At 43.1% G+C, this 45727-nt stretch carries 43 protein-coding genes; 28 read left to right on the top strand and 15 right to left on the bottom strand.

All coding sequences use genetic code 11. The features are described 5' to 3' along the window. Positions 1–282: 282 nt before the first annotated feature. Positions 283–747: a hypothetical protein gene (locus L4D19_RS28795; RefSeq protein ID WP_428455225.1), complete on the top strand. Its 465-nt coding sequence runs from the start codon at positions 283–285 to the stop codon at positions 745–747. A gap of 207 nt (positions 748–954) precedes the next feature. On the opposite strand, the gene L4D19_RS28790 is transcribed toward L4D19_RS28795, so the two are convergent. Next, positions 955–2117, bottom strand: a protein-coding gene (locus L4D19_RS28790; protein WP_428455224.1) for an IS3 family transposase whose coding sequence is annotated in 2 segments (ribosomal slippage) — positions 955–1862 and positions 1862–2117 — 1164 coding nt in all. Because the reading frame shifts where the segments join, the coding sequence is not laid out codon by codon here. A gap of 222 nt (positions 2118–2339) precedes the next feature. Between L4D19_RS28790 and L4D19_RS28785 the strand changes: the two genes are divergently transcribed. Then, positions 2340–2804: a hypothetical protein gene (locus L4D19_RS28785; RefSeq protein ID WP_428455223.1), complete on the top strand. Its 465-nt coding sequence runs from the start codon at positions 2340–2342 to the stop codon at positions 2802–2804. A 361-nt stretch (positions 2805–3165) separates the two neighbouring features. Here the strand turns inward: L4D19_RS28785 and L4D19_RS28780 are convergent, their stop codons facing one another. Then, positions 3166–3327 carry a hypothetical protein gene (locus tag L4D19_RS28780; protein ID WP_428455222.1) on the bottom strand — a complete coding sequence of 54 codons (162 nt, stop codon included), beginning with the start codon at positions 3325–3327 and terminating at the stop codon, positions 3166–3168. 567 nt (positions 3328–3894) lie between these two features. Between L4D19_RS28780 and L4D19_RS28775 the strand changes: the two genes are divergently transcribed. Next, a complete protein-coding gene (locus L4D19_RS28775; protein ID WP_428455221.1) occupies positions 3895–5319 on the top strand; it encodes an MBOAT family O-acyltransferase in 1425 nt (474 codons plus the stop codon). Continuing rightward, positions 5291–6367, top strand: coding sequence for a hypothetical protein (locus L4D19_RS28770; RefSeq protein ID WP_428455220.1), 1077 nt, complete (start codon positions 5291–5293; stop codon positions 6365–6367). The genes L4D19_RS28775 and L4D19_RS28770 overlap by 29 nt, the downstream gene beginning before the upstream one ends. 562 nt (positions 6368–6929) lie before the next feature. Here the strand turns inward: L4D19_RS28770 and L4D19_RS28765 are convergent. Both L4D19_RS28765 and L4D19_RS28760 read right to left on the bottom strand, forming a co-directional pair. Next, entirely contained in the window at positions 6930–7862 is a 933-nt protein-coding gene (locus tag L4D19_RS28765; protein WP_428455219.1) for an RCC1 domain-containing protein, read from the bottom strand. A gap of 462 nt (positions 7863–8324) precedes the next feature. Next, positions 8325–8525, bottom strand: coding sequence for a hypothetical protein (locus tag L4D19_RS28760; RefSeq protein ID WP_428455218.1), 201 nt, complete (start codon positions 8523–8525; stop codon positions 8325–8327). Positions 8526–8976: 451 nt separating this feature from the next. Here L4D19_RS28760 and L4D19_RS28755 point away from each other — a divergent pair, with 451 nt between their 5' ends. From L4D19_RS28755 to L4D19_RS28720, 8 genes are all read left to right on the top strand, one after another. After that, positions 8977–9528 carry a hypothetical protein gene (locus L4D19_RS28755; RefSeq protein WP_428455217.1) on the top strand — a complete coding sequence of 184 codons (552 nt, stop codon included), beginning with the start codon at positions 8977–8979 and terminating at the stop codon, positions 9526–9528. A gap of 1171 nt (positions 9529–10699) precedes the next feature. Continuing rightward, positions 10700–11563, top strand: a complete 864-nt coding sequence (locus L4D19_RS28750; RefSeq protein ID WP_428455216.1) for a hypothetical protein — start codon at positions 10700–10702, stop codon at positions 11561–11563. A 49-nt stretch (positions 11564–11612) separates the two neighbouring features. Beyond that, positions 11613–11948 (top strand): Tim44 domain-containing protein, encoded by a 336-nt coding sequence (locus L4D19_RS28745; RefSeq protein WP_428455215.1) that lies wholly within the window; start codon positions 11613–11615, stop codon positions 11946–11948. A gap of 126 nt (positions 11949–12074) precedes the next feature. Next, on the top strand, positions 12075–13019 hold the full coding sequence (locus L4D19_RS28740; protein ID WP_428455214.1) for a hypothetical protein: 945 nt from the start codon (positions 12075–12077) through the stop codon (positions 13017–13019). Between the two features lie 233 nt (positions 13020–13252). After that, on the top strand, positions 13253–13513 hold the full coding sequence (locus tag L4D19_RS28735) for an SEL1-like repeat protein (protein WP_428455213.1): 261 nt from the start codon (positions 13253–13255) through the stop codon (positions 13511–13513). 207 nt (positions 13514–13720) lie between these two features. Then, positions 13721–13945: an SEL1-like repeat protein gene (locus L4D19_RS28730; RefSeq protein WP_428455212.1), complete on the top strand. Its 225-nt coding sequence runs from the start codon at positions 13721–13723 to the stop codon at positions 13943–13945. Between the two features lie 176 nt (positions 13946–14121). Beyond that, the gene (locus tag L4D19_RS28725; protein WP_428455211.1) at positions 14122–14457 is read left to right on the top strand and encodes a zinc ribbon domain-containing protein YjdM; all 336 of its coding nucleotides are present in this window, start codon (positions 14122–14124) and stop codon (positions 14455–14457) included. 382 nt (positions 14458–14839) lie between these two features. Next, positions 14840–15901: a hypothetical protein gene (locus L4D19_RS28720; RefSeq protein ID WP_428455210.1), complete on the top strand. Its 1062-nt coding sequence runs from the start codon at positions 14840–14842 to the stop codon at positions 15899–15901. 77 nt (positions 15902–15978) lie between these two features. On the opposite strand, the gene L4D19_RS28715 is transcribed toward L4D19_RS28720, so the two are convergent. Beyond that, on the bottom strand, positions 15979–17172 hold the full coding sequence (locus L4D19_RS28715; RefSeq protein WP_428455209.1) for an alpha/beta hydrolase: 1194 nt from the start codon (positions 17170–17172) through the stop codon (positions 15979–15981). Positions 17173–17685: 513 nt separating this feature from the next. Between L4D19_RS28715 and L4D19_RS28710 the strand changes: the two genes are divergently transcribed. Both L4D19_RS28710 and L4D19_RS28705 read left to right on the top strand, forming a co-directional pair. Next, complete coding sequence (locus L4D19_RS28710) at positions 17686–18021, top strand: GFA family protein (protein WP_428455208.1); 336 nt, start codon at positions 17686–17688, stop codon at positions 18019–18021. A gap of 187 nt (positions 18022–18208) precedes the next feature. After that, positions 18209–19753, top strand: coding sequence for a methyl-accepting chemotaxis protein (locus tag L4D19_RS28705; RefSeq protein ID WP_428455207.1), 1545 nt, complete (start codon positions 18209–18211; stop codon positions 19751–19753). A 39-nt stretch (positions 19754–19792) separates the two neighbouring features. Here L4D19_RS28705 and L4D19_RS28700 read toward each other — a convergent pair whose 3' ends face one another. Next, entirely contained in the window at positions 19793–21358 is a 1566-nt protein-coding gene (locus tag L4D19_RS28700; protein WP_428455206.1) for an arylsulfatase, read from the bottom strand. A gap of 185 nt (positions 21359–21543) precedes the next feature. Here L4D19_RS28700 and L4D19_RS28695 point away from each other — a divergent pair, with 185 nt between their 5' ends. From L4D19_RS28695 to L4D19_RS28665, 7 genes are all read left to right on the top strand, one after another. Further along, positions 21544–22539: an AAA family ATPase gene (locus L4D19_RS28695; RefSeq protein ID WP_428455205.1), complete on the top strand. Its 996-nt coding sequence runs from the start codon at positions 21544–21546 to the stop codon at positions 22537–22539. A gap of 29 nt (positions 22540–22568) precedes the next feature. Further along, a complete protein-coding gene (locus L4D19_RS28690) occupies positions 22569–23549 on the top strand; it encodes a DUF58 domain-containing protein (protein ID WP_428455228.1) in 981 nt (326 codons plus the stop codon). After that, positions 23549–24085 carry a DUF4381 domain-containing protein gene (locus L4D19_RS28685; protein WP_428455204.1) on the top strand — a complete coding sequence of 179 codons (537 nt, stop codon included), beginning with the start codon at positions 23549–23551 and terminating at the stop codon, positions 24083–24085. The genes L4D19_RS28690 and L4D19_RS28685 overlap by 1 nt, the downstream gene beginning before the upstream one ends. Further along, complete coding sequence (locus L4D19_RS28680) at positions 24078–25130, top strand: vWA domain-containing protein (protein ID WP_428455203.1); 1053 nt, start codon at positions 24078–24080, stop codon at positions 25128–25130. The genes L4D19_RS28685 and L4D19_RS28680 overlap by 8 nt, the downstream gene beginning before the upstream one ends. Beyond that, entirely contained in the window at positions 25123–26841 is a 1719-nt protein-coding gene (locus L4D19_RS28675) for a vWA domain-containing protein (protein WP_428455202.1), read from the top strand. The genes L4D19_RS28680 and L4D19_RS28675 overlap by 8 nt, the downstream gene beginning before the upstream one ends. After that, a complete protein-coding gene (locus L4D19_RS28670) occupies positions 26838–28241 on the top strand; it encodes a BatD family protein (RefSeq protein WP_428455201.1) in 1404 nt (467 codons plus the stop codon). Before L4D19_RS28675 ends, L4D19_RS28670 begins: the two co-directional genes overlap by 4 nt. Positions 28242–28329: 88 nt before the next feature. Continuing rightward, entirely contained in the window at positions 28330–29235 is a 906-nt protein-coding gene (locus L4D19_RS28665; protein WP_428455200.1) for a LysR family transcriptional regulator, read from the top strand. 88 nt (positions 29236–29323) lie between these two features. Here L4D19_RS28665 and L4D19_RS28660 read toward each other — a convergent pair whose 3' ends face one another. Together L4D19_RS28660 and L4D19_RS28655 are read right to left on the bottom strand one after the other, a co-directional pair. Next, complete coding sequence (locus L4D19_RS28660; protein WP_428455227.1) at positions 29324–30976, bottom strand: alkaline phosphatase family protein; 1653 nt, start codon at positions 30974–30976, stop codon at positions 29324–29326. A 148-nt stretch (positions 30977–31124) separates the two neighbouring features. After that, the gene (locus L4D19_RS28655; protein ID WP_428455226.1) at positions 31125–31796 is read right to left on the bottom strand and encodes a formylglycine-generating enzyme family protein; all 672 of its coding nucleotides are present in this window, start codon (positions 31794–31796) and stop codon (positions 31125–31127) included. Between the two features lie 294 nt (positions 31797–32090). Here L4D19_RS28655 and L4D19_RS28650 point away from each other — a divergent pair, with 294 nt between their 5' ends. The 6 genes from L4D19_RS28650 to L4D19_RS28625 all read left to right on the top strand — a co-directional run bounded on the left by L4D19_RS28650 (position 32091) and on the right by L4D19_RS28625 (position 40419). Then, on the top strand, positions 32091–33410 hold the full coding sequence (locus L4D19_RS28650) for an anaerobic sulfatase maturase (RefSeq protein WP_428455199.1): 1320 nt from the start codon (positions 32091–32093) through the stop codon (positions 33408–33410). 3 nt (positions 33411–33413) lie between these two features. Next, a complete protein-coding gene (locus tag L4D19_RS28645; RefSeq protein WP_428455198.1) occupies positions 33414–34505 on the top strand; it encodes a tetratricopeptide repeat protein in 1092 nt (363 codons plus the stop codon). 48 nt (positions 34506–34553) lie between these two features. After that, on the top strand, positions 34554–35717 hold the full coding sequence (locus L4D19_RS28640; protein ID WP_428455197.1) for an OmpP1/FadL family transporter: 1164 nt from the start codon (positions 34554–34556) through the stop codon (positions 35715–35717). 184 nt (positions 35718–35901) lie between these two features. Beyond that, on the top strand, positions 35902–36693 hold the full coding sequence (locus tag L4D19_RS28635) for a protein-tyrosine phosphatase family protein (RefSeq protein WP_428455196.1): 792 nt from the start codon (positions 35902–35904) through the stop codon (positions 36691–36693). Positions 36694–36824: 131 nt separating this feature from the next. Beyond that, positions 36825–37856, top strand: a complete 1032-nt coding sequence (locus L4D19_RS28630) for a lipase family protein (RefSeq protein ID WP_428455195.1) — start codon at positions 36825–36827, stop codon at positions 37854–37856. Positions 37857–39663: 1807 nt separating this feature from the next. Further along, a complete protein-coding gene (locus L4D19_RS28625) occupies positions 39664–40419 on the top strand; it encodes a hypothetical protein (RefSeq protein WP_428455194.1) in 756 nt (251 codons plus the stop codon). Positions 40420–40514: 95 nt separating this feature from the next. Here the strand turns inward: L4D19_RS28625 and L4D19_RS28620 are convergent, their stop codons facing one another. The 3 genes from L4D19_RS28620 to cspE (L4D19_RS28610) all read right to left on the bottom strand — a co-directional run bounded on the left by L4D19_RS28620 (position 40515) and on the right by cspE (L4D19_RS28610) (position 42388). Further along, on the bottom strand, positions 40515–41249 hold the full coding sequence (locus L4D19_RS28620; protein WP_428455193.1) for a DNA/RNA non-specific endonuclease: 735 nt from the start codon (positions 41247–41249) through the stop codon (positions 40515–40517). 308 nt (positions 41250–41557) lie between these two features. Continuing rightward, the gene (gene cspE, locus L4D19_RS28615) at positions 41558–41767 is read right to left on the bottom strand and encodes a transcription antiterminator/RNA stability regulator CspE (RefSeq protein WP_036830632.1); all 210 of its coding nucleotides are present in this window, start codon (positions 41765–41767) and stop codon (positions 41558–41560) included. A 411-nt stretch (positions 41768–42178) separates the two neighbouring features. Further along, positions 42179–42388 (bottom strand): transcription antiterminator/RNA stability regulator CspE, encoded by a 210-nt coding sequence (cspE, locus tag L4D19_RS28610; RefSeq protein ID WP_047874816.1) that lies wholly within the window; start codon positions 42386–42388, stop codon positions 42179–42181. 480 nt (positions 42389–42868) lie between these two features. Here cspE (L4D19_RS28610) and L4D19_RS28605 point away from each other — a divergent pair, with 480 nt between their 5' ends. Further along, complete coding sequence (locus L4D19_RS28605) at positions 42869–43177, top strand: DUF496 family protein (RefSeq protein WP_075767944.1); 309 nt, start codon at positions 42869–42871, stop codon at positions 43175–43177. 310 nt (positions 43178–43487) lie between these two features. On the opposite strand, the gene L4D19_RS28600 is transcribed toward L4D19_RS28605, so the two are convergent. From L4D19_RS28600 to L4D19_RS28585, 4 genes are all read right to left on the bottom strand, one after another. After that, positions 43488–44150 (bottom strand): hypothetical protein, encoded by a 663-nt coding sequence (locus tag L4D19_RS28600; RefSeq protein ID WP_428455192.1) that lies wholly within the window; start codon positions 44148–44150, stop codon positions 43488–43490. Further along, positions 44150–44629 (bottom strand): hypothetical protein, encoded by a 480-nt coding sequence (locus L4D19_RS28595; protein WP_428455191.1) that lies wholly within the window; start codon positions 44627–44629, stop codon positions 44150–44152. The genes L4D19_RS28600 and L4D19_RS28595 overlap by 1 nt, the downstream gene beginning before the upstream one ends. A gap of 292 nt (positions 44630–44921) precedes the next feature. Beyond that, a complete protein-coding gene (locus L4D19_RS28590) occupies positions 44922–45227 on the bottom strand; it encodes a hypothetical protein (RefSeq protein ID WP_428455190.1) in 306 nt (101 codons plus the stop codon). A gap of 109 nt (positions 45228–45336) precedes the next feature. Beyond that, positions 45337–45727, bottom strand: a 391-nt coding sequence (locus L4D19_RS28585; protein ID WP_428455189.1) for a hypothetical protein, incomplete at its 5' end; no start/stop codon positions are given.

Below are 45727 nucleotides of genomic sequence, written 5' to 3'. Positions count from 1 at the left end.
GCACATTTCAATGCAGTAGAGAGTATCGAAAGTCCACAAAACCCTATTCATATTGCCGCCACGAAGCTGGAAAAAACGCTGGGTGCAAAGATCAGGGGAGATGAGGGTGAAGTATACGAATGGTAGGCACATAACAAAGCAATCAAGGTGATGCGTTACACTCGGCGGTTTTGGTATGGACTCCTGTGTGCTTTGCTGGTTAGGTGGGGCACACCTTATTGCAGGCGTTATGCCAAGAGGTAAAAATTCAGCGATTAAAGACTAATGATAAAATGAAAAGTTATGATAATTACAATACTTGATTACATCTTCATGATTGGTGCGGTTGGGATTTTAATATCTATTGTCTCTTTCATCTTTATGATGATTTTTGTGAAGAGCCTAAATCCTTATATCATGTTAGTAATGATTTCAGTATTAATAGTAACTCCATTGGCTGGAACGTTTATCCCAAACCTAGTGAGGTCAGAGTTACATGAAAAGTTAGGTGGTGAAATTATCAGTGTTGTTTCTCAACGTGGAATTGATAAGGCTAAGGTTCTACATAGCCTGAAAGACATGTCTTCTCCTAAGTATAACAATACTCATCCACTTGAACGATTTATGTTTAAAGTTAAAACTACCGAAGAAGAAATATACTTAGAATTGGCAAAAGACTCTAATGACAATGAAGTGTATTGGGTTTATTACCCCAAATATTACTACAGTGGAATAAACGACGTTGGTAAGATAAAGCTCTCTAAGTAGTGGGCTTTGGCATAACAAAGCAATCAAGGTGACCCGTTACACTCGGCGGTTTTGGTATGAGGTTCGGTGCGCTTTGCTGGTTTTGTGTGGGGCACCTTATTGCAGGCGTTAGGCATGGGAAAAGCCTGCTTTATGATCTGGTCGTAACCGCATCGCTCAAGAACGGGAAATCTTAGGCCACTCGTTCATCGTAAGGCTGTGTAGTGGTCAACTAATTCCGGACAGTAAGTTAAGTCGATTTTCTACTTCAGCTGGTGCGATACCACCACTATAGCTGTGTGGTCGTTGCCAGTTGTAATAGTCCATCAGATAAAAACTGATATCCTTCATTGCTTCGGACACAGAGCGGTAACCCGCTGTGGGCACCCATTCTGACTTCAAGCTCCGGAACAGCCTTTCCATAGGCGCATTATCCCAACAGTTGCCACGGCGGCTCATGCTCTGCTCCATGCGGTAGCGCCACAAGTACTGTCGGAACTTACGGCTGGCGTACTGGCACCCTTGGTCAGAGTGAAACAGTACACCCTCAGGACGGCCTCTTTGTTCGTAAGCCATCGATAATGCCTTTGTTACTAATGCTGCGTCTGGCTTGCCAGATAGTGCCCAACCAACRACTCGACGGCTGAACAAGTCAATAACAACGGCGAGATAGCACCATCGATYTCCAGCCCAGATATATGTAATGTCGCCACACCACACTTGATTTGGCACGCTGACATCGAACTCTCTGTTCAGGCGGTTTGGGATATCTGGACGCTCAATGGTCGCACTTCTATATGCATGAGAGCCAGGTTGCTTACTCATGAGCCTGGCTTCTTTCATCAAGCGTCTCACTTTKAAACGACCGACGGTGTAACCACGCTCGCGCATCATTGCARCGATAGAGCGGCTCCCAGCCGAACTACGGCTTAGAGTAAATAAACGCTTTACTTCACTGTGTAAAGCCAAGCGCTCAACATTAACGTGTTGCTGCCTTTGTTTGTACTCGTAGTAGCTTGATGAGGCGACTTYGAACACGGAACAGACCATTTCAACCGTATCATGCTCCCTCAACTGGTCTATCAGCGTGTACGTTCGAGTTCGTCCRACATTAAGAGAGCAGTGGCCTTTTTWAAAATGGCTTTTTCTCGCTCCAGGCGATTAATACGAGCCTCTAGTTCTTGAATCTTCTGCTGCTCTGGCGTCAACGCTTTAGAGTTCGGTGTTGATCCATTCCGTTCCTCTTTTAGTTGCTCGACCCAGCGCCGCAATGCTGTATCTCCAACATCAACAGCACGACTTGCTTCTGGAATTGTATAGTTTTGGTCAAGCACTAGACTTGCTGCATCACGCTTGAACTCTGGACTAAATGATCGACGTTTTTTGGTCATTGAACACCTCTTAATGAGTGGTAACTTTACCACCTAAAATGGTGTCCGGCTTTATTAGACCACTACATTTTCGTTTATCTCAATATCAGGAAGAGATATGAATATTTTCGTAGAACATAATGTTAGGCAGAAGTAATCCTTCAAAAAATTTGTCATTAGACTTTTTTTGTCATATGAATAGAGTATCGGGAGAAATGTCTGAGGGTAAAGGAAGAGGTGTGTGTGATGATTGATATTATGGAGGCTATTAACTTATATTTAGTAAGTAAAAGTCAATATTATACATTGTGGACTTTTTACTTTACAGCAAGTGCTGGTATATTAGGTTTTGTTTACGGTAATCGTTTTGCTAGGAAAAGTAAACTAGCTAAAGTTATTGCTAGTATTTTATATATGATTGTTATTTCAGGAAATTCTGATGCTATTTTTTCAACTCAAAAAGTTTTGAGTGAAACTATAACCCAGATTGAAGCTGTTGTTTCTGATAATTCTATTTCAGAAAACAAGGGACAAATTGAAAAAGTTAATATTAAACCAGCCATAAGTGTGTTTGAAGTTACTCCAATTAACAATGTTAAGTGGTCTTATTGGTTTGGGACGTTTTTGGTGTTTGTTGGGATTTGGTTTTTGAATATAGTTAGATTAATTAGTGATTTTAACTCTAGGTGGAGCAAAAAAAATGCCTAACAAAGGCATCAAGGTGATTTGTTACACTCGGCGGTTTTGGTATGGATTTTGGTGCACTTGGTAGGTTAGTCATGGCGCACCTTATGACCAGCGTAATGTTGAATCTGTAATGTGATATTCCAACCAGCATGTTCGGCAGCAATGCCAAACCACCAATAGACCATAAAGGTGAGAAGGCCGATCAGTAACAGGATATCGAGATGGGTCATTGGTTCGGCTAAATGAGCTTTGATTATCCTCACATTTCAACTATGACGGTGTCACGTTGATGTCTGATTTAACACTATAAGAGACATCAACAGTGGGGTAGTTAGTGTAATTGAATATTTTGTTGCTCCTCATCGGCTTCGAATTGTCTGTATCAATAAATCCAGTGGCGCAACATTTGAGGCTCTGGATTTATCGCCGTTATACAGCCATTCGTCATTGCCAAGTTCGCTATTTTTCTCGAGAAAGCAACTTCGGTTTTGTTGCTGCCGCAGACTGTGCTGGTTAGCCAAGTTGGCCTTAAAGTCTTACTCATCACGATTTCCTTAATTCGGGTTGTTACTGGTGTAAAGCGAATAACCGACATAAAAAGTAGCGCAGCCGATGGCGTAATTGATTACTGGTAAATATTCCATCATGAAACCTCCATTGAATTTGGTAGTAGCTGCGGGTCGAAAATCCTTATCCGGTTGGTTGTGTGCCAGCAGCGGGCGTCGCCTTTGAACAAACCGCCGGGTTATAATTTGGCGCAGCCTTCGGGTAGTGATTCGCCGCAGTATTTGCAGGTGCCCAACTTTTCTTTGATTGCTGAGATTAGGCTTTGTAGAAGATGGCAAATGGCGCCTGAAAGCAGTGGAATGGTCATTCAGAGAGTCGGGCTTGCAACTTTAGATAAAGCACATAGGTAGGTTGTGTTAGTAGAATCTAGAACAATGGTGAGGAGGTTACCGTACAATGCTATATTTTAGTGATCCATTACCAGCGCAGTTTGAGCAAGATTATGGTCTTAATTGCTTAATTAAAAGCATATTTGTGGTAAGCTTTGCACCCTTGGCTTAAGAATTGATTACTTTAGTGTAACATGTACTTGTAGACTACTAGCATGTCCTTTATCTCCATTACTTTTCTGTTTTTTTTACCCATAGTTTTTCTTGTTTACTTTATTGTTCCAATGAAGCAAAAGCCCTGGGTGATGCTGTTTGCAAGCTATAGTTTTTATGCATATTGGGATTGGCGTTATCTCCCATTAATCTTTATTTCTACGATTGTGGACTACTACTGCGCTCTCTTAATGGGAAAGTATAGTGAGCGATCAGAGAGACGACCTTTTTTATACTTAAGCCTGTTGGTTAATTTGGGTATCTTAATCTCATTTAAATATTGGAATTTTGTCGGGTCTAACTTAAATGGTCTCTTTGATTTAGAACTGGAATTGCATAATCTTTTATTACCACTCGGCATTTCATTTTATACTCTTCAAACACTAAGTTATACATTTGATGTGTATTTAGGGAAAATAAAGCCAGAAAAGAAACTAAGTGACTTCTGCCTATATGTTAGCTTCTTTCCTCAACTTGTAGCTGGCCCTATTGAACGCAGTGGTCACTTAATCCCCCAACTTAAAACGCTGGGGATTCCCACACAGAAACAGTTTCGTCATGGTTTACTTTTAATTGTTTGGGGCGTTTTTTTAAAACTTGTTATTGCTGACAACTTAACAATATTTATTCATTCTATTTACTTTGTAGACACCATTTACCCCTTTTGGATATACTGGCTAGCCGGTGGATTAGCTTTAGTTAAAATATACTGTGACTTTATGGCTTATTCTGAAATGGCAAGAGGAGTAGCAAAGTTATTTGGGGTTGAGTTAAGCATTAATTTTAGACGTCCCTTGTTTGCTAAAACTTTACGGGAGTTTTGGCAGCGCTGGCATATTTCACTAACTCGTTGGATTGGGGACTATGTATTTAAGCCTCTTGCACTTAAGTATAAATCTAAGGTTTATCGAAATGTCATTACCATACTGACACTATGTCTTATTGGACTATGGCATGGAGCTAGTTGGAATTTTATTATGTTTGGAGTGCTTCAAGGCGTGATTATTCTACTTTGGGATCCTATTGCATGTGTTTTTAATAATAATATAAAGATCGACATAGCATATCGACGAGCAATTGGAATGCTTATGGTTGCGATAAGTATGATGTTTACAACTACAATATTTTATATTGTTGATACAACGATACTGATCGAGATTATTCAGCGTCAACTTGATGTTACATCAATGTTTATGCCATTTAGCCCATTCAAACTTGAAGGTAAGACCTCCTTTGTTTTTTCTCTTAGTGGGATTTTAATTCTGCTGTTACATAGTTATCTTTGTGAATATAAAAAAATTGATATTTTTGAGATGGTAGCTGTCCGTCAATCTTTTTATAGTTGGCCAATTGCACTGATTATATCGATGTTGATCATATCTGTTGGGAAGTTCTCTAATGAGCAATTTATCTACTTTGAGTTTTAAGCAAGTTGCTAAGTTTGCAACGACCTTATTTTTGGCTGTAAGTGCTATTAGTTTTTTGTTGCAGTTTTTTTCTAAAGAAATGAGTTCTGGTCGGTATCTTAGCTATCAGCAATATTCTAATAAAATGGCTGATTACTATGCGGTTAGAGAAAGTGTCGAGGCTGTTACTTTAGGTCCATCTCATTCAAAGGCCGTTCATTTTCAATCTCTTGCAGTCAAAGGGGTGAGCTTCTATGAGTCATTTGGAGATATTGAAGAGGCTCATTTTAAATTTCAACGCCTTATTCAAGAAACACCAAAATTAAGGTATGTTTTTATTCCTCTGTCACCTGGATCCTTAGCTTTAAATAACAGTAACTCTAGTCTTGATAATAATAGGTTGCGTAATGTTTTAAGGAATACCCCACTTCTCAAATTAGATTACATACGTTATGCTAATGAGCTTTTTTTAAATCAGCTTGACTATTATATGCCAATTTTTGATTATCAGGTTTTAATAAGGAGCAATATTTCTAAGTATATAAGAGGTGGTAATAATGAGTTTAATGATAAAGACTGCTTTTATAATTACTCTCCTAATCCGAAGTGGTTAATTGAAAATGGTATAGTGGGTGGGTATAACCGTAACCTAATGAAACCTGAGTGTATAAGTAAATATGCAAAATCAACGATAAAAAATCATGTAAATGCATTTAGTAAATCATTGTCTAAAGAATATGATGTTATTGAAAAGAACACTCAGAGGTTAATTGAAATAGCGGATTCGTTAAAAAAGCGCGGTGGATCTTTGGTGCTTTTTATTCCACCTATAACTCGTGAGTATTATTCGTCAACAGAAATTCAATCTTTTCTACCAGAACATTTATCTATATTAACAAACTTAGCTGAACATTCAGCCATCCAATTCTATGACTACCATGATTTTTTCTACAAGGATTTGGATACTGGGGTTAATGATTATTTTAGTGATGATGATCATCTAGCTTTACCTGGTGCTATAAAATTTAGCTTGGCATTTAAGGTAAAATTAGATGAGCACAGATATTAAATACACATCAGCCTTAAGTGATCCGAACCTAAAACTCAGAGAATGAGATAGAATATGGATAATTTGGCTCAAAGCGGATCAATTGACCCGCGTTTGGTAACTGCAACGCGTGCAGCTCCTCATCAAGTGGTTTGATCAAGTTGAGTAAAATTCAATTGAAAGTACTTAAGCTGATGGGGCAAGGGGAGGATGTTACGCCTGAACAAATTGCGCAACGAAGTTCGTTATCCAATTTGTGGCCCAGTACAACGCTGAGACGTTTGTATGAACGAGGCTATTTAACCCGGCGCTCTGAATAGAGTAAAACGGGGGCATTTTTTCGATACAGCAAGCTTTACTCTAATAGCTAGGTGAATAGTTTTAATAGCTCATTGATGAATTCAAGCCATAGGTTTAGGGTTTCCATCATGCTTGCCTATTGTGTTAATTTGTGACGTCTACTGTGAGTTGCTATGCAGCTCAAGCTAACCTGAATGAGCTGCATTGGGGTTAAATCACGTTAAAGCTATTTATTTTAATATCAGTGCTCTCATAATGTGATTTGTTCGCTCATTGCAAACATTCAAAGGTGGCTAGTGTCACCGTAACATGCTTGACCCTGGTCATCGATAATACAAACAAGATCGCTTCCGGCACTAACGCTAATTGGATTAGAAAGAGGCTGTTCAAATATTGGAGGCCCGTAAATTGAGCCTGTTACATTTGCTTCCCCCCAGCATTTAACGGAATTACTATCAATACCACAAGTAAAACCTCTACCAGCTGAAATGGAAATAGGCTGGAAATCTTGAGGAATATTTTTATTTAAGTCTCCATAACCCCAACAATGTACACCGTTAGAAGTCAATGCGCAGGCGTGGTAATCACCTGTGGTGATTTGAGTTGGGTTATCTAAAGTAGGGATACTAGTTTGACCGTAACTTGCGTGCCCCCAACAATGTCCTTGACCATTTGAGATTGCGCAACCGTAGAAACCCGATAAACTCAGATCAGAGATATTGTTCAATGGTGGGTTTGATGTTGGATTATTAATGGTTATCATGTTACTACATGAGCTATCACTACAGTAACTGCCTCCTTGATATCCCCAGCAATCTAAGCCTGCACTGCCTGCCGCACAGCTAAAACTCTCACCACTAGCAACTATATATGGTTTGAAGAAAAGAGGGGAATTCAGTTCACCATTATAGTTTTTACCCCAACATTTTACGCTATCAGATACGATCTCGCAGGCATGATGACTCCCAACGCTAACAAGCTCAACACCTTCGGAATTTGGAGGTTCTGGAAGAGATATTAACGTTCCGCTCATCACATTGGAGCCAGCACAACTTAATTTTTTGTCAATCACGCTACAGACTTGCTTACCTGTAACTGAAACGTGATCGGAGTAATTAATTCCAACATCAGAGCTAACCTTTGGATCTGACGGATCTGATGATTTACAGCCGCATATAATTGCTACAACTATTAACACGAATACATTTCTATACATCGAATTTCCTTATTTTATTCAGCTAACAGTGTATTACTAAGTAATCCGTATATGCCCGAAACCACACTCGATTAGAAATGCACACTAGCTTAGATTGTCAATGAATTCAGCAGCTTACCACCAACAACTTGACGATTCAAGACGCTAGATCATTTTTGAAACCAAGACTTATAGATTTTGTTTAACGAGACCATTAGTGGAATTTATCTGATACTTTATTTATAACGGATATACACTCATAACCGTTCAGGATAATAAAAAGATCTAATCCCCATTAGATAAAACAACGTAAGGTACTTCTGAGAGCCTATATACTGCCTACGATGTCAAATCGCGCGTTAAAAAATTTATTCGGCTCCCTTAGTCACCATCACCGTTAGGTTGGTACCGCCATTACTTGGCGGCACCTTCTTGAAGGCGTTATGCGTAACGCTTCTATGATTCTCACCGACCAGTAAGAATTCAATGGCGCCCGATAGCCTGAATGTTGCTCTGTGCAACTTCGGTTATTTTGGCCATGGCTAGGTCAGCAATACGCTTTAGATCTTGTATTGAAAAAAAACCTGGCTCTTTGATTAGTTCTGGAATTTCTGAACGCCCAAATACCATGCAGTCATTAGGAACAACCTGCGTGCTAACTACCTGGCCTTGTTCCATGACCATTAATAATCGGTCGATTTAGTGCAATGAGTCTTAAAAATCATGTTGTTAGGTATCCCGCAATTAGCCGCAAAGAGGCAAGGCTCAAACATAGAATCATAATGGAATTGAGGGAGTGAGGCCGAAATCCCTAATGGGGTTGGTGGTTGTGGTGAGGTTTGCGAAGTCGATACGTTAATCTTCTTCGTTTATCTCTGATATCAGGAAGATATATACTATTTTAGTAGAACATAATGTTATGCCGATTGAGAGTGCCTTGTACAGATATTGCTCAAGCTTGATAGAACCTTACTAAGACATACATTATCAAGCCTGTTACGAGAATTTGATATAAACTTATGCTCGTTATTTATTAAAATTCATCAGGATAGAGCCTAAGCTCTCAGAAATATGTTACCTGAATTTTAAATTTAATCGCTGTAAATGCTACTAAAAACATAACAAGAAGAGCCATATGATCAAACGTCCGCTATTAAACCCTCGTAACATAGTCTCTATTGATGAAAATATCTCATCACCAAAATATGCTTATAACAGTAAAGTATGTTTCTTTGATTGCCATCCAGAACAACCTGCTTGGTTAAAGGAACTATTTATCGTCTGGGGTATTGTTCGTAGGGTAGTTTTTGATGATAAAAAACAAGAAATTGCCTATCAACTCTATCTTCCTTCTGATCGTCGGACAATATATGTTTATGAGAAAGAACTTGTAATGAATTATGTTGATAGCAAGATTTCTTGCCCATGGGGTACTGTCGAATCCACCATACAAGACGGATTGATGGTGAAGGTGGGTGAGAAAATTGAACCAAAAGTGTTATTAGATGACGTTGTAAAAGCGCTTGAACTTGATGCCGTCGATTATATGCAACATAGACGCAGAATTCATGTATTACTTAAAACTGCAAAATCTGTTGTGCGGGTTAGTTATGATCGTCAGCCAGAATATAGGGTCTTCGCAAAGAAGGCTACTTATACGCAAGCTGCACAGGCGCTACTCATGTAGTATCGATATGACAAAGCATTCAAGGTGACCCATTACACTCGGCTGTTTTGGTATGAAGTTCGTAGTGCTTGGTGAGTTAGTTGTGGGGCACCTTATTGCAGGCGTAATACGTCAGAGGAGGAAAGGTGAGATTAATTTGGGAAGTTAGTGATTCTGATGTCGTGCAGTGGCGTAGTTTCGTTAATGAAAATATCAATAATGCTTTTTGTTCGTGACCGTCAGAAACGGAATCTTGATAGGACAACTGTTAACGTATCGTGAGACTATTTGTGGCATGTGCATGTTGGTTGTCAAGCTACATCAGTCCAAAGGTCTGGACCCAACTCACCAGTTTTTAAGAAAGAAATGCAGCTAATTTCCTCAGCGAAAACTTTAAAGGTATTGGTTTAAAGCAGTCACGTAATTATATCCAATGGTTGGGTATATCTCAGTATGAAATCCCTTTGGATAGTAGAGTTACGAAAGTAATGAAAAGGCTAGGTGTATCTTTTGTCCCCAAAGCAGCGGCTATGGGCGATCCAGAAGTATACTACATGGTACAAGGTGGCCTTCAATTGTTGGCAGACAAATTGGATATTAAACTCTGTATTCTCGACGCCTGTATTTCCTCTAGCTGTGATGAATAAGCAAACAAGACATTTAAGATTGATTCCTAACGCTTGGTATTTTTCATTCCATCGTTGGTTTTTGCGTTTAAGGCGCAATGGTTTAGGTACGGTATTAGCGCTTTTCACATCTGAAACCTGGTGTTACCCAAAAATGGCCTACAACTTCCAATACCTTCTTTATAGCTGATCAGTTGCGTTGATGACTATTCATCTAAGGTTGTAACTAGTTGAGATTATTCAGATATAACTCTCTTGATTTCCTTTAGATTTCAACTGTGACGGCGTCACGTTTACTTATGATGTTGTGTGGGTATCTGTTTGCAGGAGTTTATGCACTCGGTGCAATGCCAACATGGCTGTTTACAGTATCTAGGCTAGGTCTGCTGCTATAATTGAGAAGGGTTGACAGGTTTGCTAGGCAGTGATGACGGATAATCTTGTAATCTTAATATCAGATTATTTAATAGCGACCTATTCGGCAGGCGGATGCGAGTGGTAGGACTGTGGGTGATGAGACGTTAATTCCATTAGCTATTACTAACTTTGTTTAAGGGATAAACCTTATGTCAGATAAGAAAGATTGGTGGGATAAGTTAAATATTGTATCCACAGTTGCAATTGCAGGAATGGTTGGTTATTGGGGCTACGCAATTGATAGGAGTCAGCAATCAATTCAGCTTGAGTTTAACAAAGCGACGATGGATTTGCAGAAGCAACAGCAAGCCGCTCAAGCTAAGTATAATGAAGCAGTTATAAAGCTGGATTCAGAACGAGCAGAAGTTGATAAAAAACAAAAAGAGCTGGATTCTCATATTAACTCTCTACGTTTATCTATGGAGAAACTAAAAATAGAAGCTGACACACGAAATAAAGATGAAGATCAACTCACTCAGAGATTAGCAGTTGTTACTACTCTTATGCCTCATATATCGAAAGATGAAAATTCTAGGAAAGTTGCGATAATTGCACTGTCTAAGCTTGGGTCAGAAGACATGGCGATGGAGTTTGCTAGTATCTACCAAGATACAGAAGCCAAAGAAGCTGGAGATGAAATACAAAATCATGGTATATCAAGGGAGCAAGGTAAAATACCAACACCAATATTTAATAACTTGTCATTTGATCCGAACAATGTAAAAACTGGCTGGATGTATCTTGGGCGTAAAGATGGAGTAAAGTGGAGCGGCAACTATACAGTCTTGGATGACCGAGATTCTGTTACCAGTCTTAACGGCAAAGTTGTAACAGTAAAAGAGGGTGTTTCAGGAGTCAATATTAGGACTGGTTATCCTTCAATGTTAGGGAAATTAAAACCGACTATTCATACACTTAAACCTGGTAGTGAAGTTCGTATCGGAAGTAAACACCATTATACATTTAATGATTTCATTTGGGTTAGCGTCGATTATTCACCACCACAAAGTTAGCAAGGTTACATGGATTCACCTGGTTCAGGTACCATTTGAAGATGGTGGCTTGGCTGGAGATTTGAACATCTCCAGCACTTCTTTATGGCTTGCTGCTGTTAGAGAGGGAGTCATTGGAAACCTTGAAAGTCCTACGCCCAACATAGGTATCAAGATGGTGCGTTTGACTTGGCGTTTTGATTACCTTCAAGATAGAGAGTCGGGTAAGGTCGTTGAAGGTAGTAAAAAGTATAAAGTAGTAGAGACTATTTGGAGTTTCACCTTGGAGGATGGTCAATGGAAAGTATCGGATATTGAAGAAGATGATATGTGTCTGGTTTATGCGAAAACAATGAGGGAGCTACCTAAGATTGAAAGCACAGTCGAAGGTGATTTGAGAGCCTAGAAAGGTAATCAAGGTTTCCCGTTATACTCGGTGCTTTTCGCATGGAGTTAGATGTAGTTTGCAGGTTTAGCTCGGCGCACCTTATTGCAAACTTTCGCGTTATCATTAACAAATAAAAGGTATATTGTGAAAAAAAACATAATGAGAATCGTAAAAGTGATTGTGGCCCTGTCACTTCTTTTACCTACGATAACATCAGCAAATTCTTTGCTAGTAAAGGTTCCCGGTACGGCTATCTCAATGAACTCTCCAGAAGGGTTTACTTTGTCTGAGAGCTTCTCAGGTTTTGAAAGTTTAGATACAAGTTCAAGTATTCTTATTGCAGAACTTCCTAAAGAGGCATACCCTCAATTGAAAACCCTTTTTTCAAACTTGAAAATCGCTAAACAAGGGTTCGCTGCAAAGGGAGTTAATATCTCAAAGCTTCAAACTTTAGAGGTAGGAGATACCACAATTCCATTACTATCCGGTGTTCAAGAAGTACAGGGAATTGTTGTTAATAAATATGTGGCTTTACTTTATGGAGATTCAACTGCTCTTGYTACTTATAATATTTTAAATGAAGATGAGTTCTCTTCTAATAATGTTGTCGAGTCTCTGAGGTCAATTGTGATTGGGTCAGAAGTAAAGGCAAGTGAAAAAGCTAAAAGCTTATTGTTTAAATTCAAAGAAGTTCCGCCATTTCAGCTAGCCGATGTAATGGCTGGCTCTTCAGCAATATTAACAACTTTTGATGGAGTAGATCCAACAGGAGAACGACCAATTTTGATTATTGGAAATTCTTTATCGTCATCTTCAACTAATGATATTGAATCGTTCTCTGAACAACTATTACGCTCTGTCTCAGGGTTCAAATCTTCAAAAGTTATCAACTCTAGCCCAGTAAAATTTGCAGGCTTAGATGGCTATAAAGTGCTGGCCACGTATGATGATAAAACGATTATTCAATATGTTGGTATAAAGAGTGACGGGCAATATATTCGATTAATATCAACCGGTTCGAGTAAGTCAGTTAATGAGTTAAAGGGTGCCATTGAGTCGATTGCTGAGTCAACAACTTTCGTGCGCTAATTTGGCCTAAGATGCAATCAAGGTGCTCCGTTACACTCGACACTATGAAGGTCGATTCAGTACGGGGCACCTTATTGCAGGCGTTTCAAGTTATTTTAACCGCAAGAGCCTGAAAACATGTTGTAAGCACTTTTCCGAGCTTTTATGCTCAACTATATACATTCACTTGTGAAAAACACTAATGAATGTATGTATAATATCGTTCTATTAAGAAATGAGAAAGAAAGCTTTGTATGAAAAGGATTTTTTCGATAGCGACTGTACTGTCACTTGTAGGCTGTACATCAATACCTGAGGTTGAAGAACTAGATGCAATCGAATCTGTACAAATAGACACTGCAGTTTGTTCACTCTACTCTCCAACTTTATATAGTGAAGAATTTCTTCAAGGTGATTTCTTTGATGCTTGGAAGTACGAGAAAGGTATTGGAAGAGAAATCAATATAGATAAAGCGATGGCTTTGTATAAAAAGAGTGTCGATACACGAAAGTAAGCAAACTTAGCCTCACTACATAATGACTATATATTACTTCAACGTAAGAATTTAACTTTTACTGAAGCTGGATTCGATTCGGGGTGGGTTTTTAGTTACATTAGATCTGGGGAGAAGGATGATTTTGGTAAACTGACAGAGGAGGAGGCTAGGTGGCTTACTGTTCATTCTCTTTGTGGTGAGCCGACTGAACAATATGCAGTAGGATTGCTTAATATTAATGGCGATTTTTTTAAGAGAGATATAAATACAGGAGTGTACTTTTTAACACTTGCTGCTAAGCAAGGGCATTACAGGGCTCAAACTGCACTCGGATTAGCTCTTGCTGAAAGAGGGGAAACTCAAGCAGCGATAGATTGGCTAACTCTAGCTAAGAAAAATGGATCGCCAAACTTGGAAGGGATGATTCAATTTTTAGAAAATACTAAGTAGGGACGTCTGGTACTTTCAAACTCTTCGTGAACCATAAGCATGCTTCGAAGAGTTTTAAAATCAATACGTAGTGTCTACGTAAGGCCGTTGGGTCTCATGTTAACGTGTTATACTCGCAAAAGCGCTGGACGCGAAGTATTATGTTCAGCAAGATTAATCGAAGAAGTGCCTAAGTTATGTCGTATCCACCTTGTCCAAACTGTTCATCAGAATACGTATATCCAGATCAGAACCATTTAGTATGCCCTGAATGTGCTCACGAATGGAACCCCTCAGAAGTCGATGCAGAAGATACCATAACGGTTAAAGATGTTAACGGAACTCTGCTTTCTGAAGGTGATAAGGTCACTCTAGCTAAAGATCTCAAAGTAAAAGGCAGCTCGCTTGTACTCAAAATTGGGACAAAAGCGCTTGTTCGACGTATTGTCGATGGCAAGGACCACCAACTAGACTGTAAAGTTGATGGCGCGGGTGAAATGATGGTGACAGCTCAGTTTGTTAAAAAAGCCTAAATAAGCCTTCAACCCCTACCAAAGTACAAACGTTATTCGAGTGCGCCACCGTAATCTGCCGTGACGCGCTATTTTCCCGTTAGGATTCACGTTATTAAGATGCTGATAACATACTTTATTCATCTCTGAAGTGAATTGTGACCGTGTCACGGGGTGTATTATGAATACTCAACTTAAAGGTTTTGAGGTTCTACGATAGTTGTCGAAGTGTAACCTTTGTCAAAAAATAGAAATAGAGTATTGAGACAATCTGTTATTCAAAACCATATGGCTAACAAGTTATCAAGTAGGGTGTTAGACTAAAAATAATGCTGTCTATTAATTTCATAACCAGTGGCTATAACACAACTGTGATTGCAGAATACTCAAAAGGAAATGTTCAATGATTTACATATCGCCAAATAATTTATTGGAGATACCTCTCAAGGAGAGAACTCAAGTCTTTAATTTTTGTTATTTGCTGTTTGGAGAAATTCTTGTTCATCATGACGTGAGTAAATTGACGTGGTCGGGCTTTGATAAAATGATCGGAACAAGTAGGTTTGATGTTCCGGCTAAGCATTATACTAGTATTGAAAATGATGAGTTAGATTATGATAAGAATATTATTAGGCACAGTTTGTTAAAATCATTATTTCATCACAGTCCAGTAATTCATAAACGACTTAAAAATCATGTCCTATATATTAATTCACATTTTAGTCACGATAGTTATTTTAAATGCTTAACTGAAGAGCTCAATAATAGCAATCGACCTATATTGCCTTTAGAAGTTTTTTTGTACGAAGAGTTCAAAGCTCAAGGAGGAAACTTTGATATAACAAATGATCGTCTCTTCTTCAAGGAGATGATTTTTTCCTTCTTTTTCTCATCTTACTTGAATAGAAAATATTCAGTTCCAACTCTTTTTACTGCTCATGAGCTATATTTTATTAAAAAAATATTGAGCAGTGATAACTTTACGTTATTTGAACAAGATAATTATTTAAGTCAAAGGCTTGAAACTAACAATTCACATGAATTCATCAAAGGGGCGTTGGATTTGTCTAATGAACCGGAGAAAATAGCACAAATAACGTTACCTGATTTATCACTAGTGCCGTTAGATGAGTTATCAAAATTTATCTATAAAGAGAAAGCGAAGCCCATTTATATCAAGGTATTATCATTATTTGATAAGCATGATAACTTGACAGAAGCTGATCTGCTATATGAACTTATGTCGATATATAAGGATACCGCTTTTAAACTTTGTCCTAGTGTTAAAGATATAATGGTGTCGGTTTTGTCTAATGTGCCTAGCTCTTTGCTTTTTAACCCTATCGGGCTTTATGGTTCAGGTCAGCTGATTAAAAACCACTTTCAAACAAATGATGATACTTCATTTCTAATATCGATGAAAAAACTGAGCAAACTCAACTACAAAGGACGTACATTGTTCTAGGGTAAGGCGATGTGTGTAAAATAAAAACCCTGCATAACCACTAAATTCTTAACTGTTATGCAGGGCTAAAGTGTTAATTACTTAACTATATAATATTCACTTTCTGCGGGAGGCCAGCTATTCGCTTTTTTGAGCTCCGCATCGAAGAATGCCTTTATGCTGGTATTGATAGCGTGTCCAAGCGATTGCTTTTTAGGTGCCTTTTCTGAATCTGAGATGTAAGTGTTATCGGTGAAATCAAAGTGATTTGAGCCGGGAAACACAACCGAGCAAACAGAAGATGCGTCGGCAAATAATGCATCGTTAATACGAGGATATAGTTCACCTTCTCTAACTGGTTTCAATCTGTCTGTTTTATCGGCGTAGAAGAAACATGCCGAGGCTTGAAGTGGCTTTTCACTTAGCCAGTGGTATTGATTTCCATCGAGGTTAACGCCCGCTTTAATGACAGGGCTTTGGTCAGTCATGACGATAGTGATGTTACCACCAAAAGAGTGCCCAAAAGCGCCCACAGCATCTAAGTCCATATGTCCTTTAAGAAGTGTCGGAATATTACCTGATTCAATTGAGTGTAATGCGTCAATTAACATCAAGTTATTCTTATACATAGGATTGAAATTGTTCAGCATGCTCTGTTGGAAAAGTTCATTGGCTACTACTAACTTTCGGGCTTTAAGCCATTCATCTAGTTTGACTGCGTTCTCCATACGGACAATATCAACCATGAGGGCCGCATCTTCTTCCTCTGTGAATTTCACTGGGGTGTAGTTCGCAGGTACGAGTACTCCAGATTTACGTTCTATGAGTCGGGTTCTACCTGGGTGACTTATTGCCAGCACGATATAGCCATGACTGGCTAGGTATTCTAACTGCGTCATACTGAACCGAGGAAAGGTGAGGAAGCCATGGTTATAAATCAATACAGGGTGTTTGCCATCTGCGATAGGGAGATCGAAAAAAGTCCAAGAAGGCGGAATGGTCGAAAACATCGACTTTGAATTACCGTCTTTAACGTACGTATCTATTAAGGCAGGTGTCAAATAGCCAACTCGTTTTTCTGTCGTTTTCGCAGTGCTAGGATACCAAGATGAAACCTGAATCCAGTTTTCATCATTGTAAACTTCAAACTGATGGAAGCCGATACGGTATGAGCCATCTGGCTTGGGAAAGTTAAACTGATATCTTTCACTGGCATAAGCAGAAGAAGCTAAGAATAACAATGTAGCGATTGCGGTGATTGTTAACATTAAGTGTCGAAAGGTACTAATCATATAACTGTCCCTATTTAGAAAACGAATCGTTTACTTGGGGTTATGTTGTCTGTGTGGTTGTATAGTATTATTCCAGTATTTTGAATAAGACGTTTCGTAAATAGCAGGTTTATCATCGAAAACATATGAAATTGCGACTGCGGATACACGTATAGCATGCGAACTAATTGGGCTTTCATGGTGCAGTGATCTCAACACTAAGAGTTGAAGCACGAATGTGATGACAAACAATAGTTGTCATGGTTAATTAGCTATAAGTAATTAAAGAGGAGCGTAAGAGGCATGGGGATAAGTATTGTTGCTCTACTTATTGGTATAATCTTCGTCGTCTTTGCGATTTATAAACTTGGGGTGTCACGTTTGGTGGGAAAGTTTGGGCTGTGGAGTCGATGATATTATTTGGGCATATGTGTGCTGGTATTAATCAGAAATGAGAGATTAGAAACCAAAAATATACATATCATAATGTCTGCCAGATAGAATTATGGCTGGAATTATCCATTAAGGAGCGCTATGAAACTTCAATGCCACTGCGGAAACATTCAAATTACCGTGAAGCAGCTACCCAAAGAGCTTGGGGATTGTAACTGTTCCATTTGCCGTCGTTACAAGGCGTTGTGGGGCTACTATACACCCGATGATGTGGTGGTAAAAGGAGGGGAGGTATCCTCATATATTTGGGGTGATAAAGATGTCGAGTTTAAACGATGCAGTCATTGTGGGTGCATTACGCATTATGTCTCAACCACGAAATGCCCTGAAAAAATAGTGGCTGTGAATTTTCGAATGGCTGAAGAGAAGGTGTACCAATCTGTGAAAATCAGGAAGATTGACGGCGCGTCATATTGAGTTTTGTGCTTAAAGTGGAGCTGTTTTATTTAAGCAGAGCTACTTTGATTTACCAACTTAATGATTTTTATCAATAACGTGTCATTTTTGTCTGATATTGTTACGCCTCGCCATGCAGATAGTAGCTCTTATAATCAGAAAGCTCGGCATTTGTCATTACGAATAGGAAAACAATAAAGAGGGGAATATGACAGACGAAAGAGTAAAGTTTTCAGACAGCGACAGCCTTATATCAACAACGACATCTGACAGTCATATCACTTATTGTAATGAGGATTTCTGCCAGGTAGCAGGCTACAAGGAAGAAGAACTACTAGGTAAACCGCACAATGTTATTCGCCATGCTGATATGCCAAAGCCGGCATTCGGTCAGTTATGGGAATATATCCAGTCTGGTAAAAGCTGGATGGGATTGGTCAAGAACAAATGTAAAACCTCCGGTCATTATTGGGTATCAGCTTTCGTCACTCCCATTATGGATAAAGACGGGAAGGTGTATGAATACCAATCAGTCAGAACGCAACCGACTGATGAGCAGATTTCACGGGCATACTCACTCTATTCGAAGTTAAGAAAAGGAGCGGTTTCCGTAAGGCGTATAGAATGGATGAACCTGTCTTTCGGTTTGACGTTTGCACAGCTAGCCGTTCTTATTGCTTTTGCCTTAGGGGCATTTTCAACTCCCGCCATGCTAGCAATACTCACTCCACTTATCATTGCCCAGGTTTCGTTTTCATTCTTACTCAGAAAACGAATAGCCTCTCTGAATACTGTTGCTAAGGCACATTACGACAACCCCCTAATGGAGCAGCCATATACCGGGCATTGTGATGATGTTTCCCGTATTGAGTTGGCCATGATGATGAAGCGTGCCGAACTAAGAGCGGTAACTGCGCGGGCGAACGAAACATCTACCCACCTGCTCCAAGCGGCGAATGAAGAAGTTCTTAATAGCCAGGCAATTGATAATGAGTTGGGTGAGCAGGATGTGGCAACCGATGCGATGGCCGTTTCTGCCGAGGAAATGCTTGCCTCTATTGCAGAAGTGTCAAATCAAGCCAAGCAAAGCTCTGAGTTTGCTAACGATGCACAGAATAAAGCGCAAGAAGGGACACAGACCATTGATGAGGCGGTAGAGACGGTGCGTGAGTTGAGTCAGCACCTAGGTAGCTCGAAAACAGCGCTTGATCAACTGTACTCTGATGTTGATGGTATCGAGACTATTCTGGAAATGATCCAGGGCATCGCGGAGCAAACTAATCTGTTGGCACTTAACGCGGCGATTGAAGCTGCAAGGGCCGGTGAGCATGGCCGCGGTTTTGCTGTCGTTGCTGATGAAGTGCGGGCGCTATCGGCGAAAACCAGTGCTTCGGTTGATGATATCCGTTCGAAAATAGAAGTGCTTCAGGCAACTGTTAATAAGACCGGCAGCTTGATGGAGGAGGGGATTAAGTCCTCTGAACAGAGTGTATCCAAGTCGCAAAAGAGTAAAGAATCATTCGAGGCGATAGTGAATGACTTAATCTCGATTGGGGAGCAAAGTACCCAGACCGCTCAGGCTATTACAGAGCAGGTGCAGGTGACCCAGGGTATGAACGATCATGTCGTTCGGATGAACGGTGCTATTCAATCCACCAAACAACTCTCATCATCTTCCGTTGAACGCACTAATGCGCTTGTAGGCAGTTTAGAAAGTTTACAGCGTCTGGTTCGTCAGTTTAGCGAGTCATAATAAATGAAGCGCCCATCAATCACTGATGGGCGCTTGTGATTACTTCATACCGTCGACTTTTTTCTGCAATGCATCAAGTTGTTGCATTTTCGCTTTCAGGCCAAGGGATTGAGCGCTGATACTTGCCGGGTTCATTTGAGTACCCGTCTGCATTGGGTAGTCCGGCAGTGTTTTGAAGAAGTCGCCCAGTACATCCTGAATTGGAACGAACAACCACATATTGTCGGCCATCCAGCGCATGTACATGCTTGACTCATGCGGTGCTTTTTCGAATGGGTCGGCACGCAGGTGGATGATCTGCGGCCAGTTTGGCGAGAAGCGCACAGCATCGACAATGTTCCCTTCCATCACAGCGAAGTTCAGTTTCCAGTCGTTCCAGCGTACGGCGTTTAGCTCGGCGTTAGAGCTAAAGTACAGCATGGATTCACGAGGGCCTTTGTCTTCTTTTCCTTCAAAGTAAGGTTTGAAGTTATAACCATCGATGTGAACTTTCCACTCCTTGCCATTGGCCTGATACCCTTTGGCTAGCTTCTCTTTCACATCATCAACGCCGGCTGCTGCCAGCAGGGTTGGCAACCAGTCTTGGTGCGCCATCATTTCATTGACTTTGGTGCCTGGCTTGATCACGCTTGGCCAGCGTACCAGCTGAGGTACACGCATACCGCCTTCCCAGGTGGTTCCTTTTTCCCCATAGAAAGGTGTGGCTCCGCCATCAGGCCAGGTCACGGTTTCGGCACCATTGTCAGTTGAATAAATAACAATGGTGTTGTCAGCAATGCCGAGCTCATCCAGCTTATCAAGCAGCACACCTACCTGATCATCGTGCTCAAGCATGCCGTCTGCGTAGATGCTGATACCGGATTTACCCTGATATTTCTCCTGCAGGCGAGTCCAGACGTGCATCCGGGTTGTATTGTGCCAGATGAAGAATGGCTTATCGGCCTTGACGGCTTTTTCCATGAAGGCCAGTGAGGAGTCGAGGAACTCTTCGTCAGCATGTTCCATACGCTTACGGGTCATCGGACCGGTATCTTCAATCTTGCCGTCAGCATAGGACTTGATAACCCCGCGAGGGCCGTAGTTTTTACGAAATTCCGGATCTTTCGGGTAGTAATATGTTTCTGGCTCTTCTTCGGCATTGAGGTGGTAAAGGTTACCGAAGAATTCGTCAAAACCATGGTTGGTAGGTAGGTGCTTGTCCTGATCACCAAGGTGGTTCTTACCAAACTGTGCAGTCATGTATCCCTGATCTTTAAGTAGATCGGCAATGGTTGGCGCCCAGTCAGGAATACCGTGATCAGAACCCGGCATACCGATAGTCAGAAGGCCTGTACGGAAAGGCTCCTGGCCGGTAATGAAGGACGCACGACCAGCGGTACATGATTGCTGGCCGTAATGATCGGTAAACAATGCCCCTTCGTTGGCAATGCGGTCAATATTCGGAGTTTGGTAACCCATCATGCCTTGGTTATAGGCACTGATGTTCCAGTAACCAACGTCATCACCGAAAATCGCCAGAATGTTTGGCTGGTCGGCAGCAGTTGCCGTTCCAGCGGTAGCCGCAAGGCCAACACTGAGTGCCACTTTGTTTAAATGATTTGCCATATCAGATCCCGTTATGCTCGTGTCTGGTTCAGAAATATGAAAGGTAACGATCTGAATACCCTCTGAGTATTCGTTGGGATTACTCTAAAGTGGCAACGGCAGTACTGTCGCTTTATAGAGCATATAACCAAAGGTAATACCCAACTGGATTAAACTGGCCTCAGAGCGATTTGGGAGCACAGTTTATGAATCAGTTACAGCAGCAAGTATCGTTACTTATTGAGCAAGTCAATCAAAGCGTGATAGGGCAACAGCATGTTACTCGGGCTTTAGTGATTGGATTGCTGACCAATGGGCATGTCTTGCTTGAAGGCTTACCGGGCACCGCCAAAACGCGATCTGTTAAAGCCTTGGCTGCCACACTTAATGCCAGCTTTGGCCGTGTGCAGTTTACGCCTGACTTACTTCCGTCTGATGTGACGGGGGCCGAGATGTACCAGGAAACAGCCAACGGACATGAATTGCGCTTCCAGCCCGGTCCGATATTTAACAGCATCTTGCTAGCTGACGAGGTAAACCGCGCACCAGCAAAGGTTCAGGCAGCCCTGCTTGAAGCGATGGCAGAGAGTACCGTGACAGTGGGCGAGCAATCACACGCCTTGCCTGAACTATTCATGGTGCTGGCAACTCAAAACCCGGTTGAGCAGGAAGGGACTTACCCGCTGCCAGAGGCCCAGATGGATCGATTCATCATGAAGGTTAATGTTGATTATCCGGATGATGAGGCTGAGCTGGGAATTATCCGTTTGTTACGTCAGGAAGAAGCGGAGGCAAACCGGGACCATTCTGATGATAACCAGACACCTTCGACAATTACTCTGGATCCTGAGTTGATCCTCGCGGCGCGCTGTGAACTGGCGCAGCTTGAAGTGTCCGATATGGTGGAGCGTTATATTGTTGCGCTTGTGATGGCAACACGCAGGCCGGAACGTTATTCGGCATCCGGGCTGGCACGTTGGATTGCCGTTGGTGCAAGCCCGAGGGCTTCTATTGCATTGGATAAATGTGCCAGAGCCTATGCGTGGTTACAGGGGCGCGAGCATGTGCTGCCAGACGATGTCAGGGCGATGGCACCCGCTGTATTGGGGCACCGTATAACCCTTAGCTATGATGCGCTGGCAGAAGGGATAGCTCACCCTCAGGTGGTGATGGAGTTACTTGACCATGTAGCCATCGGCTAGGAGGCGTTATGGTCAGAACAAATCCGTACATGCCGTTGCCGACTGGCACAACCAAGGATTGTCGGTTGTATTGTGACTATGCCCGGTTGGTAAAACTACAGTCTCAAACTACCGGCTTTACCTTACTGCCACAGCTTAAGTCGGGAACTGCGCTATCTGGACGCCATACATCGCTATTTCGCGGCCGGGGGCTGAATTTCGAAGAGTTACGCCACTATCACCAAGGCGATGATATCCGCAATCTTGACTGGAAGGTGACATTACGAACCGGCAAGCCGCATGTGCGATGCTATACCGAAGAAAAAGATCGACATGTGATTGTCTGTGTCGATCAGCGCAGCAACATGTTTTTCTCTTCTGTCGAAACGATGAAGTCAGTGGTGGCGGCAGAGGTGGCGGCGCTGATTGGCTGGCGGGTACTCAAAGACAATGACCGGATCGGGCTGGTGCTTATGCAGGGGGATCAGCTCGACTGGCGAGAGGCGCAACGCTCGCAAAATCATTGGCTCCAGCGCCTGAAAATGCTGGCTGAGGCTAACCAGTCACTCAACGTGCGGAGTAATGATAATTTGTTGTCAGGTTTTAGCGCCTTATTACACTTGCTTGGACGAATGAAACTACGAAATACCACCTTAATAGTGCTAAGTGACTGGACCGGGATCACCGAAGCGGATTTGAGCCATTTTAAATTGCTGCAGCAACACAATGATGTGTTGGGGGTAATGATATCGGATCCCCTTGAGCATGCATTACAGCCCACCATTATTGAACATCAGCGCACTGGAAAGTTACCGTGCTCATTTAGCTGGACAGTCGGCAACGGAAATAAACAGCTTCACCTGTCCCAAGCTCAATTGGTGTCAGCCAGTAAAGGACTGAGTGCCAGCCAGCAGTTAAAGAAGGACCAGCTCGTAAATCTGATGGCGGCAAAACACTTACCCTTGATAGAACTTGATACTCGTGGTGAGCATCTCAGCCAGTTTATTCGCGCTGCCGGGGGGATGGCATAATGGACCATCAAGTTCCGGGAACTTATATATTACGCCACCTGTCGGATGTCGCTATTCCTGAATCGGTTAGCTGGTGGCCCCAGACAGTTGGCTGGAAGGTATTGCTGGCAGTCGCCGTTCTGTTTGCGTTTTATTTGCTGTACCGGCAGTGCCGACAATGGTGGCTAAACCGCTATCGGCGCGAAGCACTCGACAGACTGTGTCTTGTTGCGATGAGCTCGTCTCAAGCGGACCAGGATATTCTAGCCATCATAAAAATCGTGTTGGTATATCTTGAGCCCAGGTGTGCCAACCTGTTCGGACAACCTCTGCTTGCTACGCTGGATGCGGCATTACCGGCATCAGATGCAATCTGGCTTACGCCTCTGGGTGAGCGCTGGTTAGAGTCTGTGATCAACCAGAAAACAACGCTAACGGCAGAGCAAGTTAAGCAGTTGGAGCTTCATTGTCATGACTGGCTAGCAGAACATGATGCCCTTTATCTGAAGGCTCATATGGCTGCGGAAACAGCAAAAGGAGAGGGTGATTATGTTTGACTCCCAGCTCACGTTTTCTTATCCGCTGTGGTTATTGGTTCTGCCATTGCCGGTCGCCGTGTATTGGCTGATCCCGGCATATAAAACCAGGAAAACGGCTGTCAAAGTTCCCTTCTTCGATACCTTGATCTCGATATTGGGAGAGACTCCTTCAGAAGGAGCAAGTCAGCTAAAGCCCAGTTGGTGGCAACGAATGGCGTTAGCATTCAGCTGGTTATGTATTGTTATCGCATTGACCAAACCTATGGTGCTGGGGGAGCCGCAAACCCGTGAACGTTATGGCCGAGATGTGATGGTGATATTGGATCTTTCAGGTTCCATGGCAGAGCCTGATTTTGAAGACGGCAGTGGCAAGATGATTACACGTTTGGCTGCGGCCAAGCAGGTGTTATCTGAATTTGCATCGAAGCGTGAGGGTGATCGGTTAGGACTGATATTGTTTGGAGATGCCGCTTTTGTGCAAACCCCTTTTACTGCCGATTTAGCCGCATGGCAGGCGTTACTGGATCAGACTGATGTAGCAATGGCCGGGCAAAGTACCCACCTGGGGGATGCCATTGGGTTAGCCATCAAGGTGTTTGAGCAGAGCTACAGCGATGATCCTGAACGAGAAAAAGTAGCCATTGTGTTGACAGACGGTAATGACACCGGCAGTTTTGTTGAGCCTATTGATGCGGGTAAGGTTGCTGCTGTAAAAGGTGTGAGGATCCATGCCATTGCGATGGGGGATCCTGCGACGGTCGGCGAGCAGGCTCTGGATATGGATACGTTGAGAAAAGCAGCCGACGCAACGGGGGGAGAAACGTTTGAGGCACTCAATCGTGAGGCACTCAAACAGGCTTATCAGAAAGTGGGAGAGCTAGAGCCTCAGCAGTATCAGAGTACGACATTTCAGTCTAAGCGCAGCCTGCACCACTATTTTATGATTGCGGCAGTACTTCTCTATCTAACCGTTTTTTCACTGATCACGCTACGCAGGCGGTATCTGCGTCGACATGCTCTCGACGCCGACCACCAGCAAAACCAGGAGGCGGGCCATGTTTGATTCTAAGCTATGGCAACAGGTTTGGCTGCAGTTCCATTTCATCCGGCCTTTATGGTTGCTGGCTTTTATACCTTTATCAGCCGTGGTGTATATCCGCTGGAATCAGGATAGCGTTAACCAGTGGCAGCAGTTGTTCCCGCCTCATTTACGAAAAGCGCTGACATTGGGCGAAATGGGGTGGAAGAAACAGTTACCGTTAAAAGTGCTGACGCTGGTTATGGCGCTGGCCATTGTTGTTTGTGCCGGGCCTACCTGGCAGCGTGAGGCGTCTCCATTTGGTGAAGATAAGGCATCGTTGCTGGTCGTGCTAGATAACAGTGACTCAATGCTATCCAAAGACATTGCCCCGAGTCGGTTAGAGCGGAGCAAACAGAAAATCCGCGATCTAATGGTGTTGCGAAATGGCGGCAATACCGGGTTAGTTGTTTTTGCCGGGACAGCGCATGTTGCAATGCCTTTGACGCGTGACAGCGAGGTTTTTGCGCCGTTTCTGGCGGCGATCGAGCCAGATATTATGCCGGAGAAAGGAAAATCAACGCAGGCGGTTATACCACTCATCGAGCAGCAATTGAGTAACCGGAAAGCCGCGACGGTGTTATTGGTAACAGACGGTATTTCGCCATCGGCGCTGACTGATCTCAGCAACTACTTCCAGTCTTCCTCCCATCAGTTATTGGTGTTGGTCGCCGGTAATCCTGGCGTCTCATCCGTGAACCCGCCTGATGTTGATTCCTTGAAGGCGTTAGCTCGATCTGCTGGCGGACAAGTGGTTGTAATGACGGTTGATGATTCGGACGTAAAAGGCATCAGCCGTCAGGTTGAACGTTATATGCAGCTTAATAATGACTCCGACATGCCGTGGCAGGACATGGGGTATTACCTATTAATTCCTATCGCTATGATCATGCTGCTATGGTTTCGCAAAGGGTGGCTGGTGCAGTGGTGTGTGTTGGCTGTGATTTGCTTGCCGCTTACGTATTCTCCTGCGACTTTTGCGAAGAGTGTGGAATCCAAGGCCACTGTAGATATACCGGTAGAATATAGCTGGCAAGATCGTTTTAGTCAGTTTTGGTTCGATCTTTGGCTGACACCGGATCAGCAGGGACAGTGGTTCCTGAATCGGGGCGATTACCTCAAGGCCGCAGCTCATTTCCATGACCCATTTTATAAAGGCGTTGCCTATTACTATGCGACGCAATATTCGCTGGCACAGTCTGCCTTTTTGCAAGATGGTAGCGAGGCTGCGATTTTGTATGCCGGTAATGCCCTGGCGAGGCAGAGGGAGTACCTGGCCGCAAGAGATTTGTTTTCTAAGTTGAGTAAGAGGGCGTCTTCACCGGCTATTCGTGAAAGAGCTGAACATAACCTCGAAGTAATGCAAGGCATAGTAGAGGAGATTAACCGGACCAGTGAGAGCCAGATGGGCACAACAGACGGCCCGGAGGAGTCATTTGAACTGGCGGATGATCAGCCTCGCACAGCGGATGGTGCAGACGAGAAGGTTGATGCCAGTATGATGGTTCGGCAGACCTTAAATGCCAACGAAATTCTGGGAAGTGATGAGCTGGCGGATAAATGGTTACGCCGGGTAGAAGCGGATCCTAAATATTTCTTGCGGGCCAAGTTTCAAATACAGCGTCAAAAACAGAACCAAACAAACGGACAGGTAGGGGAGCTGCAAACCCAAAAACAAAAAGGAGGTGCATCATGACAGCTGCGATACATCATCAGTGCCTGGTGAGACCGTTTTTTCATATGGCTTCTCGTTACATGTTTTCTCTTTGCTTCGCTCTATGGTTTGTCGTCTGTCTGGTCGGGTTACCGGCTTATGCCGCTGGACTATCTGGTGACAATGCAGAGACCCCCGTAGTTGAAGTAAAAGCTTGGCTGGATGATAAAAATCAGCTGGATGATGGCCGTTATGCGGTGAACCAGCAAGTGGTTTTGTACATCGATGTGGCTACGCCACGTTGGTTTACCGGTGGTACCCGGATAGCGTCTATTGAGATCCCGGGCGTGATCGTGAAACAGCGAAATTCGCTGGCGACAAATTATAGCCAGCGCAAGGAAGGCGTTACCTGGTCACATCAACGGTGGGAGATAACGCTCTATCCGCAGCAATCAGGACGTTTTGTTGTTCCTTCTATTGATGTTGATGTGCAGGTTTCTGTTCCTGATGGCCGTTCCGTGAAAGGGCGAATAGCAACACTGCCTTTGACTTTTGATGTGAGCTTGCCTTCGCCGTTACTGATACAAAATGGACATTGGTTGAGTGCCAGCGAGCTGATGATTGAAGAGCAGTGGGATTTGTCACGGGATGCTGATGAGCTGAAAGTCGGAGATGCGATAACCCGGACTGTCACTGTTCATGGCGAGGACACGTTGTCGGTGTTGATCCCGCCAATATTGCCGTCTTATGTTCTGAAAGAACAGCAGCAAACCGTGAGTCACCCCTTTCAGGTATATGTACAGCCACCGAAGCTGTCAGACAGTCAGGAAAGGGGAAATTACCGTTCAAGCCGTCTTGAGCAGGCGGTCTATATTGTGCAGTCGGGCGGGGATATTGTGTTCCCGGCACTGGAGCTTCAGTGGTGGAATACAAGCTCTCAGCAGCTTGAAACATTGAGTTTGCCAGAGAAACATATCAGAGCGCATCATACCTGGCGCTCATGGCTACGTACTTACTGGTTGGATCTTGCCCTGATTGGCGTTTCCATGGCCGTATTGAGTCTTAGTGGCCTATTGGCATCGCACTATTATAAAACTCGGCCGACACCGGCCTGGTGGCAATTTAGCAGAGCACTAGGCAGGAGAGACTGGCCGCAGGCAAGGTTGATGATTTATCGTCGTTTGTACAGTCGAACCGGGCTGGTGGAGTTAGCTCAAGCTGGTCAGCTTTGCAGCAACATTAGCCACTCATGTAAGCAGGTAAAGTGGTATGAGCTTCAGCATCGTTTTCAGGTTGGAAAGGTCTCTGCGTCGTTGTTTGTCCGCTTGTGGAGTTACCTGGGGAGGTGTGTGAGGCGAAAAAATGGAAGATCTTCGCGTTTTTGGACATTCCCTAAAGCATTGCCACATTTACAAGAATTGCCTCACAAGACGAAGAAATAGCATTCGCTGTTCTTGTCTCAATTTTCTATGCTAATACAACTAGCCAGTTATCTAAACTGGCTTTCGTTTGTCTCTATCCCGGGTGCCAATGAAGAGTACTGAACTAAATTTAATTCCGATATTTGTCGCTATTTTTGAAGAACGTAGTTTGTCGAAAGCGGCGGTCAGGATGGATATAAGCCAGCCTGCTGTGAGTAAGGCGTTAAAGCGACTGCGTGAAATTTATGATGATCCGCTGTTTCACCGTAATACCTCCGGGGTTGAGCCCACCACCTTTGCCGTTGATATTTATCCGGCCATGTCAGCGGCACTGAAGAACTTCAGCTCTACACTATCGGCATCACGGGAATTTGATCCCAAAACATCCAAGCGGATTTTCTCCATTGCATGTGTCTCTGTTGCCAGTTATACCCTGATCCCGGCTTTAATTCTGCAAATGCGCAAAGAGGCCCCGAAGATTGCACTCGAGATTCATCCATTGTTTACCGAGGATATGGAAGCGGATCTGCGTTTGCAGCGATATGACTTAATTATCGATATGCGGCCTCGTGGTCGGACTGTGCTCAAAACAGAGGTACTGTATTCCGAAGAGCTCAAGGTTGTCTGCTCGGCAAATCATCCTCGGTTAAGTGACGGTGTCACGGTGAGTGAGTTTCTCAATGAAGATCATGTTGTTGTCGCAAGGTGGCAGGCGAGACGCAGTTTGTTGAATGCAGAAGATTTTCCCGAGCTCGACAAGCGTAATATCATTGTTCGCGCGCCGGGAGCACTAGAAATGCTGCCAATTATTGCCGGATCAGACATGATAGGGATCCTGCCGGCATCAACCATCAACGATTTCTCTGAAAAATATAATGTTAAGGCATTGCCAATGCCATTTGGCGGCAGCGTACAAGATTTATGTGCTATCTGGCATCCCAGCCGGACATCGGAAAACGCCCACCGCTGGCTTCGAAACCAGTTGTTCAAAGTCGTTAAAGATGTCGAACTGTAACGGGTATAGTTTTTGAACGAGCGGTTCGAATAAGCCCGTGCCATGGTGGTACGGGCTTTGTGATTTTCATGCTATGAGAGAACGTGTTTTATTTGCTGCTGCCTGCTACCTCTTTTAATACGGTTCCCGTCGTGCCGCTTGGCTGGGTGATCCCCAGTTTGCTGGAGAGTGTTGGCGCGATGTCGTATGGCGTTATTTCTCGGGTCACTTTATTTGGCTCAATGTTGTAGCCCGCGAACATGACCGGTACATGAGTGTCATAGCGCCAAGGCGAGCCATGAGTTGAGGCAATAGTCAGCCCGTCCATGTCATTGATGTAGGTGCGAGGGGCGAAAACCAAATAGACATCACCTGAACGCTGTGGATGGTAGTTGTTTTTCACCAGGGTCATAAGGTGGCTATCCGGAATACGGTTTGTTTCGATATCGCGACTTGTTACCGCATAGGCGATCCCTTTGATTTTTGTCATCTCTTCAGCGACAGCGGCTTGAACATCAGCTAGCTCAATGTCCTTGTCTTTGATGAGTTGATGATCGAGATAGATATAAGGCTGGGCGTAAAGGCGGACAACATTTTCGGGCAATCCAAATTCTTCTTGCAGCCTTTTCTTTAAGTCATTATTTACAATGGTTGACTTATCAAAGTACCCAGCATTGCGATAGCCCAGTGCGTTGACCGTAGGGGCGGCTTCCGGAACACCGTGATCGGCTGAAAGAACGATGAGCGTATTCTCCAGACCAATGCGTGAGTCGACATGTTTAAATAGCTTGCCAAGGGTTCTATCTAGCCGGATCAAATTATCTTCTGCTTCCAGGCTGGCAGGGCCGTACATGTGGATCACATAATCGTTGGCCGAGAAACTCACAGCCAGATAGTCAGTAAACTTGCCCTTGCCGAGCTGTTCTTTATCGATTAGCGCGGATGCAAAGTCGGCAGTTAGCTCATCACCGGCAGGGCTTAGCGTTAGCATAGTGCTGAAGTATTTGTAGGATGCAGGGCCATAAGGGTGCGGAAAACTGCGCCTGAAGCCAGCCAGATCGACCTTGTAGGAAGGATCGCCTTCCTTGAGGGTGTAATGCTCGGCAGGTAGGGATAGCTGCCACTGTTGTTTGCTGTATCGAGCCGGATAATTTTGGGCATTCCACTGGTTTACCCATGCCGGATACTGGTCGTAGTAATAATTACTGGTGACAAAGTCGGATTGGGCCTTGGAGAACCAGAATGCTTTTCCGCTATGGCCGGCTAGCGAGATAGCACCGCGGTCTTTGACTGATACCGAGAAGAGTTTAGACTCGCCATTGCTGGCGACGGCCAGTTCGTCACTGAAGGTTGTCGACAGGATTGGTACCGGGGAGCGACCATCTTGTTTAGCGGTTTTTTGTGTCGGGTCGATTTCAGTGGACTGGTTGACCCCGGCATTGGCTGTCAGCAAGGCATAGTCGGCATCTTCCACGTTGTAGACCAGTCGCTCTAGCTGACGGTCATACCAAACATTTCCTACCATGCCGTGTACGCTCGGAGGTGCTCCTGTTGCCAGGGAGACATGGCCGACTATTGTTTCGGTATTACCGTGCTGATAGTGCGCATTGGTATAATAAGCGCCTTGTTCCATCAGGTATCGAAAGCCACTGTCACCAAAGTTTTTCTTGTATCGTTCAATTAAATCTGCGCGAAGTCCGTCGACGGTGATTTGAAGCACCAGTTTGGGAGCTGAACCTGTAGCTTTGGAAGCTTCAGTCATATTTTTCGTGGCGGGAGCCGTCGCATAGCAGGGCACAGCAAGTAACCCGGCGAGAACCAGCATCGGGATGCGTGGTATGTTCATAGTTAGTCCTTATTCTTTTAAACGTAAGAAGGCGATGAAATAAGAATGTGTTTTGCAGGTAGCCTTAGTCGGCATCACGGACCAGACGCAGTCCCATGTCAGACATAATTACCGACTGGCTGGCAAAGTCCCGACGGAAATTTTCCGACTCATCGGCATCGTAAGAAAAGCTGCCACCGCGGACAGACTTGTGAGCAAGCCCGATGTCAGTCTCTTTGGCGTTGTTGGGGTTGTCAGCAGGGCCGTAGCGGTAGAAGTTCTCATCAAAGGCATCAATAACGAATTCACCGACATTGCCCGTCATATCGTACAAGCCAAGCTCGTTGGGCTTTTTCATGCCTACAGGCTGAGCACGGTTTCGGGCATTACCGGCATACCAGGCAACCTCATTGATGTCATTTGATCCACTGTAGAGATAGCCCCGACTTTTGTTACCACCACGAGCAGCGTATTCCCACTCGGCTTCTGTCGGCAGGCGGTAATGGCTACCCGTCTGGGCGTTGAGCTGTTCAATGAAATAGTTGGTCTGTTGCCAGCTAAGGTTGTTCACCGGTACATCTTTACCTTTGAAGTAACTCATGGATGAACCCATGACACTTTCGAATAGCTCTTGAGTCACTTCAAACCTCGAAATATAAAAGCTATCAAGGCTAACGGTGCGTGCCGGGCTTTCAGCTTTTTTTGCCTCGGGTAGGGATGTGCCCATCGTAAAGCTTCCACCTTCTACCAACACCATATTGGCTTCTATCTGCAGGGCAACAGGATGCGTTGTGACCTGGCTTGAATAGGCAACTCCCCAATAGACAGCAGGAATACAGACCGCAAGGCCAAGAGTGGAAAGAGTCAAGGTACGCATAGGTAAAGTACGGATAGAACGGGGGGCTTTCATAACGGAGCTCCGCTTAATAATTAGGCGTTTCTAGTTTATGGAAAAACGCCATTCCAATTGGTTATAAGGGGTATAACAAGCGCCGGGCTGCGCGGGGATTTACACTGCGAGCATCATTTTGAGTCTATCTGGTGGTGCAATATGCTGATTACCCAAGGTCCACAATTTAACGGCAAGGCGTCGAAACGAATGCATGTGATGGCAAAACCGATTGGTGCTGCATGTAATATCGATTGTACTTACTGTTATTACCTCAGTAAGCAGGATTTGCTGGAATATAAGCAAGGCTGCTCTCCTAAGCTTGATGAGCAAGCCTTAGAGACTTATATCCGTCAGTACATTGAAGGGCAGAACACACCAGAAATCATCTTCTCGTGGCAGGGTGGCGAACCGACGATGCTGGGGTTGGACTATTTTCGCAAAATAGTTGAGTTACAAAGAAAGTATCAGCCTCCGGGCATTGTGATCGCGAATGATCTGCAGACAAACGGCACGTTACTTAACGATGAGTGGTGCGAATTTCTGGCCGCACATAACTTTCTCATCGGACTAAGCATCGATGGTCCGGAAATGCTGCATAATGCTTACCGGACAAACCGAGCCGGGCGAGGCACATTTCGCCAGGTAATGGCTGCCGTAGAGTTACTACATAAGCATAAGGTGAAGTTTGCGACCTTAACCTGTGTAAATAATCTAACTAGCAAGAACCCACTTGAAGTGTACCACTTTCTTCGCGATGAGGTGCGCTCGCCTCAAATGCAATTTATTCCGATTGTCGAGCAAAAAACTTTCCGTACTACGGCGCCGCAGACCTGGCAACCGCAAGAACAGCTACGTCAAGGGGATATCCGATTGAAGCCCTGGCATAAAAAGTCAGTGGTCGAGCCTTGGTGTGTGTCTGACGAGGGGTGGGGAGATTTCCTGATTGTTGTTTTTGACGAATGGGTAAAACACGATCTGGGTAAGGTGTTTGTGCAGTATTTTGAGGCCAGCGTCGAGACCTGGATGGGGCGTAAAAACCCGTTATGTACCTTAGGCGAAATGTGCGGAAAGGGACTGGCTATGGAGCCAAACGGTGATGTGTTCACCTGTGACCATTATGTGTACCCCGAGTACAAGATAGGCAATATTCATCATCAAAAACTGGATGAAATGGCATATTCGGAGCAGCAGCAGACGTTTGGTTTTGCCAAGTCTCGCACCTTGACCAGCCAGTGTCAGCAGTGTGATTACCAGTTTGCCTGTTTTGGCGAGTGCCCTAAAAACCGTTTTATTCGTACCACAGATGGAGAGCCGGGGCTGAATTACCTATGTGCTGGTTGGAAAAAATTCTTTAGCCATGCGGATAAGTCGTTGGCTTACATTTTGAGAGCGACGGGCCACCCTGTTGCCCATGGCAAATACCGGGATGAGTTGCTTAAGCCATCAATGAATCGTTTTCCCTACCCACCGCAGTTCTGATCAGTGAGGTTTTCGATGAACAAATTACCCTTCAGCCTCAGAAGTATTGCGAAGCCTGCGGTATCTGCCGCCTTAACGCTATCTTTATTGGCGCCTTTGCAGGTAAATGCACAGTCCTCTGAGGCAGAAAACGCTCAGGCAGAGTCTGACACAGGACTAGTAGTCACTCGGGGCTTTAATGTAACTGAGGACACGCAGTCGGCTCAACTTCAGAAGTGGGTCTATACCGCGCAAGATCAGCGCCAAAGTGATGAGGAGAGGGCTGAGGCGTTACGCCAACTCGCTCGCTATCCAAGCCAGAATAGCCTGGTGGCTGTTGTTCGTGGATTACGTGATAGCAGCGCTGCTGTAAGAGAAGCAGCAGTGATTGGTGCGGAGCCCTATCAGTTCGAGCACCGCTGGCGAATGATATCGCCATTGCTTAATGATCCGGCTCTCCAGGTGAAGTTGGCTGCAACCACCAGTCTGATCCGTGATTTCGGCAACATGTCTCCCGAACAACAGGCAATGATGGAAAACCCAACCTCGGCATTAATCCGACACTTGTCTGAGCAAGAAGACGAAGGCATGCAGCTTTTGCTGGCAGATGTCTATCGCTGGCATCAGGAATTCGAGCGTGCAAGTCGTCTTTATCAAAGACTATTGGCTGACAATCAAACCGATCCGCAAATCTGGCTAAGCATGGCTGATAACCAGCGTGCACAGGGGTTGGACAGTGATGCGTTGGTTACGTTAGAGCAGGCGATAGAACGATTGCCAAATGAGGCCAACTTACATTACTCCAAGGCACTGACACTGGTTCGGTTGGAACAAAAAAACGTTGCTGCCAAAGCGATGCAGCGAGCAGCATCAATAGCGAAGACTAACAGCTATTTTTGGTATCTCAGTGGCGTACTGCAAGAGCCAGTTAACCTTGATGCGGCCATATCGGCTTTAGAACAGGCTTATCTGATCTCTGGTGCCCCGGAACAGCTCTACGCCGTTTGCGATATCTATATTCGCAACGGGCATCAGAAAACTGATGCTTGCCTGCAAGAGCTCGGCAAAATTGCGCCTGAGTATGTCATCAACGAACTCCAATCTAAGCGTGGCTGAGTGTTTTAGCCCGAAATCTACTCGAAAATAACAACGATGAGTGACGTAATGCGAATAATAACGCCGACCCTATTGGCTGCGGTATCTGTACTGTCTTTACCGGTACAGGCAAGTGGCATTTTTCTTCAGGAGGCCGTGACGGCCAATGCCGGTACAGCAACCGCTGGTGATGGCGTTTATAGTGGCTCGGCTGCTTCAATGTGGGCGAACCCGGCCACCATGAGTGATATGGGAGATCAGCTCACGACATTCAATGCGCTGGGCTTCGATCTGGAAATGAAGTATCGGGACAACACCGGTCAGGGGGATGGAAAAGCAAGCTCTTTTCTTCCATCATTTGGTGCTTTTCATGCCCACCAGATCAGCGATAATGTGCACCTTGGGCTTGCTTTAGGTGCCGTTGGTGGCTCAAGTCTGGCTTATGGCGATCAGTGGGCCGGAGCCGCGGCACTTGATGAAATTACCCTAACTGCCATGCAGTTCAATCCCTCGTTGAGTTATAGCCTTAATGAACAATGGGCTGTCGGGCTCGGGTTACAGCTCAGCTGGGCAGCACTTCAGCAATCGACGAGTTTGATTGAAGCAAAGCAGGATACTGACTGGGCCTTTGGTGCAAATATTGGGGTGATATATACCCATGATGAACGGTTTAAAGTCGGGGCTAGTTTCCGGAGTAAACTTGAGCATGAGTTTGACACGAGGGTTACCGGTCCTACCGAGTTGGGGGTGATTAACCGACTACAGACTGATATCAGTCTTCCGGCGTTAATGGATGTTAGTGCCAGCTATGCAGTCACGCCGCAGTTGGATGTACTGACGTCGGTGCAATGGCATCGCTGGAGTGAGTGGGATACAACGGTACTTGATTTTGGCTTGGGTGATAATGGCGTTGTGATCGATCGTGACTGGGATGATGTCTGGAAGGTAGCTTTGGGGGCGGATTATCAACTAAACAGCAGGTGGCGATTAAAGGCCGGTATATCCTATGAATCGTCGCCACAGGATGATGCAGCCAAGCAGTGGGTTGACGTACCGGTTGGCGAGCAATATCGTTATTCGGTCGGTGCATCCACTTATTGGGATGATATTAAGATTGATGCCTTCTATGAGTACGCAGATCTTGGTGGGGTCGATATCAGGCGTAACTTGCCAAGTTTGGATGGAACATTTGACGGCCGCATACACTTTGTTGGTGTGAGCTTTACGTATTAACCATTCAACGTGAAGTCATGTGTTATGTTAACGCCTTGCATGAGCAGGGCGTTGCTATATTGAGCAGTTATTTTTCATCGTGAGCGTTTTATTGGAATTTAAGTCATAAATCTATCAATAAGAAGCGGCTTTGCTAGCTGGAGAGTATAGGATTGGCCTTGGAAACAACAAAGGGGATAACTGAATGATTGAAGAAAGCGGTTTGGATACATATCAAGCAACAGCGCATCGGTTAATGATGATTAAAGGAGGAGCAAGATGCTTTGCCTTTGATCCAAACCGTGACAGGTTTAACCTGTTGCATTGTGCAGATACCAGTGTACGCAATGAGCTGAATGCCAATCGTATCAAGATTAATGACCGCTATATTGCAATTGCGTCGCAGTTCCCATATCAACATCAGTTGGAAAGTCATTTTCAGATGCTGGTGGAAAATCGAACGCCTGTTTTGGTTGTATTGGCAAGTGACACTGATATCCAGGGCAATGATCTTCCAGATTATTTCTCGAACTCTTCGACATACGGCAACATTAGGACACAATCGGTATTTTCGAGCACAGAAGGTCTTGGCAGTGGAATTGAGGCAAGAGTTTATCAATTGAACGTAGCCGGGTACGATGCCTCTATCGATATACCTGTGGTTCACGTACACAACTGGCCAGATCATCAAACTGTCAGCACGGAAGCGACAATTAACCTAGTCGCCTTGATTGAACGTATTACTGCCAATAAACGCGCTTTCTATGAAAAGAGGCGTAGCCGTGCAGTGCAGGATCCTACGAAGTTGCTACCAGTTATTCATTGCCGGGCGGGCGTAGGCCGTACGGGGCAGACGATAGCTACCATGGCAATGAACACATATCCAAGTATGCCTTTAGATGCGATTACCCGGGACCTGAGAGCTTCACGAAACGACTTTATGATCCAGACCCCTGTTCAGATGGAAACCTTAGTTCGCCTAATGGAAGAGAAATAAAGTCGCGTTGTAGGTAAAGGCAAACACGTAAGTTTGTAGAATAGACGCTTGGTGTGATCATAGTCACTATGATTCATATCTGATTTACTATTATTCCCTGAAGTATTCAAAATGATGTTCAGGGAATGAGTATGTCTTATACAAAACAACAAATTATGCTGACATTCAGCTACATGTCCTATTTTGGGTTTGCTTTGGAAGGGACAGATAAGAAAAATGCTGAAATAATTCTGACAAAATTCAATGAAGCGCTTAGATCATGGAAGCCTATTAAGAATCAGTGGGAAGTCGTTTGGGGGCCTGCTGTTTTTGCTCTTCCAGGTACAAAGTTTGACGACAGCCTGATGTATGCTGTCCGTAATATTGAAGACCCTTCCAAGTACGTTATCGCTATTCGAGGTACAAACCCTGTTTCTATTCCCAATTGGGTCATATGGGATTTCCAGGCCAAGTACTTGAAAGACTGGCCTTTCGGCAATCCTCCGCAATATCTGGTACCCAAAATTTCAGAAAGCACCAACTTTGGCCTTATTATGCTGCAAGCTCTGAGGCCTGAGTCTGGTATGCCGGGAGCGAAGCAAACCATACTGGAGTTCCTAAATAGCGAGTTGGGACAAGAGGGAAAAGGGGATATCTGCATAACCGGGCATAGTTTGGGAGGGGCTTTGTCGCCGACGATGGCATTATGGTTAAAAGATATTCAAGGGAAAGGGCTGTCAGAGAATATTAATATCTCTACGGTAGCCTTTGCTGGGCCATCTGCAGGAAATGAGGACTTTGCAGAGTATTCTGATCAGCAACTAGGCGATCAATGTATTCGCATTGCCAACTCCCTTGATATCGTACCGCACGCCTGGAATACGCAAACATTAAAGAAACTGTATGGCCTGTATTTTCCGCTCTTGCCGAGCCTTCCTTTAGCGATGGTTTTCCACAAAATGATCCGTGATTCTAAAGGGAAGAAATACAGGCAAATCAATGCCGATGAGCCAGCATTGGAAGGGAAATATAAAATCCTGATAGCCCCTTATATCATTCAGGCTATTTACCAGCACGTTCAGGGGTATCCTGAACTAATGGGGATGGAAGACGATATCCCACTAGAAGACTTACTGCCGCTACCTAAGATGATCCGCGAGATATTAGGGCCGATAGTAAATTGAGGTAAAGCAAGGACTACTCAGGGAAATAAAGTGGCTACTGGTACAGGATTTGTACTGGTAGCTAACCGATCAGTTTGAGAAATTCATTGATGAATTCTAACCATAGGTTAATGGTTTCCATAGTGACTGCTTATGTGGTGATTAAGACGCTAGGTTATCAACTTTAAACACATAATTATATACTGGTCAGTATGAATTAACCCTAATATTTCTGTTCACATGTTTTATGAGTCATAATTGCAACAGCCACGAGTTGTTGCACGATAATATTGTGATTAAACCTATCTTGTTACGGCCATAGCAAGTGTTTTCGATGTAATAGGTTGACTTATAGGTGTTTTTCTATAGTTTGTGACCGTTTATACCAGCAGGGCTGGGTATTATAATGATATGTGATGGCGCTTGGTTGTCATACAGGAGTTACATCGTGAGGATCTGTGATTAAAATCCTTTATAGATTAGATAATTCATCAATAAGTGGTCTGAGTGTTTTTATAATCCAAATAATTGGTTTATATGCACTTTTCAAATTAGTGAATTTATTTAGATACATGTGGGATGGTGAGACATTCTTATTTACAGAAAACTATACACTTTTGGTATATTACGGCTTGTTTAACCTCCATACAATTTGGCTTTATATTGCTGCATGTAAAAAGCGAACAGGCCAATTGATATTTCTTTCTATAATGCAAGTTTATCCATTCTTGAGCCCTGTTGCGGCTTTTGCGATATTATTTCTTGTATGGGAGAGTTATCAATACAATAAAGAGTACACAGGATGTAAGTCATGATCTGTTTAGTCGTTGATTAGCTTGAGGAGTTCGCAGCTAAACTCTAACCAGAGGTTGATGGTTTCCATGGTGGTTGATTGTGTAGGGGTTAAGGCGATAGGCTACCAACTTTAAATACATGTTTATATACTAGCCAATACTAGTTATATTCTAAAACGCCTATTCTTACACTTTATGAGTCATAATTGTATCAGCCCCGACCTGTAACACGTAAATATTGTGATTTAACTCATCTAATTACGATTGTAGAAAGTGGTTTAAATATAATGTATTGACTTAAAAGCATTTTTCTATAGTTTGTGACCGTTTATACCCGCAGGTGCTGGGTATTATAATGTTATGTGACGACGCTTGGTCGTCATGCGGGAGTTAAATTGTGAGGTTCTGTGAATAAAATCTTTTATAGATTAGGTGATTCTTCGATAAGTGTTCTGAGTGTTTTAATTATCCAAGGAATTGGGTTGTTTGCCTTATCTAAATTAGTTGCTTTATTTATGCATATGTGGAATGGTGAAACATTCTTATTTTCAGATTATTATACACTTTTTGTGTTTTATGTTTTTTTAAACCTCCATACAGCCTGGATTTATTTTTCATCATGTGGAAAACGCACAGGACAATTGATATTTCACTCTATAGTGCAATTTTATCTTTTTAAGAACCCTATAGCGGCTATAGCGATATTGTTTCTTATATGGGAGAGCTATCAATGCAATAAGATATTCAAGAGCTGGTGATGATAGCACCTCCAATCAGGAGGCTAAATTAACTATGCCACTTCAGTAGACCTCGTTTACGGTCAGTAAATGAGCATTCTATTAATGTTTATATTGTAAGACATTGACTTTATGATGATTTTCTATACATTTCTTGTGTCTATGCCTCCCCTTGCAGTATAAGCCCCAGAAATGGGTTGGATGTGGAATTGTCTGGGTTCGCAAGATTAGCTTTATCTCGCAACTATGAAGTTATAAAAGCTAGGTCATTACATAACTATAAGGAAAATCGTTAAAATGAAAATGTCTACACTCTTTGCCACAAGTATCTTCGTTCTGCCTTTAGTGGGGTGTGGTGGCTCTAGTGGAGGAGGAGAACCTGCAGCCAAAGAAGTGCATGATAGCTATCTTTATTCTTTCAACAAGGATGAAATTCAGTCATGGTTGGATGTAGAACTGAAAGCACCACTTGATGCCAATTCTGCTATTAATAAGTCACAAATTGTAGCTACGTTTGATATTAATAATAGTGGCAGCTTTGATGAAGGTGACATTAAGATTATTGCTGGAAATGCGAGTAATTTTGGTAGCCTCATGAATAGCTGGGGCACAGGTACCGAGGTTTTTGTTGAGACGATGCAAGGTGGAGAAACGTATCGAGCGAGGAAGGGAAGCGGTATCATTATTGGCGGTGGAGTTAACAATATTTTTGTTAACAATATAGGCGGTGCTTGGTTCTATACAAAAACAGTTGATAACGTGCTGACAGATCGTACTGTGGGGATTCGTATCAATAAAGATATAGCAGTAGGATCTAACTCGCAAAACCTGAATGCTCTAGTAAATCAGCTCGCTAAGATTACAGCTTCTACACCGGTAAATGTGGTGTTAACTAGTGGATTGCAAAGCCCTAGTGTGGACTACGTACCAGGTCAGAATATTTTCAGTCAGCAAGTGAATGCTATGATTGAAGACCCTGCAGCAGATTTTACAGGGACTGAGAGCTGGGTTGATATTACAGCTGTGACTTTCGGCCATAAAACAGCTGGATAGTTTTTATATGTGCAGTGGCATTATAGAGATAGCCACTGCACATATCATATTCTTAAAGTAAAACCCGCCAAACGACGGGCTTTACTTGAGAATTATTACCACATTTCCCACACTACGGTTTCAATTTCATCTTCAATGCTATCTGGAAGTGCACTGAAGAAATCAAGTTGAGTAAGCTCCTCAATTTCATCTACCGTTGTAATGAAGCTTGCAATCTCTGATGACGATATTTTACGGTGTGGCACAATGAATGCGATCGCATCATTATAAGCCGGATCTAGAATGACTTTGTAAAAGTTGTTTGGAATGTACACACCGTTACCAATATAGGTTTCGTTGCCGTCCCAGATTGGGCCAGAGATAACATATAGTTCGTTATAGGTATTCGCCCACTCGCGTACTTTCTCCTCCAGAGCTTTCCAGCCGCCACGGTTAAAGCCAGGAAGCTGCGGCGCCATATTAGACATCAAAAAACTTTGTTGCATAGATTCTTGTGAAAAGTCCATCGTGCCGGAAGGAGCTAGGTGGCCGCGGTCGTAGCCTGTTTTGGTGTAATCGCTACTTGTCGCACGGTATGGAGAGGGTATTTCAGTATCAGTACGGAAGCTATTTGAACGCTCGTAAAAGGCGTTCACGCTGTCTGCGGTGATATGGTAGGCCACCCAATTGGAGACTTTGTTTTGGTAATTGTAACCCGCAGCATAGCCATCTCTACACAGGATCTGATCGCTTTGGTTTGGTATACCGACATCAAGGTGCTGGTTACAGGTAGCAGCAGTGGCCGTAGCCGAGAAGGCAAGGCTTAATATAGCCAGTAGGATATGTTTCATTATTCTATCGTCCTTATTATCAATTGTGCTTATAGGACGAAAGATATTATTGGTTTACCGAATGGATATGTATTGATAAATAGGTAAATTGTGATAGGTGTTTTTATCAATGTGGTGGTGTGGGATATAAAGCACTTTATCAACAATATTAATTACTTATGGGCGAAATACACACATGAGTAACGTGAAATGTTGAAACCGAGAGGTCTGTTAATAAATGGCGATATGATAGTGGTTTGATGAATTATGGAAATAAAAAAGGGTATCCTAAGATACCCTTTTCTCAAAGCTTAACGCTTGGTATCAAATTAGATACGCTCAACGTTAGCAGCTTGAGGACCTTTCTGACCTTGTTCGATGTCGAAAGATACTTTCTGGCCTTCAGCTAGAGATTTGAAGCCTTCACCAGCGATTGCACGGAAGTGAACGAATACGTCAGCGCCGCCATTGTCCTGAGTGATGAAACCAAAACCTTTCTCGTCGTTAAACCACTTAACAATACCAGTTGCTTTAGACATGACATGTCTCCTGAATAAAAATTAAACTTACGCTTGTCGCGTACTTAAGCCATCATAATGTATTACTTATGGACAAAAGAATAATGAAGCTCTTCAGGACAACTGCACTTTTTGCAAAGCGGTGGAACGAAGTTTTCTATTTCAATTTGTTGCATAAATAGGTCTGCATTACAGGCCGGGGACTATTAAGCCATAAGGGGTCGGGTAGGGCAAGCAATTACTTTAAAATTTAAGTGCTTATGGAAGAAAATGTGATATTGGTATCACTACGATGAAGGATAATCTCTGGTTTTTACAACGAGTTAGTGACAAACGACTTGAGATAGAAGAAAAAATAAAATTTTATAGCTCGGAAGGACAGAGATTAAAAAAGGGCCAGATGGCCCTTTTACTGCTAAGTAGAAAGATAGACTAGATCTTTTCTACGTTAGCGGCCTGTAGGCCTTTTGGACCTTGCTCTGTTTCGTAAGAAACTTTTTGACCTTCCGCAAGTGTTTTGAATCCGTCGCCAGTGATAGCACGGAAATGAACGAATACGTCAGCACCGCCGTTATCTTGAGTGATAAAACCGAAACCCTTTTCTTCATTGAACCACTTAACGGTACCTGTTGCTTTAGACATGTTGTCTCCTGAATTTCTACATCAACAAAAAGCGCCAATAACTATTTAACTTTGGTGACAATTGAAACAGATAGCTTCAGTACAACAGTCTTAAACAAGAATTTATACATGAAGTGTTTTCGTTCACATTGTTGCATCATTGCCAAACACTACTGGTCTAATGAAAGAGTAGGCACTGATATGCTAATTGCAAATAGTTAAGTGATAAATTTGTGGTCAAATTCACAGGATTTAGCTGAAAAATAGACCTTATTCTCATTACATAGACAGATGAAATAAAAGCGGTTTCTTGCATTTGAGACTTGGCGCATATTGCAGTCAAAACTGGGAGAAGGTCGAACTCTATACCGAGCAGTTTGCTGTATCAAATCAAAGAATCATCGATAAATTTTTCTTGTTGATAATGTGACTTGTGTAGCAACATATTTTTCTGTTATAACAAAGTCAGTTAGGCTTTGTAGATTCATAAAAGGACAAATAATGAACACTATCCTAGAGCTTGTTCGCCAAACACGTCGTAAAAACAAACTCAAACGTGAAATCCTGGATAACGATCGTAAGGTCCGTGATAACCGTAAGCGTGTTGAGCTGCTAGAAAACCTGCTTGATTACATCAAGGCAGACATGACTCACGATCAAATTGTAGAGATTGTTGAGAACATGAAAGGCGATTACGAAGATCGTGTTGATGACCACATCATCATCAGCGCCGAGCTATCTAAAGAGCGCCGTGAAGTAAGCAAGAACGTAAAAGATCTAAAGAAAGCAGAGATTGCTCATAAGCAGTAATGCCTACGAATGAATTTGAAAGCTCGACTTCGGTCGAGCTTTTTTGTTTGAGCTGTTTTAATAATGTGCCGAGATCAGAGAACTTGTTGATATGACGTTTTTTGCTGGGTACTTAGCCTGCTGCACCGATACCGTCAATTGTTGACGATAATAAGGCCGTGGGAACTATTTCATAATGCAATGTAACTCGATTCCAGTTCATACTGAGTACTGGTGAAATCACGGGCAAAGTTGTCTGACAACGGCTACCGCCCAGCCCATGGTTATTTGGCTGTAGGGCAATTCAAAACACGTTTATCTTTAATTTTTATTACAGAGTGAAATACGATTTCACTTCTCTTTCCGCGTCTTCTGGGGTTAGCCAGGTATCAGGTCTTACACCGCCAAAAATTAAATTGTCTACGATGTAATATAAGTTTTTTGCTCCCTTGATATCAGCCAGTGAATTTTCAGCGTAAATAACACTCTCAAAATGAGGCATGCATGTTCTGAGAGGAAGGATTATTTTGTTTTCTGATATTAACTTTTTTAATTGTTTAATGTCTTCACAAAATTTCAGTTCGTTAGGTATCAGTTTTCTTGGAGAACGGCTTAGCTGTAATAATAAAGCATCAATGCATAAAGGAATATATTTCAAATACTCACTTTTTATTAGTAAGCGTCCGTGTTTRGCTAAACTTAAGAGGCGATCCATAGGCATTTCCATTTCCCAGTATACGCACTCAYTATCTTTTGGGTTGCTGGCATGAAAATTAAGCGTGCCATCCATGTAGATATACCTGAGTGTTCCCAGCATTTCAGGTTTTACAGGCAGGGGAAGGTCATGGTTTTCCGCCCGCTCTTTGAGCCAGGTTAACTGGGCAATCATCCACTTTTCAGGTCGGTTATCCGTTGATTGATAGCCATGAAGTTTGGTAAGTAATAGATTACAATTAGATATAATATCAAGGCGCTGTTCATCAGTGTTGGGCATTATATTTGATTCTCTATTATTTTATTCATGATTGGAAGTAAGTGTGAGCTCATTACTTCATCTGTAATTTGAACCTGTTGAGGCCAGGATGCTAATATATGGCAAGATCGATTATTATTGATTATATTAAAGCCCTTTTGCCCCGGGTAACCAGCATTCATGCTGCGACTGATGGTTATTTCTTCACCTGCAAAAAAACTACTACAAACATGTTTGTTTTTAGGTAGACCACCATCTGATGGTTTTTTCCAAAATCCATCTGTTATACATTGTTTAATCCAAGTTAAAGAAGAATATGGTATTTCAGTTTGATTTTCAATATCGTCAACTTTTCCTTTGTTAATATAGTAAATGATTAAGTAATTCTCTTGAGAGTAAATGTTGAGAAACACCCTTCCGTTCTCATTGATTTCGATAGATTTATGGTTAATTGTTTTTCTCTTGCTCTCATTATTATTTATAAGTGGGAATTTTACCATTATTATTACCTATAATTCGATTTTGATAATTTCTTTATATTCTAATAATTAATTTATCGTTTTTGGACTGTGTTGTATTTCTAGTGCTCCAGGTTTCCCTTTAATACCATTAAACTCTGTTAGCCCATCACCTGTAAATACCTCCTATGCACCAATCTCAGAGAGGATTTTTTGTCTTGATATGAAGGTGTCAATATCTGACTCGTTGTTAAAGTAATTCGCAGAAAAAAACTTGGCTTCATTCGTATCAAAACTACTGTACCATTCTTTTCCTGAAGCTAATCAAAAGTGCTCATCCATAATGGATGATGACCGGAGTCTCTAACATGTCCAATAGCATCTGAGTCACTATTGGGAGCTTCTGAGAATAGGATAAGAAATCTGCCTTTCGGTACATCCTGCCACGTTTCTGTTTGAATTGTGCTTTTTGTTTGAGCTGTTTGGTGAGCTGTTTTAATAATGTGCCGAGATCAGAAAACTTGTTGATATGACGTTTTTTGCTGGGTACTGAGCCTGCTGTACCGATACCGTCAATTGTTGACGATAATAAGGCCATGAGAACTATTTCATAATGCAATGTAATTCGATTCCAGTTCATATTGAGCACTGGTGAAATCACGGGCGAAGTTGTCTGACAACGGCTACCGCCAAGCCCATGGTTATTTGGCTGTAGGGCAATTCAAAACACGTTTATCTGTAATTTTTTATTACAGAGTGAAATACGACTTCACTTCTCTTTCCGCATCGTCAGGAGTCAGCCAGCTGTCTGGTCTTACACCATTAAAAATTAAATCGTCTACGATCTTAAATAACGGTTTGATATTTTTGATGTCTACCAGAGAAGATCTAGCTTTAATAAAACTTTTGAATTTTGGTATGTAAGACATAAGAGGAAGATTGATTTTTTTTTCTGAAATTAACTTTTTTAATTTTTTTATGTCTTCACTAAATGCCAATTCATTGGGTATTAACTTTCTTTGAGAACGGCTTAACTGAAATAGCAAGGCATCAATGCATGAGGGAATAAATTTCAAATACTCACTTTTTATTAGTAAGCGTCCGTGTTTGGCTAAACTTAAGAGGCGATCCATAGGCGGC

Source organism: Photobacterium kasasachensis, assembly GCF_050336885.1.
GTDB classification, from domain to species: Bacteria; Pseudomonadota; Gammaproteobacteria; order Enterobacterales; family Vibrionaceae; genus Photobacterium; species Photobacterium kasasachensis.
This window is presented reverse-complemented; position numbering and strand designations above follow the sequence as displayed.

Bases quoted from the DNA above. Each gene is read 5' to 3' on its own strand.
- L4D19_RS28795 (WP_428455225.1), top strand. From the start codon at position 283: ATGATAATTACAATACTTGATTACATCTTCATGATTGGTGCGGTTGGG.
- L4D19_RS28780 (WP_428455222.1), bottom strand. From the start codon at position 3,327: ATGAGTAAGACTTTAAGGCCAACTTGGCTAACCAGCACAGTCTGCGGC.
- L4D19_RS28775 (WP_428455221.1), top strand. From the start codon at position 3,895: ATGTCCTTTATCTCCATTACTTTTCTGTTTTTTTTACCCATAGTTTTT.
- L4D19_RS28770 (WP_428455220.1), top strand. From the start codon at position 5,291: ATGAGCAATTTATCTACTTTGAGTTTTAAGCAAGTTGCTAAGTTTGCA.
- L4D19_RS28765 (WP_428455219.1), bottom strand. From the start codon at position 7,862: ATGTATAGAAATGTATTCGTGTTAATAGTTGTAGCAATTATATGCGGC.
- L4D19_RS28760 (WP_428455218.1), bottom strand. From the start codon at position 8,525: ATGGTCATGGAACAAGGCCAGGTAGTTAGCACGCAGGTTGTTCCTAAT.
- L4D19_RS28755 (WP_428455217.1), top strand. From the start codon at position 8,977: ATGATCAAACGTCCGCTATTAAACCCTCGTAACATAGTCTCTATTGAT.
- L4D19_RS28750 (WP_428455216.1), top strand. From the start codon at position 10,700: ATGTCAGATAAGAAAGATTGGTGGGATAAGTTAAATATTGTATCCACA.
- L4D19_RS28735 (WP_428455213.1), top strand. From the start codon at position 13,253: ATGAAAAGGATTTTTTCGATAGCGACTGTACTGTCACTTGTAGGCTGT.
- L4D19_RS28725 (WP_428455211.1), top strand. From the start codon at position 14,122: ATGTCGTATCCACCTTGTCCAAACTGTTCATCAGAATACGTATATCCA.
- L4D19_RS28720 (WP_428455210.1), top strand. From the start codon at position 14,840: ATGATTTACATATCGCCAAATAATTTATTGGAGATACCTCTCAAGGAG.
- L4D19_RS28715 (WP_428455209.1), bottom strand. From the start codon at position 17,172: ATGATTAGTACCTTTCGACACTTAATGTTAACAATCACCGCAATCGCT.
- L4D19_RS28710 (WP_428455208.1), top strand. From the start codon at position 17,686: ATGAAACTTCAATGCCACTGCGGAAACATTCAAATTACCGTGAAGCAG.
- L4D19_RS28705 (WP_428455207.1), top strand. From the start codon at position 18,209: ATGACAGACGAAAGAGTAAAGTTTTCAGACAGCGACAGCCTTATATCA.
- L4D19_RS28700 (WP_428455206.1), bottom strand. From the start codon at position 21,358: ATGGCAAATCATTTAAACAAAGTGGCACTCAGTGTTGGCCTTGCGGCT.
- L4D19_RS28695 (WP_428455205.1), top strand. From the start codon at position 21,544: ATGAATCAGTTACAGCAGCAAGTATCGTTACTTATTGAGCAAGTCAAT.
- L4D19_RS28690 (WP_428455228.1), top strand. From the start codon at position 22,569: ATGCCGTTGCCGACTGGCACAACCAAGGATTGTCGGTTGTATTGTGAC.
- L4D19_RS28685 (WP_428455204.1), top strand. From the start codon at position 23,549: ATGGACCATCAAGTTCCGGGAACTTATATATTACGCCACCTGTCGGAT.
- L4D19_RS28680 (WP_428455203.1), top strand. From the start codon at position 24,078: ATGTTTGACTCCCAGCTCACGTTTTCTTATCCGCTGTGGTTATTGGTT.
- L4D19_RS28675 (WP_428455202.1), top strand. From the start codon at position 25,123: ATGTTTGATTCTAAGCTATGGCAACAGGTTTGGCTGCAGTTCCATTTC.
- L4D19_RS28670 (WP_428455201.1), top strand. From the start codon at position 26,838: ATGACAGCTGCGATACATCATCAGTGCCTGGTGAGACCGTTTTTTCAT.
- L4D19_RS28665 (WP_428455200.1), top strand. From the start codon at position 28,330: ATGAAGAGTACTGAACTAAATTTAATTCCGATATTTGTCGCTATTTTT.
- L4D19_RS28660 (WP_428455227.1), bottom strand. From the start codon at position 30,976: ATGACTGAAGCTTCCAAAGCTACAGGTTCAGCTCCCAAACTGGTGCTT.
- L4D19_RS28655 (WP_428455226.1), bottom strand. From the start codon at position 31,796: ATGGTGTTGGTAGAAGGTGGAAGCTTTACGATGGGCACATCCCTACCC.
- L4D19_RS28650 (WP_428455199.1), top strand. From the start codon at position 32,091: ATGCTGATTACCCAAGGTCCACAATTTAACGGCAAGGCGTCGAAACGA.
- L4D19_RS28640 (WP_428455197.1), top strand. From the start codon at position 34,554: ATGCGAATAATAACGCCGACCCTATTGGCTGCGGTATCTGTACTGTCT.
- L4D19_RS28635 (WP_428455196.1), top strand. From the start codon at position 35,902: ATGATTGAAGAAAGCGGTTTGGATACATATCAAGCAACAGCGCATCGG.
- L4D19_RS28630 (WP_428455195.1), top strand. From the start codon at position 36,825: ATGTCTTATACAAAACAACAAATTATGCTGACATTCAGCTACATGTCC.
- L4D19_RS28625 (WP_428455194.1), top strand. From the start codon at position 39,664: ATGAAAATGTCTACACTCTTTGCCACAAGTATCTTCGTTCTGCCTTTA.
- L4D19_RS28620 (WP_428455193.1), bottom strand. From the start codon at position 41,249: ATGAAACATATCCTACTGGCTATATTAAGCCTTGCCTTCTCGGCTACG.
- cspE (WP_036830632.1), bottom strand. From the start codon at position 41,767: ATGTCTAAAGCAACTGGTATTGTTAAGTGGTTTAACGACGAGAAAGGT.
- cspE (WP_047874816.1), bottom strand. From the start codon at position 42,388: ATGTCTAAAGCAACAGGTACCGTTAAGTGGTTCAATGAAGAAAAGGGT.
- L4D19_RS28605 (WP_075767944.1), top strand. From the start codon at position 42,869: ATGAACACTATCCTAGAGCTTGTTCGCCAAACACGTCGTAAAAACAAA.
- L4D19_RS28595 (WP_428455191.1), bottom strand. From the start codon at position 44,629: ATGGTAAAATTCCCACTTATAAATAATAATGAGAGCAAGAGAAAAACA.
- L4D19_RS28590 (WP_428455190.1), bottom strand. From the start codon at position 45,227: ATGAACTGGAATCGAATTACATTGCATTATGAAATAGTTCTCATGGCC.